This is a genomic window from Staphylococcus simulans (assembly GCF_047037175.1).
In the GTDB taxonomy this organism is placed as follows: Bacteria; Bacillota; Bacilli; order Staphylococcales; family Staphylococcaceae; genus Staphylococcus; species Staphylococcus simulans_C.
The window spans coordinates 2,245,834-2,303,504 of sequence record NZ_CP178241.1 but is presented as its reverse complement, the minus strand read 5'-3'; the positions used below and the strand labels follow the sequence as shown (position 1 = coordinate 2,303,504).

The following is a 57,671-nucleotide window of genomic DNA, read 5'->3' as shown; positions in this document are numbered from 1 at the left end:
ACCTACACGTTCACGTTTGTCTTTAGTAGAGTTTTTCACGTATGAACCAGAGTTCATAGTACCTGAGTACACACGGAAGAATGTTAATTTACCAACGTAAGGGTCAGTCATAACTTTGAATGCTAATGCAGCGAATTCTGCATCATCATCTGCTTTAGCAATGATTTCTTCATCAGGGTTGCTAGCACGATGACCAACGATTGGTTTAACATCTAATGGTGATGGTAGGTAGTCAATAACTGCGTCAAGCATTAATTGAACACCTTTGTTTTTGAATGCAGTACCGCAAAGTACTGGGTAGAATTCGATATCTAAAGTAGCTTGACGGATTGCTGCTTTCAATTCGTCAACTGAAATTTCTTCACCTTCAAGATATTTTTCCATTAAGTCTTCATTAACTTCTGCAACTGATTCGATTAATGTTTCGCGAGCTTCAGCTGCTTTGTCTTTGTAGTCTGCTGGAATTTCGATTTCTACGACTTCTTCACCAAAGTCACCATTGTATTGGAAACATTTCATTGTAACTAAGTCGATGATTGCTTCGAATTCGTCTTCAGCACCAATTGGTAATTGGATAGCTTGTGCGTTAGCATCTAAGCGATCGTGTAAAGTGCTTACAGCATATTCGAAGTTTGCACCGATTTTGTCCATTTTGTTTACGAATACGATACGAGGAACACCATAAGTTGTTGCTTGACGCCAAACTGTTTCAGTTTGTGGTTCAACACCTGATTGTGCATCAAGTACTGTAACCGCACCGTCAAGTACACGTAATGAACGTTCAACTTCAACTGTGAAGTCTACGTGTCCTGGTGTATCGATAATGTTGACACGGTGATCATGCCATTGTGCAGTTGTTGCTGCTGATGTGATTGTGATACCACGGTCTTGTTCTTGTTCCATCCAGTCCATTTGTGCCCCACCATCGTGAGTTTCACCAATTTTGTGGATACGACCTGTGTAAAACAAGATACGTTCAGTTGTAGTTGTTTTACCAGCGTCAATGTGAGCCATGATACCAATGTTACGAGTTTTTTCCAAAGAAAAGTCTCTAGCCATTGTATTTTTTCTCCTTCCAGTAATTACTTGAGTAAATACTTTAAATATGGCGATGCCCTAAGCATGCCGTGGAATATACCATTTGAACACGCTCAGGGTTAAACCTTGAATCTTACCAGCGGTAATGAGCGAATGCTTTGTTCGCTTCAGCCATTTTGTGTACATCTTCACGTTTCTTAACTGCGCCACCTGTGTTGTTAGCTGCATCTAAGATTTCGTTAGCTAAACGCTCTTCCATAGTTTTTTCACCACGAAGACGTGAATAGTTAACTAACCAACGTAAACCTAAAGTCGTACGACGTTCTGGACGTACTTCTACAGGTACTTGATAGTTAGAGCCACCTACACGGCGAGCTTTAACTTCTAATACTGGCATGATATTGTTGATTGCTTCATCGAAAACTTCCATTGCATCGCGACCACTGCGTTCTTGTACAAGGTCAAATGCTGAATAAAGAATTCTTTGAGCTGTTCCGCGCTTACCATCTAACATGATTTTGTTAATCAATTTAGTCACTAACTTAGAGTTGTGAATTGGATCTGGTAAAACGTCTCTTTTTGGTACTGATCCTTTACGAGGCATAATCAGAGTCCTCCCTTCATATTATAGTATAATCTCAAAATTTATCTCGAAAATTTACGTAATCTTAAACTTATTTTTTAGGACGTTTTGTACCGTATAATGAACGGCTTTGCATACGACCATCTACACCTGAAGTATCAAGTGCACCACGAACGATATGATAACGCACACCAGGTAAGTCTTTTACACGACCTCCACGTACAAGTACAACACTGTGTTCTTGTAAGTTATGGCCGATACCAGGGATGTATGCGTTCACTTCGATGTTGTTTGATAAACGAACACGCGCATATTTACGTAACGCTGAGTTAGGTTTTTTCGGTGTCATTGTACCAACACGAGTACACACGCCACGTTTTTGTGGTGAGTTCAAGTCAGTAAATTGTTTTTTCATACTATTAAAACCTTTGTTCAAAGCTGGTGAATCTGATTTCTTAACTTTGCTTTTTCTTGGTTTACGTACTAATTGGTTAATTGTAGGCATTTAAGATGTCCTCCTCTCCTGTTTTATAATCCCACACATCCAGGTGGTTCATTTTTAGGTTAAATAAAATTTAGTAAGCGTAATTACTTACTAATTCTCATTTCAATAGAGCAACGACTGCTGCATCTACGTTGATACCTGCATATTCTCCTAAAGCTTTCTTGCTTTCGAAAAATGAAACAGATATTTCGCTATGATTGATCTTACTTAACACGTCTGTTAGCAAATAAACTTCAACGTCTTGAGCAATAATCAATGATGTAACTTGGTTCTTCTTGAGTGCTTTAAGTGTCTCTTTCAAACCAACAACACTATGGTGTTTGTTTAAGCGTGCAACTTTTTCATTAGACATTGATTATCCTCCAAAGTTCTGCTTGCATCAACCTTTATAATAGTAACACTTTCCATAGGTTGCGTCAACACAATTATTTAATATAGTGCCGACTTTTTTAATGATAACAAATTCGGAGAAAATTTCAACAGATATCCGTAATCATCTCAATTATTTTGAATAAAAGAAAGCCAATACCAGCCTTCTTATTCAGAAAGCGGTATTGGCTGATAATTTATCTTAATTTTATTATTGCGGTGTATTTGTGTCCGCTGCAAGTTCCTCAACTGCTTCTTTCACTTGAGGGTCGATATGTTTTTCGTATTTAGCTTCGCTATAACGTCTCATACCAGTACCTGCAGGAATCAATTTACCGATAATAACGTTCTCTTTAAGACCAAGTAAGTCATCACGTTTACCTTTGATAGCTGCATCTGTAAGTACACGTGTTGTTTCTTGGAATGATGCTGCAGATAAGAAGCTTTCTGTTTCAAGAGACGCTTTCGTAATACCAAGCAATACTGGTTTAGCAGTTGCTGGACGTTTGCGGTCTTTGAATGCTTCTCTGTTGGCATCTGTGAAGTTGTGGATGTCTACTAATGAACCTGGTAATAGTTTTGTATCCCCAGCTTCAATGATACGTACTTTACGTAACATTTGACGAACCATAACCTCAACGTGTTTATCGTCGATTTCTACACCTTGCATACGGTAAACTTTTTGAACTTCTTTAAGCAAGTAGCTTTCTGTCGCATTTAAGCCAGCTACTGATAAGTAGTTCTTAGGTTCAATAGAACCTTCAGTTAAGACTTCCCCGCGTTCAACGTGTTGGCCTTTTTCAACTTTAAGACGTGAAGTACCTGAAGCAAGATATGATCTTGTTTCATTTGCACCTTTAATCACGATTTCTTGTTGACGGTCTTTCGCAAGTTTGATGTCTTCGACTGTACCTTCAATGTCAGTGATAACTGCTTGACCTTTAGGGTTACGTGCTTCGAAGATCTCTTGGATACGTGGAAGACCTTGAGTGATATCGCTTCCGGCTACCCCACCTGTATGGAAGGTACGCATTGTAAGCTGTGTACCTGGTTCACCGATAGATTGCGCTGCGATTGTACCAACCGCTTCACCCACTTCAACTTTTTCACCAGTCGCAAGGTTTTTACCGTAACATTTTTCACATACACCATGACGTGTATTACATGTGAATGCTGAACGGATGTACATTTGGTCAATGCCTGCATCTGTAATGCGTTTTGCGATTTCTGGTGTAATCAATTGATCTGGTTTCACAAGTACTTCATCTGTCTCTGGATGACGTACTGTTTCTTTTGAGTAACGACCTTCAATACGTTCGATGAATGGTTCGATCATTTCTGTACCTTCTTTAATGTCAGATACAAGCAGACCACGGTCAGTTCCGCAATCTTCTTCACGAACGATAACATCTTGTGCAACGTCAACAAGACGACGAGTAAGGTAACCTGAATCGGCAGTTTTAAGTGCTGTATCGGCAAGACCTTTACGCGCACCGTGAGTAGAGATGAAGTACTCTAACACTGTTAAACCTTCACGGAATGAAGATGTGATTGGCAACTCGATGATTTTACCAGATGGTGCGGCCATCAGACCACGCATACCGGCTAACTGTGTGAAGTTAGATGCGTTACCACGGGCACCAGAGTCACTCATCATGAAGATTGGGTTCGTTTTTTCTAGGGATTTCATCAATTTACCTTGAATTTCATCCTTAGCATCTGTCCAAATTTCAACGACAGCATTGTAACGTTCTTCTTCAGTGATTAAACCACGGTTATATTGTTTTTGAACACGTTCAACTAATTTTTCGTGTTCATCTAAGATTTCTTGTTTATCAGGTAATACCACGATGTCAGATACACCAACAGTGATACCTGCTTTAGAAGAGTATTTGAAACCTAAGTCTTTCATACGGTCAAGCATCATTGACGTATCAGTAATACTGAAGCGATTGAACACTTCTGCAATGATATTTCCTAAGAATTTTTTGTTGAATGGTTCAACAAGTTCTTGGTCCTCAAAGTATGCTTTTAAGCCGCCTTTGCCTAACTCAGTTGCGCTGACAAAGTATTTATCAGGTGTTTTATCTTCTAAGTTTGTTTGTGTCGGTTCATTAATATAAGCAAATGAATCCGGAATGATTTCGTTAAAGATAACTTTTCCGACAGTAGTCGTTAAGATCTTACGATTTTGTTCTTCAGTGAATGTAGGGTTGTGGAATGCACCTGCATGTACACCGATACGTGTATGCAAGTGTACATAACCATTTTGGTATGCTTTCAACACTTCATTTGCATCATTAAAGATTGCACCTGTATTCACTGCATCTTTACGTTCTAAAGTTAAGTAATAGTTACCAAGTACCATATCTTGTGATGGTGTAACGACTGGTTTACCGTCTTTAGGGTTCAAGATGTTTTGCGCTGCAAGCATTAACATACGTGCTTCTGCTTGCGCTTCTTTAGATAAAGGTACGTGAACGGCCATTTGGTCACCATCGAAGTCAGCGTTATAAGCTGTAGTTACCAATGGATGTAAACGAATCGCACGACCTTCAACTAATGTTGGTTCGAACGCTTGGATACCTAATCTGTGCAATGTTGGTGCACGGTTTAGGAGTACTGGGTGTTCTCTGATAACATCTTCTAAAACATCCCATACTTCATCTTCCATACGTTCAATTTTGCTTTTCGCATTTTTGATGTTTGTCGCAATTTCGCGTTGAACTAATTCTTTCATTACGAAAGGTTTGAACAACTCTAATGCCATTTCTTTAGGCAGACCACATTGATACATTTTAAGACCTGGACCTACTGCGATTACAGAACGACCAGAGTAGTCAACACGTTTACCTAATAAGTTTTGACGGAAACGACCTTGTTTACCTTTCAACATGTGTGAAAGTGATTTTAAAGGACGGTTACCTGGACCAGTTACTGGACGGCCGCGACGACCATTATCGATTAATGCGTCCACCGCTTCTTGCAACATACGTTTTTCGTTTTGAACAATGATACCAGGTGCACCTAAATCTAATAAACGTTTCAAACGGTTATTACGGTTGATAACACGACGGTATAAATCGTTCAAGTCACTTGTCGCAAAGCGTCCACCGTCTAATTGAACCATTGGACGGATTTCTGGCGGGATAATTGGAAGTACATCCAAAATCATCCATGAAGGTTCGTTGCCGGAGTTTCTGAATGATTCAACAACTTCTAAACGTTTGATTGCACGTGTCAATCTTTGTCCAGTTGCTGATTCTAATTCAGTACGTAAGTCTTTCAACTCTTCATCTAAGTCAATTTCTGCTAATAGGTCTTTGATACCTTCAGCACCCATTTTCGCTACGAATTGACCTGGGAATTTATCATAGTAATCTCTGAATTCTGCTTCAGAAAGTAATGATTTCTTCTCAAGACCTGTTGGGCCTGGATCAACCACAACATATGACGCGAAGTAGATAACTTCTTCAAGTGATCTTGGAGACATATCTAATAATAGACCCATACGACTTGGGATACCTTTGAAGTACCAAATATGTGAAACAGGTGCCGCAAGTTCAATGTGACCCATTCTTTCACGACGTACTTTTGATTTAGTTACTTCAACACCACAACGGTCACAAACCATGCCTTTGTAGCGAACACGTTTGTACTTACCGCAACTACATTCCCAGTCTTTTGTAGGACCAAAGATTCTTTCACAGAATAAACCATCTTTTTCAGGTTTTAAAGTACGATAGTTGATTGTTTCAGGTTTCTTAACTTCACCGTATGACCATGAACGAATCTTTTCAGGTGAAGCAAGGCCGATTTTCATATAATGGAAATTATTTACATCAATCAAGGAGCCTACCTCCTTCAATTTAGATTAGCTGTGCTATTTGATTGATAAATGATCAATAAATTGAAAAATATTAAAGGTGCATAAAGGCAATGCAGTACATTGCCTAATGCAGCCTTGCAATATTTGGATTTTTAACATTACGCTATTTGCTTATTGAACACCGAAATGAATTAGTCAGTTGTTTCTTTTTGTGATTCAGGAATTGAAGATTGTTGGATGTTTACTTTATGATCGTGCACATCGTCTTCATCCATATCTGACATTTCAATTTCTTTATCATTTTCATCCATGACTTTAACATCAAGACCTAAACTTTGTAATTCTTTCATCAATACGCGGAATGATTCTGGAACACTTGGTTTAGAGATGTTTTCACCTTTAACGATCGCTTCATAAGTTTTCACACGACCAACAGTGTCATCAGATTTATAAGTTAGGATCTCTTGCAATGTGTATGCAGCACCGTATGCTTCAAGTGCCCATACCTCCATCTCACCGAAACGTTGTCCACCGAATTGTGCTTTACCGCCAAGTGGTTGTTGTGTAACAAGTGAGTATGGTCCAGTTGAACGCGCGTGTAATTTGTCGTCAACCATGTGTGCAAGTTTCAACATGTACATTACACCGACAGAGATACGGTTATCGAATGGTTCACCTGTACGTCCATCGTATAATACAGTTTTACCATCTCTTGCCATACCTGCTTCTTCGATTGTAGACCAAACGTCATCATCGTTGGCACCATCGAATACTGGTGATGCAACATGGATACCTAAGTTTTTAGCCGCCATACCTAAGTGTAATTCAAGTACTTGTCCGATGTTCATACGTGATGGTACACCTAGTGGGTTCAACATGATATCGATTGGTGTGCCGTCTGGTAAGTAAGGCATATCTTCTTCAGGAACAATCTTAGAGATAACCCCTTTGTTACCGTGACGACCGCACATTTTATCCCCAACGTGGATTTTACGTTTTTGAACGATGTAAACACGTACTAATTGGTTTACACCTGGAGATAATGAATCATCGCCATCTTCACGATTGAAGACTTTGACATCTAATACGATACCGCCTGCACCATGTGGTACACGTAATGACGTATCACGAACTTCACGTGCTTTTTCACCGAAGATAGCGTGTAATAAACGTTCTTCTGCAGTTAATTCTGTCACACCTTTAGGCGTAACTTTACCAACTAAGATGTCGCCATCTTTCACTTCAGCACCTACATAAACGATACCACGTTCATCTAAGTTTTTAAGTGCACTTTCAGCTACGTTAGGAATATCACGTGTAATTTCTTCAGGTCCTAATTTTGTATCACGTGCCTCAGATTCATATTCTTCAATATGAATAGAAGTATAAACGTCATCTTTAACAAGACGTTCGCTCATGATTACAGCATCCTCGTAGTTATAACCGTCCCAAGTCATGAATCCGACTACAACGTTACGTCCAAGTGCCATCTCACCAAGTTCCATTGAAGGACCGTCAGCTAAGATTTCACCTTGAGATACAACGTCGCCGACTTTAACGATTGGGCGTTGGTTGTAACAAGTACCAGAGTTAGAACGTTTAAATTTAGCTAATCTATACGCATCTACTTCACCTTCGTATTCTTGACCATCTTCTTCAATAATACGACGTACTTTAATTTCGTTAGATTCTACATGTTCTACACGACCAAAATGCTTGTTGATTACAGCAGCACCTGAGTCACGTGCAGCAACATGTTCCATACCTGTACCTACAAATGGAGATTCAGGGTTCATCAATGGTACTGCTTGACGTTGCATGTTCGCACCCATTAACGCACGGTTAGAGTCATCGTTTTCTAAGAATGGGATACATGCTGTCGCAGCAGATACAACTTGTTTAGGAGAAACGTCCATGTAGTCCATTTTCTCTCTATCCATAGTTGTGTTGTTACCACGGAAACGACAAACGATTTCTTCGTCTAAGAAATGACCTTCGTCATCTAAACGTGAGTTCGCTTGCGCAACAACATAGCTGTCTTCTTCGTCTGCAGTAAGGTAATCGATTTGATCAGTTACTGCGTTTCTATCATGGTCAACTTTACGATATGGCGTTTCAATGAAACCAAATTCATTCACACGCGCATAGCTTGATAATGAGTTGATTAAACCGATGTTTGGACCCTCTGGTGTCTCGATTGGACACATACGGCCATAGTGAGAGTAATGCACGTCACGTACTTCCATTTGTGCACGTTCACGTGTTAAACCACCAGGTCCAAGGGCAGATAGACGTCGTTTATGTGTCAACTCTGCTAATGGGTTCGCTTGGTCCATGAATTGTGATAATTGAGAGCTGCCAAAGAATTCTTTGATAGATGCAATCACTGGACGAATGTTGATTAATTGTTGCGGTGTAATAGAATCTGTATCTTGAATAGACATTCTTTCACGAACGACACGTTCCATTCTTGATAAACCGATTCTGAATTGGTTTTGAAGTAATTCGCCTACTGAACGTAAACGACGGTTACCTAAATGGTCAATATCATCTGTTTGACCTACACCGTACAATAAGTTGAAGAAGTAAGACATAGATGCAACAATGTCAGCTGGTGTAATGCATTTCACTTCTGAATCAGGGAATGCGTTACCGATGACTGTTGTTGTACGAGCTTCTTCATCATTTGGTACATAAATTTTAATTGATTGTGTTTCAACAGGTTCATTTACGATGCTGTCATCTAACTCATCTACTTCGATGTTTGCGTTAGATTCTAAAACATCCATAATTTCGTCTAGTTTACGACGGTCTAAAACTGTGCCTTCTTCAGCAACAATTTCACCTGTTTCAGTATTAACAATCGGTTCAGCCAATTTTTGGTTGAATAAACGATGTTTTAAATGAAGCTTTTTATTCATTTTATAGCGACCAACGCTTGCTAAGTCATAACGTTTTGGATCGAAGAAACGAGAGTAAAGCAAGCTTTTCGCGTTTTCTACTGTAGGTGGTTCGCCAGGGCGTAAACGTTCATAAATTTCTAATAATGCTTGATCTGTATTTTCAGTACCATCTTTTTCTAAAGTGTTGCGTAGGTATTCGTTGTCACCTAATAAATCAATAATTGATTGATCAGTTGAATAACCTAAAGCACGTAATAATACAGTCAATGGTAATTTTCTAGTTCTATCGATACGAACATAAACGATGTCTTTAGCATCTGTTTCGAATTCTAACCAAGCACCACGGTTAGGAATTACTGTCGCATCATAATTTTCACGACCATTTTTATCGATTTTTTCATTGAAGTATACGGATGGAGAACGAACTAATTGTGATACAATAACACGTTCAGCACCATTGATCACGAAAGTACCTGTATCAGTCATTAATGGGAAATCACCCATGAAGACTTCTTGGTCTTTCACTTCTCCTGTTTCTTTGTTAATAAGACGCACTTTGACACGAAGAGGTGCAGCATAAGTTGCGTCGCGGTTCTTAGATTCCTCTAAATCGTATTTCGGTTCACCCAATCTATAATCTACAAATTCTAAAGAAAGGTTGCCTGTGAAGTCTTCGATTGGAGAAATGTCACGGAACATTTCTAATAAGCCTTCTTTTAAGAACCATTCATAAGATTTAGTTTGAATTTCAATAAGGTTTGGTAATTCTAAAACCTCAGAAATTCTCGCGTAATTTCTACGTTTACGATGTCTTCCATATTGGACAAATTTACCTGCCAAACAGATTCACCCCTCAAAAATTGTTCGAATGTCTCTTACATAATAAAATAAACAAAACGGTAACAAGACAAAAAGAAAACGGCAGCACACCCGATGACACCATTTTCTATTCTGCGTTATTAAAGATTTACTTTGTTATTTTATACGTAAAAGTACACACTTCTTGAACATAAATTTTTACATTCTATAACTATATCAGAAATAAATATGGTTGTCAATGGTCAACGCTTGCTTTTTAGAATATAATACCCTTTCTCTTTAGTAAGGGTTTCTACATTCCCAAATACAGCTTCCATTTTCTTTTTCGCAGAAGGCATACCTTGCTTTTTCTGAATTACAACGTACAATTCGCCTTCTGTTCTCAACTTCTCATGTGCGTCTTCTAAAATGCCATGAACAACTGACTTTCCTGCCCTGATTGGCGGATTCGTCACGATCATGTCACAAGAATTATCCGGAACTTCAGCTAAACCATCACTTTCTTTTATAGTGACATTTTCAATATGATTTTTCTCACTATTTTCTTTCGCCAAATCTAGTGCGCGGTGGTTCACATCCAACATGATGACATGGTGATGCGGTGATACTTTCGCAATCATCAAACCAATCGGTCCATATCCGCAGCCGACATCCACAACGGTTTTCTTCGGTCCAGGCGGATGTTCTTTTAAAAACGTACGAACCAATAAATCTGACCCGAAATCTATTTTCCCTTTAGAAAATACACCTGCATCTGTCACTAGATTCAATTCATTTTGATGATAATGATATTTAAATGTCTCTTTATGACTTTCAACTTCAGGATTTTTGTCATAATAATGACTCATGCTTACACCTCATTACTTTACATTAGAAGCTGTTCGAGTATACTCTTCTATTCAAACAAAGACAAGTCTACCCTTTACTTTAAGGATACACATTTCATCAGTCATTTGCTATAAATACAATTCGTTCTATAATGAGTTGCACTCATTAGAAAAACCCCGTTAACTCAATAACGGGGTTTTCATTTCTCAAAGAATTCAGGCTGTGAAACTGCGTTTCACACATTAATAATGGTTATTAGCCTCGTTCTCTTTTCATTTAGTTATTGGCTGTGTCAATAGAATTATTTTAATTCTACAGTTGCGCCAACTTCTTCTAATGCTTCTTTAAGTTTTTCAGCTTCTTCTTTAGGTAAAGCTTCTTTGATTACTTTAGGAGCGTTGTCTACTAATTCTTTAGCGTCTTTTAATCCTAAACCAGTTGCGTCTTTAACAGCTTTAACAACTTTGATTTTAGATGAACCAGCTGAAGTTAACTCAACGTCAAATTCAGTTTTTTCTGCTGCTGCGTCGCCGCCGCCTGCTGCACCTGCTGCTGCTACTGGAGCTGCTGCAGTTACACCAAATTCTTCTTCGATTGCTTTTACTAAGTCATTTAATTCTAATACTGACATTTCTTTAATTGCTTCAATGATTTGTTCTTGATTAGCCATTATATATTTCCTCCATTTTTTAAATAATTAATTGTTGGTACTGATTATTCAGCACTTTCTTCTTTAGATTCTCCAACTGCTTTAACCGCATAAGCGAAGTTGCGTACAGGAGCTTGTAATACAGAAAGTAACATAGAAACAAGACCGTCGTGTGATGGTAAAGAACCAACAGTTTTAACTTCTTCTGCTGTAATAACATTACCGTCCATAACGCCTGTTTTGATTTCTAAAGCTTCGTGTTCTTTAGCAAATCCAGAGATAACTTTTGCAGGAGCAACTACATCTTCAGTAGTTGTTGCAATAGCTGTTGGACCTGTTAAGAATTCGTCAAGACCTTCGATTCCTACTTGTTCAGCAGCACGACGTAACATAGTGTTTTTGTATACTTTGTACTCAACACCAGCTTCACGTAATTGTTTACGTAATTCTGTTACTTCTTCTACTGTTAAACCACGGTAATCAACGATTACTGTAGAAACTGAATTTTTAAGTTGATCAGCGATTTGTTCAACTAATTGTTTTTTAGCTTCAATAATTCCAGACATTTAGACACCTCCATACATATTTTGTTCGGTGCTTTTTTTGAGCTTTACCCAATAAAAAAAGCACTTTCACCCTACGGCAAAAAGTGCTTGAAAGTTTCATAGTTCACGTTCAAGTCAATTTTAGCCTCGGCAGGATCAAGTTTTAAGTTATCTCTAACTCCTACTGTCTTAGGTAAAATAATCACATTAACCAATATAACTGTTCCAATGTGATATGTCAATAAGTAATTAAAAAAACTAGAGAAAAAGTTTTCAGCTGTTTCAGATATGAATCGATACGATTGGCACTTTGCAACTTACACATTTTCTCTAGTTCTTAAATTTCATTTATATTATAGTTTGAAGCTTGCAGTATCTACTTTAACACCAGGACCCATTGTAGTTGAAACTGCAACAGATTTGAAGTAAGTACCTTTAGCTGAAGCTGGTTTAGCTTTTGCTAATACGTCTTGGATAGTGTTGAAGTTTTCAACTAAATCCTCAGTACTGAATGATACTTTACCGATTGAAGCGTGGACGATACCAGCTTTCTCAGCACGGTATTCTACTTTACCTGCTTTGATTTCTTCAACCGCTTTTTTAACATCCATAGTTACAGTGCCAGTTTTAGGGTTTGGCATTAAACCTTTAGGTCCTAATACACGACCTAATTTACCAACTTCGCCCATCATGTCCGGTGTAGCAACAACTACATCGAAGTCGAACCAGCCTTGTTGGATTTTGTTAGCGTATTCTGATTCGCCTACGTAATCAGCGCCAGCTGCTTCTGCTTCAGCAGCTTTGTCACCTTTCGCGAATACTAATACACGTTGTGTTTTACCAGTACCGTGTGGTAATACTACTGCACCACGGATTTGCTGGTCATTTTTACGAGTATCGATACCTAAACGGAATGCTACTTCTACAGAAGCGTCGAAGTTTGCAACGCTAGTTTCTTTAGCTAAGCTGATTGCTTCTTCAACAGCGTAATAAGTATTACGGTCAACTTTTTTAGCAGCATCTAGATACTTTTTACCTTTTTTAGCCATTTATATTTCCTCCTTTAGTGGTTTTAGCGGAATGTCCTCCCACATTACTTGCTTATGCAAGTTAAGAGCAGATGACCTTATGAGCTGTTCGCAATTTTTATTCATTGGATTAACTTTACTGTCATCTGCCTGTTTGTTTCAAGTTTCTGATTGTTATTCGTTTCGTCAGATGAGCAAACTCATCTTTACGCTATTATTCTACAATGATACCCATACTACGAGCAGTACCTTCAACAATACGCATTGCTGCTTCGATGTCTGCTGCGTTTAAGTCAGGCATTTTAGTTTCAGCGATTTCACGTACTTGATCTTTAGTTACTGTAGCAACTTTGTTTTTGTTAGGTTCACCAGAACCTTTTTCAACGCCAGCTGCTTTTTTAAGTAGTACTGGAGCCGGTGGAGTTTTAGTGATGAATGTAAATGAGCGATCCTCATATACACTGATTTCTACCGGAATGATTAAACCTGCTTGTTCTTGTGTTCTCGCGTTGAATTCTTTACAGAATCCCATAATGTTCACACCTGCTTGACCTAATGCTGGACCAACTGGTGGTGCTGGGTTCGCTTTACCTGCAGGAATTTGCAATTTAACTACTTTTTCTACTTTTTTAGCCACGATGTGCACCTCCTTGATATCGTGATGTGGTCACAGGGCTCATTTTTGCCCTCCCACTCTTAAAACATTTCGTGACGAAATGGCCTCCTTCTTCCAAAGGACGACCATAGTATTATATCATTGAAAAATTGTAAAATCAACACTTTTTCGAATTACAATTTTTCGATTTGATCAAATTCAACTTCTACTGGAGTTTCTCTGCCAAACATATCTACTAATACTGTAAGCTTGAATTTATCTGCTTCGATTTCTTGTACTTCACCGACTTGGTTGGCAAATGGACCTGACTTGATGCGAACTTGTTCTCCAACTTCTACTTCAACATCAATTGTTTTTTCTTTCATTCCCATTTGTTTTAAAATAAAGCGAACTTCATCCGGTAACAGCGGGTTAGGTTTTGATCCAGCACCTGCTGAACCGACAAATCCTGTTACACCTGGTGTATTTCTTACTACATACCATGACTCATCTGTCATAACTAACTCTACCAAGACATAGCCAGGGAAAGTTTTTTTCGTGATTTTCTTCGCTTTACCGTCTTTAACTTGTGTTTCCTCTTCTTCAGGTATGACAACTCTGAAAATCTGTTCTGTCATATTCATTGATTCAACACGTTTTTCTAAATTTTTCTTAACTTTATTTTCATAGCCAGAGTAAGTATGCACGGCATACCAACGCTTTGCTCCAACTTCTTCAGACATGCTGTCACTCCTCATTAACTAATTAATTCTATTAATCTACCGATTCCCAAATCTAAGGCATAGAAGAAGATTAAGAAAAATAATACTGTAACAATTACAATTGTTGTGTATTTCATGAGTTCTTGACCCGTCGGCCAACTCGTTTTCTCCATCTCAGATATAACGCCTTTGAAGAAACTCTCTTTTGGTGCTTTTGAATTTTTGTTTTTATCTTCAGCCATTGTCGTACCTCCAATTAATCAATAATTTCATCTTGGCCTTTTAGCAATTACTTCGATTCCTTGTGTACTGTATGCGCATTGCACGTTTTGCAATACTTCTTCAACACGAGTCTTTCTGCAAGGTTGCTGTTCTTTGGTACGGTATAGTTTCTATTGCCGCAAATTTCACAGTTAAGCGGGACTTTCTTCATAATACCTTCACCTTACCTATATTAAATACTCACTAACTATACATAAGAAACCCTCAAATTGTCAAACGTCTAGTGAATTGTAAGTTGTATCTATAAGTGTAACGAAACGCAATCATGCATCCAATAATGCCTGCATTTTACGCAGCTTCACTTTACTACGATGAAGGGCGTTATAAACTGCCTTTTCACTTAAATCCATCGCTTGTGCTGTTTCACTTGGGGAATAATCATCCAATATATATTGTACTACTTCTCGCTCTAATTTGCTTAATTTCTTACAACAATTAAGCAGAATTTCTGAACGTTCTTTTGAAATGAGTTGTTCTTCGACAGATGGCAATTGAACATGATAACAACACGCCGCTTCTTGAATAAGACTATCTTGTTGTATTTTCAATCGTTTTTGCTTTCGATAATAGTCATACTTAGAAGTGCTGACTAAGCGATTGAAGTAATGTTCAAACGGTATGGTTTCTATCGTTTTAAAATGATAAATATTTCTGCTGATTCTTAAGGAGATATCTTGTATCAAATCATCACAATCATGCGGTGCAATTGAAGGATGAATCAGCCGGCTCCGAATAAAAGGCTGCAACACTTCTAATAGTTGATGCATCGCTTGATCGTCATGCATTTGCGTAAGATGAATAAGAGAGACAATATCTTGAGGAACGGAAGTTTTCTGCATCGCGGTAAGTTCAATCCTTTCATAAAAGTGAACTTATCATAGCGAAACATTGCTGAAATAGGCAATGTACAGAAACTCTATTTATCTTGGTCTCCTCTTCTGATTTTTTCAAATTTCGATAACACTTCATCTGTGAGTTGGATACGTGTTCGAGGTTTATTATTATTGAACGTCTTCATCGTCGATTCAACGCTAGCTTCATTCAACTTGATATGCTGCCACATCTCTCGAGATGAAATACGATAAGCACCTGTTCCGAAGATTGCATGCTGCTCACTCATATCACTCGTAACAACAGCAATATGGGTTGTATGCTTATCATATAACCCATATACAAACCGTTCTATAAAGCTGTCAGCTGTTTCATTTTCTTTTGTGAAAATCGTTCGTACCCCATGGTAATAAAACTCACTTTCATTACCTTCTTGTTCATAAGCGTCAAAGACAACTATAACATCGTCTGCCACAGTCGCTTTATAGTTGCCAATTGCTAACAGCAACTTTTCTCTGGCTTCTTCTAAATTTTCTTTAGCCATTTCTGATAAAGCACGGCTATGACCAATCATATTGTAACCATCGATGATTAAATACCGATCCTTGTGCTTCATAGCTTATTCTCCAACCTGATGACGTTTTCGATAAATTTCATACATCATTAAACTTGCGGCAACCGATGCATTTAAACTATTAATATGTCCGACCATAGGAATTTTAATATAGAAATCACATTTCTCTTTAACGAGGCGACTCATACCATGGCCTTCATTACCGATAACGATAGCAATCGGCATATCTGCACTCATTTGACGATAATCTGTTGCATTATCAGCAGCTGTGCCTGCAATCCAATAACCTTCTTCTTTCAACTTATCCATCGTCTGTGCTAAGTTCGTCACTCGTGTCACTGGAATGTGTTGAATCGCACCTGCAGAAGCCTTAGCAACGGTTTGTGTCAAAGCAACAGAACGACGTTTCGGTATAATGACGCCATCTACGCCTGTCGCATCTGCAGTTCTTAAAATAGAACCTAAATTATGCGGATCCTCTAGACCATCTAATAGCATTAAAGCAGGTAAATGGTCTTGTGCTTTAAGGTTTGCTAATAAGTCATCTAACTCTACATATTCGTATGGTGCAACCAATGCTGCGACACCTTGATGCGGTGCTTCAGCTAATCCGTCTAATTTCGTTTTTGGGACGGTTTGCACAATCAATTTTTGCTTTTTTGCATTTTTTAAGATTTCATCAAGTTGTTGCTTTTTCACACCATCTTGAATCAATATCTTATTAATAGGATGCCCAGAAGTAATGGCTTCTTTCACGGCATGTCTTCCTACAATGACTGAATCTTCCACATCCTCACTCCCTTTCTTCAACTTCAGTTACAATACGTTCAAGCAAAGATTCTAGTCGGCCTGATTGATGTTCTAAATATAAGAAGCCAATCACCGCTTCCAACCCTGAGCTTTTACGATACGTCTGAATATCTGTATTTTTCGCTTTGGTATGACTTTTCGCATTACGTCCTCTGCGTACAATTTCTAATTCTTCTTCAGTAAACCAATCCGACGCAATCAAACTTTCTAACGTAATCGCCTGACTTTTCGCAGACACAAAACGCTTTGCTTGTTGATGTAGTCGATTTGGTTTCGCACGCAATTTAAGAATGATATGCGTTCTGACATATTGATCTAAAACTGCATCCCCCATATATGCTAATGATAATGGGTTCAGCAGTTTGATATTTTCTTGATTATCCACGTTTGAATCTCACGCCTTGTGGTGTGTCTTCAAGGATAATATTTTGTGCTTTTAATTCATCACGAATTTCATCTGCACGTGCATAATCTTTGTTTTGACGTGCTTGATTACGTTCTTCGATTAATGCTTCAATTTCTTCATCCAACAATTCATCTTGTTGTCTGCCTTTTAATGGAATACCTAAAACATCACTGAAGATTTGGTACACTTCTTTGAAGCGTTCAATAACTTTTTTAGACGTTGTATTTTCCATCACATATTTATTCGCAAGTTTAGCTAAATCATACCAAGTTGTAATCGCATTAGCTGTATTGAAATCATCGTCCATAACCGTTTCGAATTGTTTTAACAATGCATCGATTTGTTCAATGTAATTTGATTGATCTTCAATATCTGATGCAATTGCTTCTCTTTCTTCAATCGCTTGATAACTATTACGGATACGTTCTAAACCAGCTTTCGCAGATTCAACCAATTCCATATTATAGTTGATTGGACTGCGGTAATGTACACTAATCATAAAGAAACGTAATACATCAGGATCCACTTCTTTAATAATGTCATGTACTAAGACGAAGTTGCCTAATGACTTACTCATTTTTTCATTATTGATGTTAATGAAACCATTATGCATCCAGTAATTCGCAAATGGAGCATGGTTATGTGCTTCAGATTGTGCGATTTCATTTTCGTGATGCGGGAACTGCAAGTCGCTGCCGCCTGCATGGATATCAATTGTTTCACCTAATTCATGATATGCCATGACAGAGCATTCGATATGCCAGCCTGGACGTCCTTTACCAAATGGGCTGTCCCAACTGATTTCACCTGGTTTGGCTTTTTTCCATAACGTGAAGTCTAATGCATCTTCTTTTTGTTCACCAGATTCAATACGTGCACCTACTTTTAAGTCATCAATAGATTGATGGCTTAATTTACCGTAACCTTCAAATTTACGTGTTCTGAAGTAAACATCGCCTTCACTTTCATAAGCATAGCCTTGGTCTACAAGCTTTTGAATAAACGCAATAATGTCATCCATATGATTCATCACACGCGGGTTAGATGTCGCTTTTTTGACGTTCAATGCTCCTGTATCTTCATAGAATGCTTGAATATAACGATCAGCAATTTCTTGCACGCTTTCATTCAATTCTTTTGAACGTTTGATTAATTTATCATCTACGTCTGTAAAGTTTGATACATAATTAACAACATAACCTTTATATTCAAAGTAACGACGTACAACGTCATAGTTAATAGCCGGACGTGCGTTACCGATATGAATATAGTTATATACAGTCGGACCGCAGACATACATCTTAACTTTGCCTTCTTCTATCGGTTTAAACGGTTCTTTCTGTCTCGTCAATGTATTATATAATGTAATCATCTTGAATCTCTCCATTCTTCACTTGCTCTAGTTGTTTTTCTAATTGTTTCATTTGTTCGTAAATCGGATCTGGTAAGTTGAGATGATCAAAGTTTTTACCGATGCGTTTACCGTGTTGTTTCACAATATGGCCAGGAATACCGACAACTGTTGAATAGCTTGGCACATCCCTTAACACAACTGAGTTTGCACCAATATTAACGTTAGAGTCTACTTTGATATTACCTAAAATCTTTGAACCTGCTGCTATTAAGACATTATCGCCGATGTCAGGGTGACGTTTGCCTTTTTCTTTACCTGTACCACCTAATGTAACACCTTGATAAATTGTGACGTTGTCGCCAATCGTACAAGTTTCGCCGATGACAACACCCATCCCATGGTCAATAAATAATCGTTTGCCGATTTTAGCACCTGGATGAATTTCAATACCCGTGAAAAAGCGTGATATTTGCGAAATAATACGTGCAGCCACGTAGTGCTTTTTATTATAAAGTTTATGTGCTAATAAGTGATTCCATACTGCATGCAATCCTGCATACGTAGTTACTACCTCAAATGATGTCTTAGCTGCAGGATCTTGTTCGAATACCATTTTTATATCGTCTCTCATTCTTTTAAACAAGTTATTCCCCTCCTATTTATGACGAAAGCACCTCTAACAACTTAATGTCAGAGGTGCTTCGCACGGTTCCACTCTTCTTCAGCATATGAAACATTCGCTTTTCATATACTCTCTCAAATCCCGTATTTATCATTGTCCGAACCAAGGTGCATTCAATAATATTCAAGATGTGCTCGCAGCAACCGCACACTCTCTGACCTTGAATGATTATCTACTAATCCTCAGTAATTACTTTTAATAATAGGTGGTTTATGCCAAAAATTCAAGCAAGGTTACCCACTAAAATTATAGATATTTTTTTAAACGATTTAATACTTTTTCTTTACCTAATACTTCCATTGTATTCGGTAATTCCGGTCCATGCATTTCGCCTGTAACCGCAACACGAATCGGCATAAATAATTGTTTACCTTTAATGCCTGTTTCTTTTTGAACAGCTTTAATTGTTTTCTTAATTTCTGCCGCTTCAAATGGTTCTAATGCTTCTAGTTTACCGTATAAGTGTTCCATCAATTCTGGTACTTGCTCACCATTGATGACTTCTTGTTCTTCTTCGTTCAATGCCACTTCGTCTCTGAAGAAGATTTCAGAAAGCGGTACGATTTCACCCGCATAACTCATTTCTTTTTGGTATAAACCAATTAATTTACGACCCCAGTCTAAGTCTTCTTCTGAAGGTGAATCTGGAATCAAGCCAGCATTAATTAAGTGTGGTAATGCTAATTCAAAGACTGTTTCTGAGTCTTTTTGTTTCATGTATTGGTTGTTTACCCAAGCTAATTTTTTCTTATCGAAGAATGCTGGTGATTTTTGCAAACGATTTTCATCGAATAATTTAATGAATTCTTCTTTAGAGAAGATTTCTTCTTCACCTTCTGGTGACCAGCCAAGTAATGTGATGAAGTTGAATAATGCTTCAGGCAAGTAGCCTAAATCACGATATTGTTCGATGAATTGCAAGATTTGTCCATCACGTTTACTTAATTTTTTACGTTGTTCATTCACGATTAATGAAATATGACCGAAACGTGGGGGTTCCCAACCGAATGCTTCATAAATCATTAATTGTTTTGGTGTATTTGATACATGGTCATCACCGCGGATAACATCTGAGATTTCCATATAATGGTCATCTGCTGCTACCGCAAAGTTATACGTCGGCACACCGTCTTTTTTCACAATAACCCAGTCGCCGATATTATCAGATTCGAATGACACTTCGCCTTTAACCATGTCATCAAATTTGTATACTTTGCCTTTTGGAACGCGGAAACGAATTGAAGGTTTGCGTCCTTCTGCTTCAAACGCTTCTTGTTCTTCTTTTGTTAAATGTGCGTGTTTGCCGCCATAACGCGGTGTTTCGCCACGCGCAATTTGGCCTTCACGTTCTGCTTCTAATTCTTCTTCAGTCATATAACATTTATACGCTTTATCTTCTGCTAATAATTGTTCTACTAAAGGATCATAGAATTTACTACGTTCAGATTGACGATACGGACCATAACCATTGTCTTTATCTACAGACTCGTCCCAATCAAGACCTAACCATTTCAAGTTGCTGAATTGAGAAGATTCGCCGTCTTCTAAGTTACGTTTTTTATCCGTATCCTCAATACGTACGACAAAGTCCCCATCATAATGTTTAGCAAATAAATAGTTGAATAGTGCTGTTCTAGCGTTTCCGATATGCAAGTAACCTGTTGGACTTGGTGCATATCTGACTCTTACGCGTTCGCTCATTATTTCGTTCACTCCTGTATTTTTAGATTATTGATTAAAAAAGTTAGAGACATCAACTACCCCTATCCACTAAAGAGATAGTGATACTTCAGAATGTGCTTAAGTATTCATGATAATGCGTGGTCAAAAGCAGAAACAAGATTGATCTGTTTGACTGACATAAATAGCCAGGCAATTCTGTACCCATTCTTACTTATTGTAGCATTACAAGCCTTATTTGGTAAGCCCATTTGCTTACTCAGATGAACTCTGATTATACTACTGTTCCATGTGAAACAACGAACATTCACTGTTGAATTAATTTCGCAAAGACAATCCGTCCAGATGACGTTTGTAAAATACTCGTAATTTCGATTTTAACATGCTGTCCAACTAAGGATTTCGCATCGTCAATCACAACCATAGTACCATCTTCTAAGTAACCGACACCTTGTCCTGGTTCTTTACCCATTTTCGTGATTAACAAATTCATATGATCTCCTTGGCGTACAGCAGGTTTCACTGCTTCAGACAAGTCATTGACGTTCAATACCTTAATGCCTTGTACACGTGAAATTTTGTTTAAGTTGAAATCTGTCGTAATTAAATCCGCTTTATATTTATGTGCCAGTTTAATCAACAATGCATCAATATGATTATAAGATTTCTGCGGATGGATAATACGAGAAGGATGGTCCGCATCGTGGATTTGATTTAATATATCCAGACCGCGTTGTCCTTTTTCTCGTTTAACACTATCTGTAGAATCTGCGACCACTTGCAGTTCATTAATGACACCTTGCGGAATCAAAATCTCTCCGTCTAAAAAGCCGCATTTGATAATATCTAAAATTCTGCCGTCAATCACTGCACTTGTATCTAACACTTTAGGGTTTGCACGTAATGCATTCATTGAGGCAGAGCGCGCCATCTTCTCTGGTAAAAAAGCCAACATCTCATCTCGCTTCTTCAAGCCGAATTGGAAACCTAAATAACTCAAGAATACTGTAATAATAATAGGAAGAACATGAAGGAATAAAGATGATCCGATAATATTTAAAATAAAAGCAATCATTACAGAGATAAAGAGCCCCATAATTAAACCGATGGCCGCAAAGAGAATTGCAATTGCGCTGTGCCGCATAATAAAACCTTCTAATTTACGTAAAGCTTTGGTAATTTTAGTAATGAACAAACCAAATACAATAAAGAACAGCATCATGCCAATGATGCCGGCAATATATTTATTCGTCAGCCACACATAATGATCTGCCAAACCTAAATCACGTGCGATATCAGGTATGATTAATATCCCAAGACTGACGCCTAAAATCATATAACTGATGATGACAATTGTCTTTACAATGTTCATCTGATAACCTCCTTTCTCTCTGTGGTATCAGCTTTTCATCAATGCGAAATTCAACGCTTCGTGTACACTTGTTACACCGATAACTTGAATATTATCCGGGAAGTCCCAACCTCCTATATTGGTTTTAGGAATGATCACACGTTTGAACCCTAATTTCGCTGCTTCTTGCACACGCTGTTCAATACGTGAGACACGTCGAACTTCACCTGTTAAACCAACTTCACCAACAAAACAGTCCATGCCATTAATCGGTTGGTCTTTAAAACTAGAAGCTACTGCTGCAATAATGGCTAAATCAACCGCCGGTTCAGTTAAACGAACACCGCCTGCGACTTTGACATACGCATCTTGTTGCTGCAACAAGTAACTTTCTTTCTTTTCTAACACTGCCATTAATAAATTTAAGCGGTTATGATCAATACCAGTTGCCATACGTCTTGGGTTGTTAAACGTTGTCGGTGTCACTAAAGCTTGTACTTCAATTAGTAATGGACGTGTGCCTTCCATCGTCGGTACAATAGTAGAACCTGCCACATTGGTTGAACGTTCTTCTAAGAACATCTCTGACGGGTTTTTAACCCCTTTTAAGCCGCTATGTTTCATTTCAAAGATGCCCATTTCATTCGTAGAACCGAAACGGTTCTTCACTGCACGCAAAATTCTGTATGCATGATGTTCATCGCCTTCAAAATACAAAACCGTATCTACCATATGTTCAAGTAAACGTGGACCCGCAATTTGACCTTCTTTTGTTACGTGCCCCACGATGAAGGTTGCGATATTCATTTGTTTCGCAATGCCCATTAAAATTTGCGTACTTTCACGTACTTGTGAAACAGATCCCGGTGCTGAACTGATTTCTGGATGATAGACTGTTTGAATAGAGTCCACAACAACCAAGTCCGGTTGTGTTTGTTTGACTGCTTCTTTAATCACTTCTAAATCTGTTTCCGCAAATACATTCAATTGACTAGAGTCTTCTTCTAAACGATCGGCACGTAATTTCGTTTGATTCAGTGATTCCTCACCCGTAATATAAAGTAACTTTTTATTTTGGGATAACGCTGAACAAATTTGAAGTAACAAAGTCGATTTCCCAATCCCTGGGTCCCCGCCGATTAACACGAGTGAACCTTGGACAATACCGCCGCCTAGCACGCGATCAAATTCTTTAGAACTTGTATGAATACGCGGTGTAGATTCATGTTGGACATCATTTAATTTTGTTACTTTAGCGGTTTGTTCTCTTGTACGCATCCCTCTGCCACTTGGCGCTTCTTTTTGCGTCATAACTTCTTCCATTTGGTTCCAAGCACCACAATTAGGACATTTACCCATCCATTTCGGCGATTGGTAACCACATGCCATACATTCAAATGTCACTTTCTTTTTTGCCAAATTTACACCACCTCATTTTCCGTGAAAAACATATCTATTTTACACCCTCTAAGGATTAAAAGCTATGATTGATTATTTATTATTCTAAACCTGAAAACACATTTCACACAATCATCTGATTCTTATCTTTAACCTCATCATACCAAACTTCTTCAAAACCACATATTATATTCTCTTTAAACTATCAAAATCACAACATATAAAAAGACTCCTTTTAAGCAGTGGTGTTATACATTCTGCTTAAAAAGGAGTCTTTATCTATTTCACGCATCTAACCATCAAGTTAATTATGCTTTTGTTTTTGTTTCTTCAGTTTCTTGCGTTTGGCGGTCATTGATTTTATATTCAAATTTATCGCCATTATGGTCTACGATGACATCTTTGCCTTCTAATTGATTACCGTCTAAGATTAACTCACTTAAGTTATCTTCAACCGTTTTTTGAATTGCTCTGATAAGTGGACGTGCACCATATTGAGGATCATAGCCTTCTTCTGCGATTTTTTCTTTCGCAGCTTCTGTCACTTCGATATTAATATCTTGTTCAGATAAACGATCTGTAAGGTTGCTGACCATTTTCGTTACGATTTCTTTCAATTCAGCTTTATCTAGTTTGTGGAAGACGATAATATCATCAACACGGTTTAAGAATTCAGGACGGAATGCATTTTTCAATTCTTTCATCATTGTACTGCGAATTGTTTCGTAGTCTGCACCTTCGTCTTTGCCGCCGCCGAAACCAGCGAAACGTTGGTCTTGCAATTCTTGAGCACCTACGTTTGAAGTCATGATAATCACTGTGTTGCGGAAGTCAACACGACGACCTTTAGTATCTGTTAAGAAACCATCATCTAAGACTTGCAACATAATGTTAAAGACATCTGGATGCGCTTTTTCTACTTCATCAAATAGAATGACTGAGTATGGTTTACGTCTTACTTTTTCAGTTAATTGACCGCCGTCATCATGGCCGACATAGCCTGGAGGCGCTCCGACTAAACGACTCACTGCGTGTTTTTCCATGAACTCACTCATGTCTACACGAATCATCGCATCTTCATCACCGAACATTGATTCAGCTAATGCGCGTGCTAATTCTGTTTTACCTACACCTGTTGGTCCTAAGAAAATAAAGCTTCCGATAGGACGTTTAGGGTCTTTCAAGCCCGCACGTGCACGACGTACTGCTTTACTGATTGAAGTGACCGCATCTTTTTGACCGATAACACGTTGATGCAATGTGTCTTCTAAATTCAACAGACGTTCTGATTCTGTTTCATTCAAGCGTGTTAATGGAATACCTGTCCAGCCGGCAATCACTTCAGCGATATCATTTTCTGTTAATGTTGTGTTTGCGCCGCCTTGTTTATTTTTCCATTCATTTTTCGCTTCTTCATATTGTTTTTCTAATTTTGTTTGTTTATCACGAAGGTTTGCAGCGTTTTCGAATTCTTGTGAATGCACAGCTGCATCTTTTTCACTTTTCACTTTTTCGATTTCTTGTTCAATTTCTTTTAAGTTTGAAGGTGTCGTATGACTTTTCAATCTTACTTTTGAACTTGCTTCATCGATTAAGTCGATAGCTTTATCTGGTAAGAAACGATCTGACACATAACGATTACTTAAACGTGCTGCTGCTTCAACCGCTTCATCCGAAATATTAATACGGTGATGCGCTTCATAACGATCACGTAATCCTTTTAAGATTAAGATTGTATCTTCAACTGTCGGTTCATCCACTTGAACAGGTTGGAAACGACGTTCTAAAGCTGCATCTTTTTCAATGTGTTTACGGTACTCATCTAATGTTGTTGCACCGATAGCTTGTAATTCACCACGTGCTAATGCAGGTTTTAAGATATTAGATGCATCAATTGCACCTTCAGCGCCGCCTGCACCGATTAATGTGTGCAACTCATCAATGAATAAGATGACGTTACCTGCTTGATGAATTTCTTCCATAACTTTTTTCAGTCTTTCTTCGAATTCACCACGGTATTTTGTACCGGCAACCACTGTACCCATGTCTAGAGACATCACACGTTTACCTTTTAATGTCTCAGGAACTTCATTATTGACAATGGCTTGTGCTAAGCCTTCAGCAATTGCTGTTTTACCTACACCAGGTTCCCCGATTAATACAGGGTTGTTTTTCGTACGACGGCTTAAGACTTCAATCACGCGTGTGATTTCTTTGTCACGTCCCACAACTGGATCTAATGTGCCATCTTTAGCAATCACTGTTAAATCACGTGCTAAACCATCTAGTGTCGGTGTATTATTAGATTTTGCTGTTTGTGCATTTTTATTGCTCATTTCAGGGCTGCCAAGTGCTTTGACAACTTGAGCACGCGCTTTAGTAATATTTAAATCTAAGTTTGCGAATACACGTGCAGCGACACCTTCATTTTCACGGATTAAGCCAAGTAAAATGTGTTCTGTACCTACGAAATTATGGTGTAATTTACGTGCTTCATCCATTGAAAGTTCAATAACTTTCTTTGCTCTTGGTGTATAGTGCAATGTGCCGACGTGTTCTTGACCTTGACCGATTAATTTTTCTACTTCTGTTACTACAAGGTCTTCTGTAATACCGAAACTTTCTAAGACTTTTGCGGCAATACCTTCTGGTTCTTTCATTAACCCAAGCAATAAGTGTTCAGTTCCGATATTTGAGTGATTCAAACGAATCGCTTCTTCTTGTGCATGTGCTAAAACACGTTGCGCACGTTCTGTTAATCTACCGAATAACATAGCAAAACCTCCTATTTTATATGTTCTCTAATTATATTAGCTCTTTGTTCTTTAATCGAAATTTGTTGTGCTTCATCAATCAAGAATGGTGATTGAATGGCTACCATCATTTGATTGAAATTGAATTCTGGTAAATCGATATAACCTAAATCAATGCCCAGTTTAACTTCACTGAGTCTCGTAGAAGCTTCTTCCATAGACATAATGCGACTGTAACGCAATAAACCTAGCGAACGAAAAATGCGGTCTTGCATTTCAACGACGTTATGATAATCCAATTGCTTACGAATCTGCATTTCCTCGGCAATAATTTGTTGGACGATTTCAGTTAACGTTTCAATAATCTGTTCCTCAGTTCTTCCCAAGGTTAATTGGTTTGAAACTTGATAAATATGGCCATAAACTTGAGAACCTTCTCCAAATATGCCGCGAATCGTAAAGCCGAAACGGTTAATCGTTTGTGCGATGCGATTCATACGCTTCATGATCGAAAGTCCTGGCAAGTGCAACATGACACTCGCACGCATGCCTGTACCGATATTAGTCGGACAAGTTGTTAAATAACCTAAGTCTTCATCGAAACTGATATCAAGTGCTCTATCTAATTGATCATCTATTGCGGAAGCTTCTTGGTAAAGTGCTTCTAAATCCATATCTGAACTCATCGTTTGAATTCTGATGTGGTCCTCTTCATTTACCATTATGCTTAATGATTCATCATCATTCAACAATACTGCTGAAGCCGGCTGTTCTATCAATTCTTTGCTGATGAGATGCTTCGCAACTAATTTTAATTTTTCAGTGTGCGAAATCGTCTGCAGATTCAATACTTTTAAATCTGGCAGTGCATCTTGAACTTCGTTAATGACTTTTTGTCCTTCTACATCAGAAGTAAACATTAAGGGATGAACATGGTTGCTGAGATTTCGCGCAAGTCGTATTCGTGAAGACATCACGACTGGCGTCATTTCATTCTGCTGCATCCAACTACTCATGTACATTGAATGTTCGCTCATGTCTTATCCCTCGCTTTCTTCTTGAAGTGCTTTAATTTCATCACGAACCACAGCCGCTTCTTCAAACGCTTGTTGTTCGATTAATTCTTGTAAATATTTATTTTTAGCTTCTATTTGTTTCTTTAATGCGAGTTTGTGTTGAGAGGACACAGGCGTTTTACCGACATGTTCAAACTGTCCGCCTTGCACACGTCTGACAATATCTACAATATCCTCTTTAAAGGTAGTGTAACATTGTGCACACCCGAACTTCCCTTTATACGCAATATCTTTCATTGTCATATGACAAGTCGGACATTTCTTCTCTTCTCTGACGCTCAAGTCTTCTAATTGAATACCGTGCTTAGACGCCAAATGTTGAAGTATTTGTTTTATAACAAAAGAGCCTTCCATGTCATCTTGATTATTCTGCCATGTAGGTTCCTCTTCATTGCTTTGTGCTTTAATTCGATTGTGTTCTTGTGACTTAAGTGCGTTTGCTTTGGTTCCATGTGCAAATGTGTCAGCCATGTGCAGCCTCCTATCTATTAATAGTAATTAATGACCGGCAATAGCTGTTTCAATATGTTTGCGCGGACAATGTCCCTTGCAGCAACATCCATTCTTAACGTATCTCTATCTACTACTGCAAGCATCATTTTAGCTTCACGTATTGTGATATATTGATTATCAAGCAATCCTTCGATCACGTAATGTGCTTGTTGTTGAGAGATTGAATCGCCGATGATTTGTAAGAGGTGATCAATATAACCCTTCGTATCTTTGGTTTCAACCTTAGTGATTCGGATATAACCTCCACCACCGCGTTTACTTTCGATTTCATAACCGTGTTCATTGGTGAATCTTGTCTTAATAACATAATTAAGCTGAGAAGGCACACAGTCAAAACGTTGAGCAATATTCGCTCGTTGTATCTCAACAACATCTTTATTTGATTCTTCAAATAAATGCTTAATGTACTGTTCTATGATGTCGGACATATTGTGCATGGATATCACCCCTTTTTTGACCTTCTTTGACTATATTATATGACCAACTTTGACCTTTTTCAACCAATATGATTTAAAAAATTTTCGACATCCTTAAAAATAGGATGTTCGTAATCCTTATTTTCATGTATGATATTGGGTGAAATAAAAAATAAAGGATGAGAAATAACATGCATATACTTATTGCTTTAATAGGGATTGTCTTCTTTTTAGCACTTGCTCTTGTTTTTAGTTCTGACAAGAAAAATGTTAAATGGCATTATGTCGGTATCTTGCTTGTGATTCAATTTGTCTTCGCATTCGTACTTTTAAAAACAAATGCAGGAATCACAGTCATCGGAGGCATTGCGAAAGGATTTGCCTACCTTTTATCTAAGGCTGCTGAAGGCGTTAACTTTGTATTTGGAGGCTTTAAATACGTTAATCCAGATCAACCGCCATTCTTCTTCAATGTATTACTACCAATCGTATTCATTTCAGCGATTATCGGTATCTTACAATACACTAAGATCTTACCATTAATCATTAATGGCTTAGGCTTCTTGATTTCTAAAATCAACGGCATGGGTCGTTTAGAATCATATAACGCAGTTGCTGCTGCAATTTTAGGTCAATCAGAGGTATTCATTTCATTGAAGAAACAATTACCTTACATTCCGAAGCATCGTTTATATACATTAACTGCTTCAGCAATGTCAACGGTCTCTGCTTCAATCATTGGTGCATACTTCACACTATTAGATCCTAAATATGTTGTAACAGCAATCGTATTAAACTTATTCGGTGGATTTATAATCGCTTCAATTATCAATCCATACACAGTCGATGAAAAAGACGACAAATTATTAGTAGAAGAAACGGGACAAAAACAATCATTCTTCGAAATGTTAGGTGAATACATTTTAGATGGATTTAAAGTTGCGGTTATTGTAGGGGCAATGTTAATTGGTTATATCGCAATCATTGCTTTACTTAATGGTCTTGTCAGCGGTATCTTCACTGCTGTATCAGGCGGTTCAATTAAATGGGACTTCCAAACATTAATCGGATTTGTCTTTGCGCCATTCGCATTCTTAACAGGTATTCCTTGGGATGATGCAGTTAAAGCAGGTTCATTAATGGCGACAAAATTATTATCAAATGAATTCGTTGCGATGTTAGACTTAGGCAAAATGCATGGACTATCTGAACGTGCAATCGGAATTACATCTGTCTTCTTAGTTTCATTCGCAAACTTCAGTTCTATCGGTATCATTTCTGGTGCCATCAAATCATTAAACAATGAAAAAGGTGACTTGGTTGCACGCTTCGGTCTTAAATTACTATTCGGTGCAACACTTGTTTCATTCATCTCTGCAGCTATCGCAGGTCTATTCATGTAATTTATATAGAAACGGCTTCCTAAATAAAGGAAGTCGTTTTTTCATATTGCATTTTAAATCGCTTTCATGTAAAGTAACTCTTAATTATGGAGGTGTCATGATGAATATCGATATTTTTTGGGACAAATTTATAACTGAATATCCAACGTATCAAGATGCCTCTTACACCGCTTGGCAATTCGGGGTAGATGCTACACGCTTAGCTGATTTAGTCTCACGAGGCATCAAAACTGCGACAACCAGCGGTTTAGCTTTTTATATTGAGGATCAAGAACCTCTGCCAAAAGTCAATGATTTGAGTATCGTTCTAGATGCACAAGATTATCCAGTTTGTATAATTAGAAACACCAAAGTATACCAAGTTCCCTTCTCTGAAGTGTCAGAAGCACATGCTTATAAAGAAGGTGAAGGTTCTCGAACTTTATCGTATTGGAGAACCGCCCATCGTGACTTTTTCATCCCTGAATACGCTAGCATTAATCAAACTTTTGATGAAAACCAAATCATGGTCTGTGAAGAATTTGAATGTCTGTTTCCTAAATAAATAAAGTAGGTGAAGTTATGGACTTAAATGCGATACAAATTAGTAAATTTCAAACATCAGATACACAAGCGGTTGTAGATTTAATATGTCGAACACTAAGAACGACCAACATCAAAGATGAACCACAAGAAGATATTGAAAGTTATGTTGCAGAGACCACACCAAAAAGCATTCAATATAAAGCAGAGAAAACTAGTTTTTATGTCTTTAAGTTGAATGACCAATTGATTGCGACAGGTGCGATTGGTCCTTACTATGGCAGTGAAACAGAATCATGCTTCTTTTCTATTTTTGTTTCACCTGATTATCAACAACAAGGCATTGGAAGATTAATTATGGATACTTTGGAAGATGACGCTTATTACCATCGTGCAAAACGTCTCATTATCCCCGCTTCAATTACTGCAGTACAATTCTATAGAAAGCGCGGCTATGATTATATTAATCAAAACAGTACGCCTGATCACGAAGGACTAATATATTTAGAAAAATATCCAAACTAAAAAACGCGCAACCGTCATGGCTGCGCGTTTTTTCAGTACTTATACACTCGCTTTTTTACTTTCAGCAACAATGTGTTCAATAAAGTACTGCGTTACACGGTAATCATCTGTTAATTCAGGGTGGAAAGACACACCTAAATAATTACCTTCTCTAACTGCGACAATTTTGTCGCCGACTGTACTTAATACTTCTACATTGTCACTGTTTACTTTTTCAATATGCGGTGCTCTGATAAAGACCGCTTCAATATCCTCTGCGATACCTTTAATATCTAATTCCGACTCAAAGCTGTCTACTTGGCGTCCGAATGAATTACGTTCTACAGTGATATCTAATTTCTTTAAATACCCTTCTTCACCAACAATGTCTTGTGCTAAGACGATTAAGCCGGCACATGTACCGAACATCGGCAAATCTGAGTTGACGAGTGCTTCTTTAAAACCATATAGATTCATCAAGCGACGGAGTGTCGTTGATTCACCGCCTGGCAAAATTAAGCCGTCAATTTCTTCTAATTGTTCAACACGCTTGATTGCGATACCTTCATGGCCGCTAAGCTCAATGTGGCGCAAATGTTCACGGACTGCACCTTGTAGTGCAAGAACTCCGATTTTCATCTTACCAGCCACGCTCTTGCATACGTTCTTCTAATGAAAGTTGATTTACATCTAAGCCTCTCATTGCTTCACCAAGGTCTTGAGCTAATTTACCAATTAATTCGTAATCAGTGTAGTGTGTTGTTGCTTGAACAATTGCTTTTGCGAATTTTTCAGGGTCTTCTGATTTGAAGATACCTGAACCTACGAAGACACCGTCAGCGCCTAATTGCATCATTAATGCAGCATCTTGAGGTGTTGCGACACCACCGGCTGCGAAGTTAACAACTGGTAAACGGCCGTTGTCTTTGATTGATTTTAAGACTTCGTATGGTGCACCGATTTCTTTTGCGAAAGTCATGATTTCATCATCCGGCATTACTGTTAATTTAGCCACTTCTGAATTTACTTGACGCATATGACGTACAGCTTCAACGATGTTACCAGTACCTGGTTCACCTTTCGTACGTAACATAGCGGCACCTTCACCGATACGACGCGCTGCTTCACCTAAGTTACGGCAACCGCATACGAATGGGACTGTGTAGTCGCTTTTTAATAAATGATATTCTTCGTCAGCAGGTGTTAATACTTCTGATTCATCGATGTAGTCTACACCCATCGCTTCTAATACACGTGCTTCTGTGATATGTCCAATACGGCATTTAGCCATAACTGGGATTGAAACAGCATCCATTACTTCTTGAACAATTTTAGGATTACATGCACGCGCAACACCGCCAGCTGCTCTGATATCTGATGGTACACGTTCAAGCGCCATAACTGCTACTGCGCCTGCTTCTTCTGCAATTTTAGCTTGTTCTGCATTGACAACGTCCATAATAACGCCGCCTTTTTGCATTTCAGCCATTCCACGTTTTACTCGATCTGAGCCTACAATTTTAGACATTCTAAATACCCCTTTTCTCATTGATTAAATCCAGTTTAAAGGATAAACTGATAGTGTTAAAGGACCAATTTCGATAAATATTAGGAGGCCAGTTAAGTGAAACAACCTTTATATATGCAACTTTATCAAAAACTGAAGGAACAAATCATTGAAGGACAATACCAATCAGGTGACCGTTTCCCATCTAAACGACGACTCGCCGAGCATCATTCTTTAAGTAATACAACGATTGAACACGCCTATCAGTACTTACTAGATGAAGGTTATATCTACTCTAAACCACGTTCAGGCTATTATGTATCAGATATTGAATCGCTGCCGATTATCTCTAAAGAAGCGCCTGCCGCTACTATTAATCAAGAAACAAAAGAGATTACAACACGCTATCGCTTTGATTTGGCTCGTATAGATACAGAGCACTTTCCATGGCAACAGTTTCGTAAATACGCACGTGATGTCTTTGATGAATCGATGCCAGACATTTTACAGCCTGGAGAACAACAAGGTGAATTCAGATTGCGCCAAGCCATTGCACACTATCTCTTTAATAGTCGCGGTGTGAATTGTCATCCCGAACAAATTATTATCGGATCTTCAACAGAACAATTAATCAACCAAGTCTCAGATATATTGACTGACCGTTCTTACATCATTGAATATCCAAGCTACCCGCCTATTAAGCAAGTATTGGATAAAAAAGAACTGAATTATAAACAAGTCCCTGTCACTAAAAAAGGCATTGAAATGGCACAAGTTTTCAATTCGAATCGCCAAGTCGTGTATGTGACACCTTCTCATCAATTCCCGACTGGCTATGTGATGAATTTAAAAACACGGACACAATTAATCAACTGGGCCCAACAACACCAAGACCGATTCATTATTGAAGATGATTATGACTCAGAATTTCGTTATTTCAGTAAACCTATTCCTGCACTTCAAAGTTTAGATAAGACAGGAAAGGTTATTTATATCAGTACCTTTTCTAAATCTCTGTTCCCAAGTTGCCGTATCGCATTTATGGTATTACCTAAGACACTGATGCAAGATTATCATGCTTTACCAAATAAAGAAGGCAATACCGTACCGTCACCGATGCAGTATACAGTGGCACAATTTATGGAAAACGGTTCTTTTGATCGTCATTTAAATAAAATGCGTAAAGTTTACCGCCATAAACTGACTTATATTCTTGATGCCTTAAAACCTTATCAAGACCAGTTAGTGGTCGAAGGCGCAACGACCGGAATGCATTTTACATTAACAGTTCAAAATGGCATGCATTTAGATGAGGTATTAGAACGTGCTAAACAAAACCACGTCAAACTTATCCCACTAATTAATTATATGAAGCAAGAAAATTATGATAAGACAGCCCCGAAGTTTATTATTGGTTTCGGCGGTATCCCTGATCATGAATTAGAAGCACATACGAACGTGTTAATTCAAACACTGACAAAATGACTTAAAGGAGTGCACACTATGTCTGACATTCAATTAGTCCCATATGATTCTAAATATGACCAAGACCTTGCACAATTCACAATCGCTAAAGCAGAAAGTGCTTTTGCGCTACTACCCTTTGCGGCACTCGAAGACCTAGCTTTTGGAGAATATCCTGTTGTTGTCTTACACCAACAACGTCCTGTCGGCTTTCTGAGACTAAATCAAAATGATGAGTGTGCAGACTTAGCACAAAATGCTAACGCAATCTTAGTTAAATCTTTCTCCATTACAGAACGTATGCAAGGACAAGGGATTGCGCAAGCAGCACTCGCTCAATTACCGAACTATGTACACACGCATTTTCCACATACAAATGAAATCATACTCTCAGTTAATTTCCAAAATCCTAAAGCCATTCATGTTTATCAAAAAATGGGATATATCGATACGCAACGTGTACTAGAAGGACCAGCCGGCCCTCAACATGTCATGTCTTACCCCATTTAATGATGTCACCTTTATTTGAAAGACTATACAGAGTACATTGACGATATTGAATCATTCACGTATAATCGAGTCCATATTTGCGAATTTTCGGAGGTGTCTTTTTGAAGAAATACCCTATTGCGATATGGATGCTTGCGATCGGCGCATTTGCGATTGGTATGACGGAATTTGTCATTATGGGTTTATTGCCGAATATTGCGCGTGATTTTCATGTCACTGTCAGCCAAGCAGGTCAACTAATTACAGGCTATGCATTAGGTGTGGCGATTGGTGGCCCAATCTTGGTTATGATTACCATTAAATTAAATCGAAAATACCTTTTGTTGTTACTGATGGCGATCTTTGTCATCGGAAATTTAGCATCATCTTTTAGTACCAGCTATGGTTTTATGATGACTGCCCGAATTATTACCTCTCTTGCGCATGGTTCTTTCTTCGGTATTGGATCTATCTTAGCCGCAAGTATGGTGCTGCCGCAATATCGCGCAAGCGCAATGGCATTGATGTTTATGGGCCTCTCTTTAAGTAATATTTTAGGGGTACCCTTTGGAACGCTAATCGGTCAACGCTTCGGTTGGTCAATGACATTCGTCATTATTGCGGTGATTGGAATCCTTGCTTTAATCGGTATTATGATTTTTGTCCCAAATCCAAAAGAACGCCAAGCATCATCCGTATTAGATGAACTAAAAATATTAAAAGAAAAACGTCTATGGCTGACACTCGCAGTGACCTTGTTTGGTTTCAGCAGTGTCTTTGCCTATTTTACTTATATATCTTCAATCTTAATCAATGTTTCACATGTTAAAGAAAATCTCATTTCATTCATGTTGATTATCTTTGGTGTCGGTGTGACGTTGGGTAATTTAATTGGAGGCAAGTTGGCTGATTGGAATTTGAATAAAGCCTTGAAGCTGATTTTCACAGTATTCATTGTCTATTTTGGAATCCTTTATTTCATGCAGTTTAATGGTCTTGTGATGGTACTTGGTATCTTTTTATTTGGTGTCATCGGCTTTAGTATGAGCCCGTCGCTTCAATTTAAAAGTACGTTAATTTCACAAGATGCGCCAACGCTCGCAAGCACTTTAAATCAATCCGCTTTTAACTTAGGCAATGCATTAGGTGCGTTTGTAGGTGGATTAGTCATTACACACCTGCCTGTCGCATCGTTAAGTTTGATTGCCCCTTTACTTACGCTTATCGGATTAATCTTTTTAATGATTTCAATTCATGTCGAAAAGCAACAAGCATCTATAACTTCATAAAAATAATCGCCTGTCCTGAGAGAAACATACTCAGTACGGGCGATTTATTTATACATCCCTATATTAGATATAAAAAAAGAGACCCTTTACAGGATCTCATGTTTGCCTGGCAACGTCCTACTCTTGCGGAACGTAAGTCCGACTACCATCGGCGCTAAAGAGCTTAACTTCTGTGTTCGGCATGGGAACAGGTGTGACCTCTTTGCCATTGTCGCCAGACAATGGAATGTATTATACATTCAAAACTAGATAGTAAGTAAATTTCAATTCGACCAATCAAAACTTGAAATTTGATTAAGTCTTCGATCGATTAGTATTCGTCAGCTCCACATATCGCTATGCTTCCACCCCGAACCTATTAACCTCATCATCTTTGAGGGATCTTATAACCGAAGTTGGGAAATCTCATCTTGAGGGGGGCTTCATGCTTAGATGCTTTCAGCACTTATCCCGTCCATACATAGCTACCCAGCTATGCCGTTGGCACGACAACTGGTACACCAGAGGTATGTCCATCCCGGTCCTCTCGTACTAAGGACAGCTCCTCTCAAATTTCCTACGCCCACGACGGATAGGGACCGAACTGTCTCACGACGTTCTGAACCCAGCTCGCGTACCGCTTTAATGGGCGAACAGCCCAACCCTTGGGACCGACTACAGCCCCAGGATGCGATGAGCCGACATCGAGGTGCCAAACCTCCCCGTCGATGTGAACTCTTGGGGGAGATAAGCCTGTTATCCCCGGGGTAGCTTTTATCCGTTGAGCGATGGCCCTTCCATGCGGAACCACCGGATCACTAAGTCCGTCTTTCGACCCTGCTCGACTTGTAGGTCTCGCAGTCAAGCTCCCTTATGCCTTTACACTCTATGAATGATTTCCAACCATTCTGAGGGAACCTTTGAGCGCCTCCGTTACACTTTAGGAGGCGACCGCCCCAGTCAAACTGCCCGCCTGACACTGTCTCCCACCATGATCAATGGTGCGGGTTAGAAATCCAACACAGCTAGGGTAGTATCCCACCAGCGCCTCCACGTAAGCTAGCGCTCACGTTTCTAAGGCTCCTACCTATCCTGTACAAGCTGTGCCGAATTTCAATATCAGGCTACAGTAAAGCTCCACGGGGTCTTTCCGTCCTGTCGCGGGTAACCTGCATCTTCACAGGTACTATGATTTCACCGAGTCTCTCGTTGAGACAGTGCCCAAATCGTTACGCCTTTCGTGCGGGTCGGAACTTACCCGACAAGGAATTTCGCTACCTTAGGACCGTTATAGTTACGGCCGCCGTTTACTGGGGCTTCGATTCGTAGCTTCGCAGAAGCTAACCACTCCTCTTAACCTTCCAGCACCGGGCAGGCGTCAGCCCCTATACATCACCTTACGGTTTAGCAGAGACCTGTGTTTTTGATAAACAGTCGCTTGGGCCTATTCACTGCGGCTCTTCAGAGCGTGAACCCTAAAGAGCACCCCTTCTCCCGAAGTTACGGGGTCATTTTGCCGAGTTCCTTAACGAGAGTTCTCTCGCTCACCTTAGAATTCTCATCTTGACTACCTGTGTCGGTTTGCGGTACGGGCACCAGTTATCTAGCTAGAGGCTTTTCTCGACAGTGTGAAATCAACGACTCGAGGAAAACATGTTTCCTCTCCCCATCACAGCTCAACCTTAAGAATGGCGGATTTGCCTACCATTCAGTCTCACTGCTTAGACGTGCACTCCAACAGCACGCTTCGCCTATCCTACTGTGTCCCCCCATCGCTTAAAACGATAAATGGTGGTACAGGAATATCAACCTGTTATCCATCGCCTACGCCTGTCGGCCTCGGCTTAGGACCCGACTAACCCAGAGCGGACGAGCCTTCCTCTGGAAACCTTAGTCAATCGGTGGATGGGATTCTCACCCATCTTTCGCTACTCACACCGGCATTCTCACTTCTAAGCGCTCCACATGTCCTTGCGATCATGCTTCGACGCACTTAGAACGCTCTCCTACCATTGTCCTACGGACAATCCACAGCTTCGGTAATATGTTTAGCCCCGGTACATTTTCGGCGCAGTGTCACTCGACTAGTGAGCTATTACGCACTCTTTAAATGATGGCTGCTTCTAAGCCAACATCCTAGTTGTCTGGGCAATACCACATCCTTTGCCACTTAACATATATTTTGGGACCTTAGCTGGTGGTCTGGGCTGTTTCCCTTTCGAACATGGACCTTATCACCCACGTTCTGACTCCCAAGTTAAATTGATTGGCATTCGGAGTTTGTCTGAATTCGGTAACCCGAGAGGGGCCCCTCGTCCAAACAGTGCTCTACCTCCAACAATCATCACTTGAGGCTAGCCCTAAAGCTATTTCGGAGAGAACCAGCTATCTCCAGGTTCGATTGGAATTTCTCCGCTACCCTCAGTTCATCCGCTCACTTTTCAACGTAAGTCGGTTCGGTCCTCCATTCAGTGTTACCTGAACTTCAACCTGACCAAGGGTAGATCACCTGGTTTCGGGTCTACGACCAAATACTCAACGCCCTATTCAGACTCGCTTTCGCTGCGGCTCCACATTTGCTGCTTAACCTTGCATCAGATCGTAACTCGCCGGTTCATTCTACAAAAGGCACGCCATCACCCATTAACGGGCTCTGACTACTTGTAAGCACACGGTTTCAAGTTCTCTTTCACTCCCCTTCCGGGGTACTTTTCACCTTTCCCTCACGGTACTGGTTCACTATCGGTCACTAGAGAGTATTTAGCCTTGGGAGATGGTCCTCCCAGATTCCGACGGAATTTCACGTGCTCCGTCGTACTCAGGATCCACTCAAGAGAGAATAAACTTTCGACTACAGGACTTTTACCTTCTCTGGTTCAACTTTCCAGGTGATTCGTCTAATTTATTCCTTTGTAACTCCGTATAGAGTGTCCTACAACCCCAATGAGCAAGCTCATTGGTTTGGGCTCTTCCCGTTTCGCTCGCCGCTACTCAGGGAATCGATTTTTCTTTCTCTTCCTGCGGGTACTAAGATGTTTCAGTTCTCCGCGTCTGCCTTCTGACATGCTATGTATTCACATGTCGATAACACAACATAACTTGTGCTGGGTTCCCCCATTCGGAAATCTCTGGATCAACGCTTACTTACAGCTACCCAAAGCATATCGTCGTTAGTAACGTCCTTCATCGGCTTCTAGTGCCAAGGCATCCACCGTGCGCCCTTAATAACTTAATCACGTTATTAATATTGTGAGTAATCGCTTGCCATCGGCAATTGATTACTAGCGATTCATTTAAATGAATAAAGCTTTTAAAACTCTAATTCACTCGGTTTTGCTTGGTAAAATCTATTTTACTTACTTATCTAGTTTTCAATGTACAAATAATCAAAATGGTGGGCCTAAGTGGACTCGAACCACCGACCTCACGCTTATCAGGCGTGCGCTCTAACCAGCTGAGCTATAGGCCCATCTCACGTTGAATGTTTTAAATAAACATTCAAAACTGAATACAATATGTCACGTTATTCCGTTTCAGTTTCCTACGAAACTGTTCCGAATATATCCTTAGAAAGGAGGTGATCCAGCCGCACCTTCCGATACGGCTACCTTGTTACGACTTCACCCCAATCATTTGTCCCACCTTCGACGGCTAGTTCCTAAAAGGTTACTCCACCGGCTTCGGGTGTTACAAACTCTCGTGGTGTGACGGGCGGTGTGTACAAGACCCGGGAACGTATTCACCGTAGCATGCTGATCTACGATTACTAGCGATTCCAGCTTCATGTAGTCGAGTTGCAGACTACAATCCGAACTGAGAACGGCTTTATGGGATTTGCTTGACCTCGCGGGTTCGCTGCCCTTTGTACCGTCCATTGTAGCACGTGTGTAGCCCAAATCATAAGGGGCATGATGATTTGACGTCATCCCCACCTTCCTCCGGTTTGTCACCGGCAGTCAACTTAGAGTGCCCAACTTAATGCTGGCAACTAAGCTTAAGGGTTGCGCTCGTTGCGGGACTTAACCCAACATCTCACGACACGAGCTGACGACAACCATGCACCACCTGTCACTTTGTCCCCCGAAGGGGAAGGCTCTATCTCTAGAGTTGTCAAAGGATGTCAAGATTTGGTAAGGTTCTTCGCGTTGCTTCGAATTAAACCACATGCTCCACCGCTTGTGCGGGTCCCCGTCAATTCCTTTGAGTTTCAGCCTTGCGGCCGTACTCCCCAGGCGGAGTGCTTAATGCGTTAGCTGCAGCACTAAGGGGCGGAAACCCCCTAACACTTAGCACTCATCGTTTACGGCGTGGACTACCAGGGTATCTAATCCTGTTTGATCCCCACGCTTTCGCACATCAGCGTCAGTTGCAGACCAGAAAGTCGCCTTCGCCACTGGTGTTCCTCCATATCTCTGCGCATTTCACCGCTACACATGGAATTCCACTTTCCTCTTCTGCACTCAAGTTTTCCAGTTTCCAATGACCCTCCACGGTTGAGCCGTGGGCTTTCACATCAGACTTAAAAAACCGCCTACGCGCGCTTTACGCCCAATAATTCCGGATAACGCTTGCCACCTACGTATTACCGCGGCTGCTGGCACGTAGTTAGCCGTGGCTTTCTGATTAGGTACCGTCAAGGGATGCACAGTTACTTACATCCTTGTTCTTCCCTAATAACAGAGTTTTACGATCCGAAGACCTTCATCACTCACGCGGCGTTGCTCCGTCAGGCTTTCGCCCATTGCGGAAGATTCCCTACTGCTGCCTCCCGTAGGAGTCTGGACCGTGTCTCAGTTCCAGTGTGGCCGATCACCCTCTCAGGTCGGCTACGTATCGTTGCCTTGGTAAGCCGTTACCTTACCAACTAGCTAATACGCCGCGGGTCCATCTATAAGTGACAGCAAAACCGTCTTTCATCATAAAACCATGCGGTTTTATGTGTTATCCGGTATTAGCCCCGGTTTCCCGGAGTTATCCCAGTCTTATAGGTAGGTTACCCACGTGTTACTCACCCGTCCGCCGCTAACGTCAAAGGAGCAAGCTCCTTATCTGTTCGCTCGACTTGCATGTATTAGGCACGCCGCCAGCGTTCATCCTGAGCCAGGATCAAACTCTCCATAATAATTTATGATGTTTGACTAGCTCATAAAAACTAATTGTTTTAAAACGTCCTAAGACGTTTGTTAATTTGGAATTAACGTTGACATATTGTCATTCAGTTTTCAATGTTCATTTTTTTCACTGACAAGAATTAATTATACTCTTTTTCGAAAGTGAAGTCAACACTTTCTTTAAAGTTTTTTTAATTCCTTCAATTTCTCTCACAAAAAAATGACCTCACGGTCACATAAGTGAAATTGCCTGGCAACGTCCTACTCTTGCGGAACGTAAGTCCGACTACCATCGGCGCTAAAGAGCTTAACTTCTGTGTTCGGCATGGGAACAGGTGTGACCTCTTTGCCATTGTCGCCAGACAATGGAATGTATTATACATTCAAAACTAGATAGTAAGTAAATTTCAATTCGACCAATCAAAACTTGAAATTTGATTAAGTCTTCGATCGATTAGTATTCGTCAGCTCCACATATCGCTATGCTTCCACCCCGAACCTATTAACCTCATCATCTTTGAGGGATCTTATAACCGAAGTTGGGAAATCTCATCTTGAGGGGGGCTTCATGCTTAGATGCTTTCAGCACTTATCCCGTCCATACATAGCTACCCAGCTATGCCGTTGGCACGACAACTGGTACACCAGAGGTATGTCCATCCCGGTCCTCTCGTACTAAGGACAGCTCCTCTCAAATTTCCTACGCCCACGACGGATAGGGACCGAACTGTCTCACGACGTTCTGAACCCAGCTCGCGTACCGCTTTAATGGGCGAACAGCCCAACCCTTGGGACCGACTACAGCCCCAGGATGCGATGAGCCGACATCGAGGTGCCAAACCTCCCCGTCGATGTGAACTCTTGGGGGAGATAAGCCTGTTATCCCCGGGGTAGCTTTTATCCGTTGAGCGATGGCCCTTCCATGCGGAACCACCGGATCACTAAGTCCGTCTTTCGACCCTGCTCGACTTGTAGGTCTCGCAGTCAAGCTCCCTTATGCCTTTACACTCTATGAATGATTTCCAACCATTCTGAGGGAACCTTTGAGCGCCTCCGTTACACTTTAGGAGGCGACCGCCCCAGTCAAACTGCCCGCCTGACACTGTCTCCCACCATGATCAATGGTGCGGGTTAGAAATCCAACACAGCTAGGGTAGTATCCCACCAGCGCCTCCACGTAAGCTAGCGCTCACGTTTCTAAGGCTCCTACCTATCCTGTACAAGCTGTGCCGAATTTCAATATCAGGCTACAGTAAAGCTCCACGGGGTCTTTCCGTCCTGTCGCGGGTAACCTGCATCTTCACAGGTACTATGATTTCACCGAGTCTCTCGTTGAGACAGTGCCCAAATCGTTACGCCTTTCGTGCGGGTCGGAACTTACCCGACAAGGAATTTCGCTACCTTAGGACCGTTATAGTTACGGCCGCCGTTTACTGGGGCTTCGATTCGTAGCTTCGCAGAAGCTAACCACTCCTCTTAACCTTCCAGCACCGGGCAGGCGTCAGCCCCTATACATCACCTTACGGTTTAGCAGAGACCTGTGTTTTTGATAAACAGTCGCTTGGGCCTATTCACTGCGGCTCTTCAGAGCGTGAACCCTAAAGAGCACCCCTTCTCCCGAAGTTACGGGGTCATTTTGCCGAGTTCCTTAACGAGAGTTCTCTCGCTCACCTTAGAATTCTCATCTTGACTACCTGTGTCGGTTTGCGGTACGGGCACCAGTTATCTAGCTAGAGGCTTTTCTCGACAGTGTGAAATCAACGACTCGAGGAAAACATGTTTCCTCTCCCCATCACAGCTCAACCTTAAGAATGGCGGATTTGCCTACCATTCAGTCTCACTGCTTAGACGTGCACTCCAACAGCACGCTTCGCCTATCCTACTGTGTCCCCCCATCGCTTAAAACGATAAATGGTGGTACAGGAATATCAACCTGTTATCCATCGCCTACGCCTGTCGGCCTCGGCTTAGGACCCGACTAACCCAGAGCGGACGAGCCTTCCTCTGGAAACCTTAGTCAATCGGTGGATGGGATTCTCACCCATCTTTCGCTACTCACACCGGCATTCTCACTTCTAAGCGCTCCACATGTCCTTGCGATCATGCTTCGACGCACTTAGAACGCTCTCCTACCATTGTCCTACGGACAATCCACAGCTTCGGTAATATGTTTAGCCCCGGTACATTTTCGGCGCAGTGTCACTCGACTAGTGAGCTATTACGCACTCTTTAAATGATGGCTGCTTCTAAGCCAACATCCTAGTTGTCTGGGCAATACCACATCCTTTGCCACTTAACATATATTTTGGGACCTTAGCTGGTGGTCTGGGCTGTTTCCCTTTCGAACATGGACCTTATCACCCACGTTCTGACTCCCAAGTTAAATTGATTGGCATTCGGAGTTTGTCTGAATTCGGTAACCCGAGAGGGGCCCCTCGTCCAAACAGTGCTCTACCTCCAACAATCATCACTTGAGGCTAGCCCTAAAGCTATTTCGGAGAGAACCAGCTATCTCCAGGTTCGATTGGAATTTCTCCGCTACCCTCAGTTCATCCGCTCACTTTTCAACGTAAGTCGGTTCGGTCCTCCATTCAGTGTTACCTGAACTTCAACCTGACCAAGGGTAGATCACCTGGTTTCGGGTCTACGACCAAATACTCAACGCCCTATTCAGACTCGCTTTCGCTGCGGCTCCACATTTGCTGCTTAACCTTGCATCAGATCGTAACTCGCCGGTTCATTCTACAAAAGGCACGCCATCACCCATTAACGGGCTCTGACTACTTGTAAGCACACGGTTTCAAGTTCTCTTTCACTCCCCTTCCGGGGTACTTTTCACCTTTCCCTCACGGTACTGGTTCACTATCGGTCACTAGAGAGTATTTAGCCTTGGGAGATGGTCCTCCCAGATTCCGACGGAATTTCACGTGCTCCGTCGTACTCAGGATCCACTCAAGAGAGAATAAACTTTCGACTACAGGACTTTTACCTTCTCTGGTTCAACTTTCCAGGTGATTCGTCTAATTTATTCCTTTGTAACTCCGTATAGAGTGTCCTACAACCCCAATGAGCAAGCTCATTGGTTTGGGCTCTTCCCGTTTCGCTCGCCGCTACTCAGGGAATCGATTTTTCTTTCTCTTCCTGCGGGTACTAAGATGTTTCAGTTCTCCGCGTCTGCCTTCTGACATGCTATGTATTCACATGTCGATAACACAACATAACTTGTGCTGGGTTCCCCCATTCGGAAATCTCTGGATCAACGCTTACTTACAGCTACCCAAAGCATATCGTCGTTAGTAACGTCCTTCATCGGCTTCTAGTGCCAAGGCATCCACCGTGCGCCCTTAATAACTTAATCACGTTATTAATATTGTGAGTAATCGCTTGCCATCGGCAATTGATTACTAGCGATTCATTTAAATGAATAAAGCTTTTAAAACTCTAATTCACTCGGTTTTGCTTGGTAAAATCTATTTTTTACTTACTTATCTAGTTTTCAATGTACAATCTTTGAATGTTTCAAATAAACATTCAAAACTGAATACAATATGTCACGTTATTCCGTTTCAGTTTCCTGCGAAACTGTTCCGAATATATCCTTAGAAAGGAGGTGATCCAGCCGCACCTTCCGATACGGCTACCTTGTTACGACTTCACCCCAATCATTTGTCCCACCTTCGACGGCTAGTTCCTAAAAGGTTACTCCACCGGCTTCGGGTGTTACAAACTCTCGTGGTGTGACGGGCGGTGTGTACAAGACCCGGGAACGTATTCACCGTAGCATGCTGATCTACGATTACTAGCGATTCCAGCTTCATGTAGTCGAGTTGCAGACTACAATCCGAACTGAGAACGGCTTTATGGGATTTGCTTGACCTCGCGGGTTCGCTGCCCTTTGTACCGTCCATTGTAGCACGTGTGTAGCCCAAATCATAAGGGGCATGATGATTTGACGTCATCCCCACCTTCCTCCGGTTTGTCACCGGCAGTCAACTTAGAGTGCCCAACTTAATGCTGGCAACTAAGCTTAAGGGTTGCGCTCGTTGCGGGACTTAACCCAACATCTCACGACACGAGCTGACGACAACCATGCACCACCTGTCACTTTGTCCCCCGAAGGGGAAGGCTCTATCTCTAGAGTTGTCAAAGGATGTCAAGATTTGGTAAGGTTCTTCGCGTTGCTTCGAATTAAACCACATGCTCCACCGCTTGTGCGGGTCCCCGTCAATTCCTTTGAGTTTCAGCCTTGCGGCCGTACTCCCCAGGCGGAGTGCTTAATGCGTTAGCTGCAGCACTAAGGGGCGGAAACCCCCTAACACTTAGCACTCATCGTTTACGGCGTGGACTACCAGGGTATCTAATCCTGTTTGATCCCCACGCTTTCGCACATCAGCGTCAGTTGCAGACCAGAAAGTCGCCTTCGCCACTGGTGTTCCTCCATATCTCTGCGCATTTCACCGCTACACATGGAATTCCACTTTCCTCTTCTGCACTCAAGTTTTCCAGTTTCCAATGACCCTCCACGGTTGAGCCGTGGGCTTTCACATCAGACTTAAAAAACCGCCTACGCGCGCTTTACGCCCAATAATTCCGGATAACGCTTGCCACCTACGTATTACCGCGGCTGCTGGCACGTAGTTAGCCGTGGCTTTCTGATTAGGTACCGTCAAGGGATGCACAGTTACTTACATCCTTGTTCTTCCCTAATAACAGAGTTTTACGATCCGAAGACCTTCATCACTCACGCGGCGTTGCTCCGTCAGGCTTTCGCCCATTGCGGAAGATTCCCTACTGCTGCCTCCCGTAGGAGTCTGGACCGTGTCTCAGTTCCAGTGTGGCCGATCACCCTCTCAGGTCGGCTACGTATCGTTGCCTTGGTAAGCCGTTACCTTACCAACTAGCTAATACGCCGCGGGTCCATCTATAAGTGACAGCAAAACCGTCTTTCATCATAAAACCATGCGGTTTTATGTGTTATCCGGTATTAGCCCCGGTTTCCCGGAGTTATCCCAGTCTTATAGGTAGGTTACCCACGTGTTACTCACCCGTCCGCCGCTAACGTCAAAGGAGCAAGCTCCTTATCTGTTCGCTCGACTTGCATGTATTAGGCACGCCGCCAGCGTTCATCCTGAGCCAGGATCAAACTCTCCATAATAATTTATGATGTTTGACTAGCTCATAAAAACTAATTGTTTTAAAACGTCCTAAGACGTTTGTTAATTTGGAATTAACGTTGACATATTGTCATTCAGTTTTCAATGTTCATTTAAAATAATAATGGTGGAGACTAGCGGGATCGAACCGCTGACCTCCTGCGTGCAAAGCAGGCGCTCTCCCAGCTGAGCTAAGCCCCCATTATCCAATTAAGAGTCGGGAAGACAGGATTCGAACCTGCGACCCCTTGGTCCCAAACCAAGTGCTCTACCAAGCTGAGCTACTTCCCGTTATAAAATTATTAAATAAGAAATATAAAATGGCGCGCCCGATAGGAGTCGAACCCATAACCTCTTGATCCGTAGTCAAACGCTCTATCCAGTTGAGCTACGGGCGCATGTTTTATATTTATATATGGTGCCGAGGACCGGAATCGAACCGGTACGGTAATCACTTACCGCAGGATTTTAAGTCCTGTGCGTCTGCCAGTTCCGCCACCCCGGCAACATAAAATAAAAATGGAGCAGAAGACGGGATTCGAACCCGCGACCCCAACCTTGGCAAGGTTGTATTCTACCGCTGAACTACTTCTGCATGATTCAGTTATAATCGGAAAACTGATGAGCCATAGAGGATTCGAACCTCTGACCCTCTGATTAAAAGTCAGATGCTCTACCAACTGAGCTAATGGCTCATAGCTTTAAAATGGTGCCGGCCAGAGGACTTGAACCCCCAACCTACTGATTACAAGTCAGTTGCTCTACCAGTTGAGCTAGGCCGGCTATTTAAATGGTGGAGAATGACGGGTTCGAACCGCCGACCCTCTGCTTGTAAGGCAGATGCTCTCCCAGCTGAGCTAATTCTCCGAATTGTATTGCCTGGCAACGTCCTACTCTTGCGGAACGTAAGTCCGACTACCATCGGCGCTAAAGAGCTTAACTTCTGTGTTCGGCATGGGAACAGGTGTGACCTCTTTGCCATTGTCACCAGACAATATTTTAGTTATTTAATAATGTGCGTTTTAATAACTCACTTAAATTATTTTAACTTCTTTCGTTAACATTTGCAATAGTCAATTTTACACTCAGTTAAAATCTTTTTTACAAATCTGTAACGCGTTCTTTTTGACGACCCTTTAATATTACTACATCGAGTCTTTCATGTCAACACTTATGTATCATCTTTTTGAAATAATTAATATTCATGCAAGATTGCTCATAAACCGTTGCTTTATTTCATAGAACAATTAACAATTATACAGGGTTTTTAAAATTATGCAAGTGTTTTTCTAAAGTTTTTTAAAGATATTTACATTCTCTGCTTCACTCTAAAATTATCTCACTCTTCCTGCTGTTTTTGGTCTTTAAATACATAAAACCAGGTATGTCTTAAATGGTGACACACCTGGTTTTATCATCCTATTTTATTAGGTATTACGCTTATTTTTGTCTCATATATGGGAATAATAAAACGTCTCTAATAGATGGTGAGTTTGTTAACAACATAACAAGACGGTCGATACCGATACCTAAACCACCTGTTGGAGGCATACCATATTCTAATGCTTCGATATAATCTTCATCCATTTCGTGCGCTTCGTCGTTACCTTGTTCTTTTTCTTTTAATTGCGCTTCAAAGCGTTCTCTTTGATCGATTGGATCATTCAACTCTGTGAATGCATTCGCATGTTCACGGCCTACGATGAATAATTCGAAACGATCTGTGAAACGAGGATCTTCTGGATTTTTCTTAGCCAATGGTGAAATTTCAATTGGGTGACCATATACAAATGTAGGTTGAATTAATGTTTCTTCTACTTTTTGTTCGAAGAATTCATTTAAGATATGACCATATGTCATATGTTTTGTAATTTCAATGCCGTGTTCTTTCGCTAACGCGCGTGCTTCTTCATCAGATTTCACATCAAAGAAGTTTACACCCGTTGCTTCTTTAACCGCATCTACAATGTGTACACGTTTCCATTTAGATTCTAAATCAATTTCATAATCACCATAAGGGATAACTGCTGTACCTAATACCGCATTTGAGATATGACGGATTGTACCTTCAGTAATATCCATGATGTCATGGAAATCTGCATATGCTTCATAAAGTTCAATCATTGTGAACTCTGGGTTATGGCGTGTTGATACACCTTCATTACGGAATACGCGGCCGATTTCATATACTTTTTCTAAACCGCCGACGATTAAGCGTTTTAAGTGTAATTCAATCGCAATACGCATATAAAGTGTCGCATCTAAAGCATTATGGTGTGTTACAAATGGACGTGCTGCAGCCCCACCAGGAATTTGATGCATCATTGGTGTTTCTACTTCTAAGAAACCTTTACTGTTTAAGTAGTTACGCATTTCTTGAATGATTTTACTGCGGTTAATAAATGTTTGTGTGCTTTCTTGGTTTGTAATCAAGTCTAAATAACGTTGACGATAACGTTGTTCAATATCTTGAAGACCGTGGAATTTGTCTGGTAATGGACGTAATGATTTTGTAAGCATGATGAATGATTTAGCTTTAACACTTAATTCACCTGTATTTGTTTTAAACATAACGCCTTCAATACCGATAATATCTCCTAAGTCTGCCATTTTCCAAATATCAAATTGTTCTTCTCCGACTTGGTCTTTACGAACATAGATTTGGATTTGACCAGATAAATCTTGAACGTGTGCAAATCCGGCTTTACCTTTACCACGTTTAGTCATTAAGCGACCCGCAATTGCGACATGGCTTTCATCTTCTTTTTCATGTAATTCTTCTTTAGAAAATTCATCCCATTTTTCGTGTAATTCAGCAGCGCTTGCTGTACGGTCAAAGCGTTGGCCGAATGGATCAATTCCTAAATCGATTAACTCTTGTAATTTTTGACGGCGGACCTGCATTTGGTCATTCATTTCTTCTGACATGTTATCTCTCCTTATTAAGCTTCTTGTGTTGCTTTATCTGCAGCGATTTCTTTTTGGAAATTCTGCAGGATATCAATCATTTCTTGTTCTGTGTTGGCTTGGTTCAATGCTTTACGGGCTTTTCCGTTGCCTTTGACACCTTTTAGGTACCATGAAGCATGTTTGCGCATCTCCATGACGCCAACCTTCTCACCCTTTAATTCTACTAGTCGGCGCAGATGTAATAAAGCAATTTCTACTTTTTCTTTCACTGTTGGTTCTTCCATCAGCTCGCCTGTTTCTAAATAATGGACTGTACGGTAAATCATCCATGGGTTGCCTAGAGCTTCGCGTCCAATCATGACCGCATCTACTCCTGTTTCGTCCAACATTTTTTGTGCAAGTTCCGGACTTGTCACATCTCCATTGCCGATAACCGGAATATTAACCGCTTCTTTCACTTGTCTGATAATATCCCAATCGGCTTTACCTTCATACATTTGTACACGTGTGCGGCCATGCAATGAAATTGCCGAAGCCCCTGCACGTTCTGCTGCTTTCGCATTTTCTACTGCGAAAATGTGGTCGTCATCCCAACCGATACGCATCTTGCATGTCACGGGCTTGTTGACTTTCTCCACAACTGCAGACACCATTTCATAGATCTTATTAGGGTCTAGCAACCATCTTGCACCCGCTTCACAGCGGATAATCTTATTTACTGGACACCCCATATTAATATCAATAATATCAGCTGTTGTATTTTGATCTACATAAACTGCCGCTTCAACTAGGCTTTCTTTTTCTCCGCCGAAAATCTGTAAAGATAACGGACGTTCGTTTTCATCTATATACAACATATTCATTGTTTTCGGGTTATTGAATAAAATCGCCTTATCACTGACCATCTCAGCACAGACTAAACCCGCACCGAACTCTTTGACAGTCAATCTGAATGCAGAGTTGCACACCCCAGCCATAGGAGCGAGTACGACTCTATTGTCGATTTCTACATCTCCAATCTTCCACATAATTATTACCTCTCAATCTATCTCTTGCATTTATTGAACTTTTTTCACAGTTTCCTTAGGAACAGTTATATCTTTTATTTTAGTTTGTGTTCTTGGCTCTACCTTATCTGGTGCAATCTCTTGCAGCGGAATCAAGACAAAAGCACGTTCTGTCATTCGTGGATGCGGAATCGTCAAATCTTCTTCTTCAATGATTTGGTCTCCATATAACAAGATATCAATATCTAAAGTACGCGGACCCCAACGTTCTTTACGTACACGGTGTAGTTGCTGTTCGATTGCCAGACCGCTTTCAAGGACGGCTTTCGGTGATAACTCTGTTTGGATTTCAACACATAAGTTTAAGAAATCCGGTTGATCTACATAACCGACAGGTTCAGTTTCATAAAATGAAGATACCTTCACGACTTCAATACCAGGTTGCTCTCCTAATAAACGTATCGCTTCCTTCAATTGATTTTCTCGATCTCCGACATTGCTGCCGAGTCCTAAAAATACATCAGTCATTTTGATTCACCCTTGTTATTTCCACACCTACACCATCATAATGTCCTGGAATTGGTGGTACTTCTTTCGTTATACGTACTTTAGTTTCCAATACCCGATTATAGTGTGAATTTATACGATTTGCAATAAGTGCTGCGAGATGTTCGAGTAAATTTTTGGGTTCCCCTTCCATAATTGCTTTAACATCCGCATAAACTTCAGCATAGTTGATAGTATCTTCTACTTGATCCGTTTGGCCTGCAGTTGTTAAATCTGTTGTTAATTCAACATCTACTACAAAGATTTGTCCGATTTCGTTTTCTGCTGCTAAAACCCCATGATAACCGTAAAATCTCATACCCTCTAAAAATATACGATCCTTCATCGTTTAATCTCCTTTAAGTAATCAATGCCGTGTGCAATACGCGCATTGAGTTTGACATTATGTACACGAACCGCTTGCACACCTTTCATTACACCATAAGCAGTTGTCGCAGCTGTCATTTCATCGCGATCTTGCGGGCCTTCATCAGAACCCATCATTTCCTTGATGAATCGTTTACGACTTGTTGCTAATAATACTGGATATTCCGTCGCAACTAATTCGTCTAAACGTTCCATGACTTCTCGTTCTTCAACTCTTGTTTTCGCAAAACCAATACCTGGATCAATCCAAATTTTGTTGGTCGCGATACCTGCTGCTTCTGCACGATGTGCCTGTTTCAATAAATATACGAGCATTTCATCCATGACAGGGTCTTCGCGTTGACCGTCACCATTATGCATTAACACAATTTCAGCGTCATATTGGGCAACTACTTCAAACATCTTAGGATCATATAAACCTGCCCATTGATCATTAATCATTGTTGCGCCAGCTTCTAATGCCGCTTTCGCAACTTCACTGCGGAATGTGTCGACAGACAATTGCACATTAAATTCTGAGAGTGCTTTTACAACTGGAATAACACGCTCTAATTCATCTTCTAATAGGACTTCACTATGTCCTGGTCTTGTGGAGACTCCGCCGATATCTACAATGTCGACGCCTTCATCCATCATTTCTTTAACACGTGCGACTGCCGCATCTACTGAATTGTATTTCCCGCCATCTGAGAATGAATCTGGTGTTACGTTCAATATCCCCATGATTTTTGTATGTGCCATGGCTCTCTTCCTTTCTTCATAACTGTGATACATTATATCAAAATTTTAACATATGACCGACCCGAAGCGTTCAAATGCTGCTGATAAATAAAAAACCACCGTGCGCTTTCCTCTTTCAAAGAAATGCGCACGGTAGTTTGTCATTATTCGACTTATTTACCTTCAAAAGAATATAAAGGTGTAGATAAGTAACGTTCACCATTACTTGGTAGGACAGTTACAACTGTTTTACCTTTACCTAATTCTTTTGCTTTTTCGATTGCCGCGTGGATGGCAGCACCTGAAGAAATACCTGCTAAGATACCTTCTTCTTTTGCAACTCTGCGTGAAGTTTCCATTGCAGTTTCATTGCCGACTTTGATAACTTCATCATAAATATTTGTGTTTAATGTGTCAGGAACAAAACCTGCACCTAAACCTTGCAATTTATGAGGACCTGGTTCGCCGCCGCTTAAGACAGGAGAACCTTCAGGTTCGATTGCTACGATTTGAATGCTAGGGTATTTTTCTTTTAAGACTTTACCTACACCAGATAATGTACCACCAGTACCAACACCTGCTAAGAATGCATCGATTGTACGACCTTCGAATTGTTCTACAAGTTCAGGACCTGTTGTCAATTCGTGGATTAATGGGTTAGCTGGGTTTTCGAATTGTTGTGGTTCATAGTAACCATACTCTTCTTTTAACTCTTTTGCTTTTTTAATAGCACCTTTCATCGCTTCAGATCCAGGTGTTAATACCACTTCTGCACCGTATGCTTTTAATAAGTTACGACGCTCTTGGCTCATTGTTTCAGGCATTGTGAATACAGCTTTGTAACCTTTTGCTGCTGCAACAAATGCTAAACCGATACCTGTGTTACCGCTTGTAGGTTCAACAATTGTATCTCCTGGTTTAATTTTACCTTCTTGTTCAGCACGTTCAATCATCGCTAAAGCGATACGGTCTTTTACTGAACCGCCTGGGTTTTGATATTCTAATTTAACATAAACATCTGCTGCATCTTCTGGTACAAGATTATTTAATTTAACGACAGGTGTATCTCCAATCAATTGTACAATGTTATCTACGGGTTTATTTGCCATAAAAAAACGCTCCTTTATTCTTAAAAGATATTTAATTAAGTCACCAGAAATTCATCAATAATACCCCGAAACAATTTCATTCTGATGCTTAGTTATGCCATTATTTCTATTAAACCTTATCTATTTCATCGGATATTATTATTTTAGCAGATTTATACAATGTTCCACAAGTTCATTGACTCTATTCTGTATTATTTCCTCTTTTCCATTAAAAGAAACGTCTACACCGTCATTCTCAACTAAAAAAGCGAGACGCCATACGCCTCGCTTTACTTATAAATTATTTTGCTTGCAGTTCTTCTATTAAACCTTTAAGCTCTGCTTCGCTATATTGATATTTCGTACGGCAGAAATGACATTCTGCTTCTGCACCATGATCTTCGTCAATCATGCTTTGAATTTCAGCTTCACCTAGTCCTTTAATTGCATTCAAGAATTTCTCATGGCTGCAATTACATTCGAATTTTACTGGAACAGTTTCTAGGAATTTCACATGTTCTTTACCTAAAATCTCAGTCAGTAATGCTTCAGGTGATAAACCTTGATCAATCAATTGTGATACAGGCGTCATGTGCGTAATCGCTTGTTCCACTTTTTCAATTGTTTCTTCTTTCGCATTTGGCATGACTTGAATCACAAAGCCGCCCGCTGCTTTGATAGAGTTATCCGGGTTAACTAATACACCTAAGCCTACTGATGATGGTACTTGTTCACTAGTCGCATAGTAGTATGTGAAGTCTTCACCTAATTCACCTGATACAATCGGGCTTGAACCAGAGAAGTAATCTTTCATGCCGACATCTTTAACAACTGTTAAAGTACCGTTCGTACCAACTGCACGTTTAACATCTAGTTTGCCTTGATCATTTAATGGGAAATGCGTTTGCGGATTAGTAACGTAAGCACGTACATCTCCTTTCGCATTGGCATCTGCGACAATACGACCAATAGGTCCTTGACCATCTACAGTAACTGTTAATTTCTGGTCACCTTTTAACATTGCGCCCATCATCACTGTTGCTGTCATAGTACGACCTAATGCCGCTGAAGCTGTCGGCCATGTATAATGTCTCGTTTGTCCTTCTTGCACTGCGTTTGTTGTAACAGCTGCATATGCGCGGATATCTCCGTCAAACGCAAGTGCTTTTACAATATAGTCTTGAGTCATATCTCTTTACGCCTCTTTCTTTCACTTAATTTTCAACATCTATCATTTCACTGTTCAATTATTTTCGTTAAAAAATCTCTTTCTGCGTATTCCTAATGATAGCAGAAAGAGATTTTAATCTACATTATTTAGTTTCAGACAATAGAATCGTCTTACTTATCTGTACGATGATCAGAGTCATCTTTGTCTTTAGCTTCATGTGGTGTGTCATCTTCAGCTGCTTCATCAGAATGTTTCGTTTCATGATGTGCTTCTGATTCTTTTTGACGTTTTTCTTGTTCGTCTAATTCAGCATCTTCTGCTTGATGTTCCTTATCCTCTTCACGAACTTCTTCAAGGATTTCATCATAAGATTTACCGAATTTACCTTCTTGGAAGTCTTCATCGCCTTGTTTAACCACTTTCGCTTCATCATAGTTTACTTCAGGTAATTTACCTTCGTAGAATAATGAATGGATTTGTTCACGTACTAATGTTTCTTCTGTCAACAATGTCTTAGCGATTAATTTAAGCTGATCTTGATGTTCAAGAAGGATTTGTTTACAACGTTCATATTGTTCTTTGATGATACGTTGTACTTCTTTGTCGATTTCATATGCGATTTGACCAGAGTACTCTGGTTCACCTTGCATATCTTTACCTAAGAATACTTGACCGCCGCTCTTCGTAAACTGCATTGGTCCGAGTTTCTTACTCATACCATATTCAGTTACCATTGAGCGCGCAATTTGTGTTGCACGTTCGAAGTCGTTTGAAGCACCTGTAGAAACTTCATGGAAGTTAATATCTTCAGATACACGACCACCGAGCAAGCCGCAAATCTTATCAAGCAATTCTGGCTCTGTCATTAAGAAGCGATCTTGTTTCGGTAACATCATCGCGTAACCGCCTGCTTGTCCGCGTGGGACAATCGTTACTTTGTGTACCACTTCAGCTTCATCTAATACCATACCGATGATAGTATGTCCTGCTTCGTGGTGTGCGACGATATTACGTTCTTTCTCAGAAATCACACGTGATTTCTTAGCTGGACCTGCGATAACGCGGTCTGTTGCTTCTTCAATATCTCGCATATCGATTTTCTTCTTGCCGTCACGTACTGCAACTAATGATGCTTCGTTCAGCAAGTTTTCTAAATCGGCACCAGAGAAACCTGGTGTTCTTTGCGCAACTGCTTTTAAGTCTACTGTTTCGTCTAAAGGTTTGTTTCTGGCATGTACATAAAGAATCGCTTCACGGCCTTTAACATCCGGACGACCAACTTGGATTTGTCTGTCGAAACGACCTGGACGTAATAAAGCTGGGTCAAGGATATCAGGACGGTTTGTTGCCGCAATCATGATAATACCTTCGTTTTCGCCGAAGCCATCCATTTCAACTAATAATTGGTTCAACGTTTGTTCACGTTCATCGTGACCACCGCCGACACCTGCACCACGTTGACGACCTACTGCATCAATCTCATCAATGAAGATGATACAAGGTGCGTTTTTCTTCGCATTGTCGAATAAATCACGGACACGGCTGGCACCAACACCGACGAACATTTCAACGAAGTCAGAACCACTGATTGTGAAGAATGGTACGCCTGCTTCACCAGCTACGGCACGGGCAAGCAATGTTTTACCTGTACCTGGAGGACCTACTAAGAGTACCCCTTTAGGGATTCTTGAGCCCATATCTTTGAATTTCTTATTGTCTTTTAAGAAGTCGACAATTTCGATTAATTCTTGTTTTTCCTCGTCTGCACCGGCTACGTCAGAGAAACGTACACGACGTTTTTGGTTATCGTACATTTTAGCTTTGGATTTACCAAAGTTCATCATACGACCGCCGCCACCGCCGCCTTGGGCTTGACTAAGGAAGAATATGAATAATAAAGCAATAACCAATACTGGAATCAATGTTGAAAGAATACTTACAAATACGCTTTGTTTTTCTTCTTCTTTAACTGTAAATTTCAAATCTTTTTGTTTTTGTGCTTCACCTGTGACTTTTTGTAAGTCTTTTTCGTTATTATATAACATCGTTGAAGAATAATCTTCACCGTTCTTGGTCTTTCCAGTGATCATATAAACGTTCTGCTCAGGCTGAACTTCAAGTGTTTTCAAATCGCCTTTTTCAAGTTTTTCGAAGAACTGTGTATATGATAGTTGTTTCGGCATATTGCCGTTACCATTCAGCCAGGAAAATAAACCGAATATAAAAACGCCAATGATTGCGATTACAAGCACATTGCGAAAAGCTTTCTGCATGCGTTTTTTCCTCCTACTCCAATAATAAAACTAACAAAAATTGTAACACAATATAACTTTTAATGGCTAGTATTTCAACTTTGTAGAAATAGTAAGCCAACTATAGTATTCAAATGTCGATTATTTTTGATAAATCTCTGGTTTTAATGTTCCAATGTAAGGCAAGTTACGATAATGTTCCGCATAATCCAAGCCGTATCCGACTACGAATTCATCCGGAATTTTTCTGCCTACATATTTTGCTTCGATATTTGCTTTACGACGGTTCGGTTTATCTAGCAATGTGATGATTTCTAAAGAATTCACACGACGAGATTTTAATAATTCAGTAATAGATTTCAATGTTGTACCTGTTTCTAAAATATCTTCTACAATCAGTACATCTTTATTCTCAATAGAGCCGCCTAAATCTTTTAAAATTTTAACTTCTCCTGTAGATTCTGTACCGCCGTGATAACTTGATACATCCATAAAATCAATTGCTAAATGTGTATCGATGCGTTTGATTAAATCTGACATGAACATCGCAGAACCTTTTAAAATGCCTATACAAACAAGGTCTTTACCGGCATAATCTTCCGTGATTTTTGCTCCGAGTTCACGGCAGAGTTGTTGGATTTCATCTTCCGTCATCAATATTTCTTTTAAATCTTCCTTCATTTCGGCTACACTCCTATATTTATTATCTCTAGTTTCCCTTCATAATCTGCCGCAGTGTACAACGTACCTACTGCAATAATCTCCCCTTGTTTATTCAGCAATATGGGCAATCGCTCACGTTCAAATTTAGGAACTTTGCGATTGATCATTAAGCGGTTGACTTTCTGACGGCCTTCTTTATTTGGTAATACAAAGCGATCTCCCGATTGTCTCGAACGTATAACCATTGGGAAGTCCGAACCCTCAATATCATCATGAACTATAATGCGGTATGTACCATAATCATAATAACCTGGTTGTGTAATCCGCTGTGGTGTCGTCTCGTTTTTTGTGCAACCCATTATTATAAATTTATCATACACAATTTGAATATTCCATTTATCTGTCGCATAAATTACTGCTTGAGATTGAGAATTTTCAATTTGCGCAAACCATTCTTGATACGCTTGTTCAGAAATTGGCGCACCTGTTACATACCCCTCAAGCAATTGATCCAACACAATAGTTTTCAACGAATGTGTAGATTCATTGAATGCTTTACGGTCTATTTGAATCATCTCATCATTTTGTTCGACATAGCGTTTGATAAATTTCTCTGCCGCCTGATGTAGCAATTCAAATTGTTCATCATGCCAAGCTTTTAATTTTAATAAGTGGGCTGTATCTAAGTGGTCGTTTTCATTAATTGCCGGTAAAATCCGATTGCGGATATCATTACGTACATAATGATTATCTTGATTCGAGGCATCTTCATAATAGGACACCTGATGTTGTGCTTGATAGGTTTTGATTTCATTTTTATCGTGGTTCAATAAAGGTCTGACTAAGCGATAACCGCTTCTCTCCTCTACCTCTGACATCCCTAGTCTGCTTCTTGTAGACCGTCCTGTCATCAGACGGTAAAAAATCGTTTCTAACTGGTCGTCTAAGTGGTGAGCTGTCAATAATA

At 40.3% G+C, this 57,671-nt stretch carries 44 protein-coding genes, 9 tRNA genes, 7 rRNA genes, 1 pseudogene and 1 other annotated feature (2 of these 62 only partly in view); of the genes and pseudogenes, 6 read left to right on the top strand and 55 right to left on the bottom strand.

The genetic code is table 11. The annotated features are described in order from the left end of the window. The 27 genes and pseudogenes from fusA to ACFCT9_RS10970 form a co-directional block, all read right to left on the bottom strand. On the bottom strand, positions 1-1,059 hold the 5' portion of the coding sequence (fusA, locus tag ACFCT9_RS11100) for an elongation factor G (RefSeq protein WP_412519292.1). Its footprint begins 1,023 nt before the window's first position; the window shows 1,059 of its 2,082 coding nt (coding positions 1-1,059); its start codon is at positions 1,057-1,059; its stop codon lies beyond the left edge, outside the window. Between the two features lie 112 nt (positions 1,060-1,171). Beyond that, the gene (gene rpsG / locus ACFCT9_RS11095) at positions 1,172-1,642 is read right to left on the bottom strand and encodes a 30S ribosomal protein S7 (protein WP_002481335.1); all 471 of its coding nucleotides are present in this window, start codon (positions 1,640-1,642) and stop codon (positions 1,172-1,174) included. A gap of 70 nt (positions 1,643-1,712) precedes the next feature. After that, positions 1,713-2,126 carry a 30S ribosomal protein S12 gene (rpsL, locus tag ACFCT9_RS11090; RefSeq protein WP_412519289.1) on the bottom strand — a complete coding sequence of 138 codons (414 nt, stop codon included), beginning with the start codon at positions 2,124-2,126 and terminating at the stop codon, positions 1,713-1,715. A gap of 97 nt (positions 2,127-2,223) precedes the next feature. Beyond that, positions 2,224-2,478, bottom strand: a complete 255-nt coding sequence (locus tag ACFCT9_RS11085) for a ribosomal L7Ae/L30e/S12e/Gadd45 family protein (protein ID WP_412519288.1) — start codon at positions 2,476-2,478, stop codon at positions 2,224-2,226. Positions 2,479-2,706: 228 nt separating this feature from the next. Next, positions 2,707-6,318 (bottom strand): DNA-directed RNA polymerase subunit beta', encoded by a 3,612-nt coding sequence (gene rpoC, locus ACFCT9_RS11080; protein WP_412521671.1) that lies wholly within the window; start codon positions 6,316-6,318, stop codon positions 2,707-2,709. A gap of 197 nt (positions 6,319-6,515) precedes the next feature. Further along, entirely contained in the window at positions 6,516-10,067 is a 3,552-nt protein-coding gene (gene rpoB / locus ACFCT9_RS11075) for a DNA-directed RNA polymerase subunit beta (protein ID WP_412519286.1), read from the bottom strand. A 221-nt stretch (positions 10,068-10,288) separates the two neighbouring features. After that, a complete protein-coding gene (locus ACFCT9_RS11070) occupies positions 10,289-10,894 on the bottom strand; it encodes a class I SAM-dependent methyltransferase (protein WP_412519284.1) in 606 nt (201 codons plus the stop codon). A 281-nt stretch (positions 10,895-11,175) separates the two neighbouring features. After that, entirely contained in the window at positions 11,176-11,544 is a 369-nt protein-coding gene (rplL, locus tag ACFCT9_RS11065; RefSeq protein ID WP_412519282.1) for a 50S ribosomal protein L7/L12, read from the bottom strand. Positions 11,545-11,588: 44 nt separating this feature from the next. Further along, positions 11,589-12,089, bottom strand: coding sequence for a 50S ribosomal protein L10 (rplJ, locus tag ACFCT9_RS11060; protein ID WP_412519280.1), 501 nt, complete (start codon positions 12,087-12,089; stop codon positions 11,589-11,591). A 45-nt stretch (positions 12,090-12,134) separates the two neighbouring features. Beyond that, positions 12,135-12,280 (bottom strand) — a sequence feature (ribosomal protein L10 leader region). A 141-nt stretch (positions 12,281-12,421) separates the two neighbouring features. After that, positions 12,422-13,117, bottom strand: coding sequence for a 50S ribosomal protein L1 (gene rplA / locus ACFCT9_RS11055; protein WP_412519279.1), 696 nt, complete (start codon positions 13,115-13,117; stop codon positions 12,422-12,424). A 193-nt stretch (positions 13,118-13,310) separates the two neighbouring features. Then, complete coding sequence (rplK, locus tag ACFCT9_RS11050; RefSeq protein WP_412519278.1) at positions 13,311-13,733, bottom strand: 50S ribosomal protein L11; 423 nt, start codon at positions 13,731-13,733, stop codon at positions 13,311-13,313. A gap of 152 nt (positions 13,734-13,885) precedes the next feature. After that, positions 13,886-14,434 (bottom strand): transcription termination/antitermination protein NusG, encoded by a 549-nt coding sequence (gene nusG / locus ACFCT9_RS11045; RefSeq protein ID WP_002481325.1) that lies wholly within the window; start codon positions 14,432-14,434, stop codon positions 13,886-13,888. 14 nt (positions 14,435-14,448) lie between these two features. Beyond that, positions 14,449-14,655, bottom strand: a complete 207-nt coding sequence (gene secE, locus ACFCT9_RS11040; protein WP_412519276.1) for a preprotein translocase subunit SecE — start codon at positions 14,653-14,655, stop codon at positions 14,449-14,451. A gap of 47 nt (positions 14,656-14,702) precedes the next feature. Continuing rightward, entirely contained in the window at positions 14,703-14,846 is a 144-nt protein-coding gene (gene rpmG / locus ACFCT9_RS11035; RefSeq protein ID WP_107604674.1) for a 50S ribosomal protein L33, read from the bottom strand. A 112-nt stretch (positions 14,847-14,958) separates the two neighbouring features. Further along, positions 14,959-15,534, bottom strand: coding sequence for an RNA polymerase sigma factor (locus ACFCT9_RS11030; RefSeq protein WP_412519275.1), 576 nt, complete (start codon positions 15,532-15,534; stop codon positions 14,959-14,961). A gap of 77 nt (positions 15,535-15,611) precedes the next feature. Continuing rightward, positions 15,612-16,142 carry an NYN domain-containing protein gene (locus ACFCT9_RS11025; protein ID WP_412519274.1) on the bottom strand — a complete coding sequence of 177 codons (531 nt, stop codon included), beginning with the start codon at positions 16,140-16,142 and terminating at the stop codon, positions 15,612-15,614. A 3-nt stretch (positions 16,143-16,145) separates the two neighbouring features. Continuing rightward, a complete protein-coding gene (rlmB, locus tag ACFCT9_RS11020; RefSeq protein WP_412519272.1) occupies positions 16,146-16,889 on the bottom strand; it encodes a 23S rRNA (guanosine(2251)-2'-O)-methyltransferase RlmB in 744 nt (247 codons plus the stop codon). A 4-nt stretch (positions 16,890-16,893) separates the two neighbouring features. Then, a complete protein-coding gene (locus ACFCT9_RS11015) occupies positions 16,894-17,244 on the bottom strand; it encodes a Mini-ribonuclease 3 (protein ID WP_412521670.1) in 351 nt (116 codons plus the stop codon). Between the two features lie 43 nt (positions 17,245-17,287). Continuing rightward, positions 17,288-18,688, bottom strand: coding sequence for a cysteine--tRNA ligase (cysS, locus tag ACFCT9_RS11010; protein ID WP_412519270.1), 1,401 nt, complete (start codon positions 18,686-18,688; stop codon positions 17,288-17,290). Further along, complete coding sequence (gene cysE / locus ACFCT9_RS11005; protein WP_412521669.1) at positions 18,672-19,301, bottom strand: serine O-acetyltransferase; 630 nt, start codon at positions 19,299-19,301, stop codon at positions 18,672-18,674. Before cysE ends, cysS begins: the two co-directional genes overlap by 17 nt. A gap of 297 nt (positions 19,302-19,598) precedes the next feature. Next, positions 19,599-21,053, bottom strand: coding sequence for a glutamate--tRNA ligase (gltX, locus tag ACFCT9_RS11000; protein ID WP_412519269.1), 1,455 nt, complete (start codon positions 21,051-21,053; stop codon positions 19,599-19,601). 286 nt (positions 21,054-21,339) lie between these two features. After that, positions 21,340-22,404, bottom strand: coding sequence for a PIN/TRAM domain-containing protein (locus ACFCT9_RS10995; protein ID WP_412519268.1), 1,065 nt, complete (start codon positions 22,402-22,404; stop codon positions 21,340-21,342). 27 nt (positions 22,405-22,431) lie between these two features. Continuing rightward, on the bottom strand, positions 22,432-23,802 hold the full coding sequence (gene radA, locus ACFCT9_RS10990; RefSeq protein WP_412519267.1) for a DNA repair protein RadA: 1,371 nt from the start codon (positions 23,800-23,802) through the stop codon (positions 22,432-22,434). A gap of 287 nt (positions 23,803-24,089) precedes the next feature. Next, complete coding sequence (locus ACFCT9_RS10985) at positions 24,090-26,555, bottom strand: ATP-dependent Clp protease ATP-binding subunit (protein WP_412519266.1); 2,466 nt, start codon at positions 26,553-26,555, stop codon at positions 24,090-24,092. Between the two features lie 11 nt (positions 26,556-26,566). Next, the gene (locus tag ACFCT9_RS10980) at positions 26,567-27,571 is read right to left on the bottom strand and encodes a protein arginine kinase (protein WP_412519265.1); all 1,005 of its coding nucleotides are present in this window, start codon (positions 27,569-27,571) and stop codon (positions 26,567-26,569) included. A 3-nt stretch (positions 27,572-27,574) separates the two neighbouring features. Beyond that, positions 27,575-27,979 (bottom strand): annotated as a pseudogene (locus ACFCT9_RS10975) (UvrB/UvrC motif-containing protein); the annotation flags it as partial. Between the two features lie 119 nt (positions 27,980-28,098). Beyond that, the gene (locus ACFCT9_RS10970; RefSeq protein ID WP_412519263.1) at positions 28,099-28,560 is read right to left on the bottom strand and encodes a CtsR family transcriptional regulator; all 462 of its coding nucleotides are present in this window, start codon (positions 28,558-28,560) and stop codon (positions 28,099-28,101) included. Between the two features lie 170 nt (positions 28,561-28,730). On the opposite strand from ACFCT9_RS10970, the gene ACFCT9_RS10965 reads away from it, so the two are divergent. The 3 genes from ACFCT9_RS10965 (at position 28,731) to ACFCT9_RS10955 (ending at position 30,989) form a co-directional block, all read left to right on the top strand. Further along, positions 28,731-29,942, top strand: coding sequence for a NupC/NupG family nucleoside CNT transporter (locus tag ACFCT9_RS10965; RefSeq protein ID WP_412519261.1), 1,212 nt, complete (start codon positions 28,731-28,733; stop codon positions 29,940-29,942). A gap of 100 nt (positions 29,943-30,042) precedes the next feature. Next, on the top strand, positions 30,043-30,486 hold the full coding sequence (locus ACFCT9_RS10960; protein WP_412519259.1) for an ASCH domain-containing protein: 444 nt from the start codon (positions 30,043-30,045) through the stop codon (positions 30,484-30,486). Between the two features lie 17 nt (positions 30,487-30,503). Then, the gene (locus tag ACFCT9_RS10955) at positions 30,504-30,989 is read left to right on the top strand and encodes a GNAT family N-acetyltransferase (RefSeq protein WP_412519257.1); all 486 of its coding nucleotides are present in this window, start codon (positions 30,504-30,506) and stop codon (positions 30,987-30,989) included. Between the two features lie 39 nt (positions 30,990-31,028). On the opposite strand, the gene pdxT is transcribed toward ACFCT9_RS10955, so the two are convergent. Both pdxT and pdxS read right to left on the bottom strand, forming a co-directional pair. Then, complete coding sequence (pdxT, locus tag ACFCT9_RS10950; RefSeq protein ID WP_412519256.1) at positions 31,029-31,607, bottom strand: pyridoxal 5'-phosphate synthase glutaminase subunit PdxT; 579 nt, start codon at positions 31,605-31,607, stop codon at positions 31,029-31,031. A 1-nt stretch (position 31,608) separates the two neighbouring features. After that, on the bottom strand, positions 31,609-32,496 hold the full coding sequence (gene pdxS, locus ACFCT9_RS10945; RefSeq protein WP_105994742.1) for a pyridoxal 5'-phosphate synthase lyase subunit PdxS: 888 nt from the start codon (positions 32,494-32,496) through the stop codon (positions 31,609-31,611). 96 nt (positions 32,497-32,592) lie between these two features. Here pdxS and ACFCT9_RS10940 point away from each other — a divergent pair, with 96 nt between their 5' ends. From ACFCT9_RS10940 to ACFCT9_RS10930, 3 genes are all read left to right on the top strand, one after another. Further along, on the top strand, positions 32,593-33,960 hold the full coding sequence (locus ACFCT9_RS10940; protein ID WP_412519255.1) for a PLP-dependent aminotransferase family protein: 1,368 nt from the start codon (positions 32,593-32,595) through the stop codon (positions 33,958-33,960). An 18-nt stretch (positions 33,961-33,978) separates the two neighbouring features. Continuing rightward, complete coding sequence (locus ACFCT9_RS10935) at positions 33,979-34,449, top strand: GNAT family N-acetyltransferase (protein WP_412519253.1); 471 nt, start codon at positions 33,979-33,981, stop codon at positions 34,447-34,449. A gap of 101 nt (positions 34,450-34,550) precedes the next feature. Beyond that, the gene (locus ACFCT9_RS10930) at positions 34,551-35,717 is read left to right on the top strand and encodes an MFS transporter (protein WP_412519252.1); all 1,167 of its coding nucleotides are present in this window, start codon (positions 34,551-34,553) and stop codon (positions 35,715-35,717) included. A 104-nt stretch (positions 35,718-35,821) separates the two neighbouring features. Here the strand turns inward: ACFCT9_RS10930 and rrf (ACFCT9_RS10925) are convergent. From rrf (ACFCT9_RS10925) to tilS, 26 genes are all read right to left on the bottom strand, one after another. Next, positions 35,822-35,936 (bottom strand): 5S ribosomal RNA (gene rrf / locus ACFCT9_RS10925). Between the two features lie 71 nt (positions 35,937-36,007). After that, a 23S ribosomal RNA gene (locus ACFCT9_RS10920) occupies positions 36,008-38,931 on the bottom strand. A gap of 157 nt (positions 38,932-39,088) precedes the next feature. Then, positions 39,089-39,165: transfer RNA gene (locus tag ACFCT9_RS10915), tRNA-Ile, on the bottom strand. A 101-nt stretch (positions 39,166-39,266) separates the two neighbouring features. Then, a 16S ribosomal RNA gene (locus tag ACFCT9_RS10910) occupies positions 39,267-40,818 on the bottom strand. A 237-nt stretch (positions 40,819-41,055) separates the two neighbouring features. Beyond that, positions 41,056-41,170, bottom strand: a 5S ribosomal RNA gene (gene rrf / locus ACFCT9_RS10905). Between the two features lie 71 nt (positions 41,171-41,241). Further along, a 23S ribosomal RNA gene (locus tag ACFCT9_RS10900) occupies positions 41,242-44,165 on the bottom strand. 245 nt (positions 44,166-44,410) lie between these two features. Next, positions 44,411-45,962, bottom strand: a 16S ribosomal RNA gene (locus tag ACFCT9_RS10895). 123 nt (positions 45,963-46,085) lie between these two features. Beyond that, positions 46,086-46,161, bottom strand: a tRNA-Ala gene (locus ACFCT9_RS10890). 16 nt (positions 46,162-46,177) lie between these two features. After that, positions 46,178-46,251, bottom strand: a tRNA-Pro gene (locus tag ACFCT9_RS10885). Between the two features lie 30 nt (positions 46,252-46,281). Further along, positions 46,282-46,358 (bottom strand) — tRNA-Arg (locus tag ACFCT9_RS10880). A gap of 18 nt (positions 46,359-46,376) precedes the next feature. Next, positions 46,377-46,465: transfer RNA gene (locus ACFCT9_RS10875), tRNA-Leu, on the bottom strand. Positions 46,466-46,480: 15 nt separating this feature from the next. Next, a tRNA-Gly gene (locus ACFCT9_RS10870) sits at positions 46,481-46,555 on the bottom strand. Between the two features lie 27 nt (positions 46,556-46,582). After that, positions 46,583-46,655 (bottom strand) — tRNA-Lys (locus ACFCT9_RS10865). A gap of 12 nt (positions 46,656-46,667) precedes the next feature. After that, positions 46,668-46,743: transfer RNA gene (locus ACFCT9_RS10860), tRNA-Thr, on the bottom strand. A gap of 8 nt (positions 46,744-46,751) precedes the next feature. Further along, positions 46,752-46,827: transfer RNA gene (locus ACFCT9_RS10855), tRNA-Val, on the bottom strand. Between the two features lie 10 nt (positions 46,828-46,837). Next, a 5S ribosomal RNA gene (rrf, locus tag ACFCT9_RS10850) occupies positions 46,838-46,952 on the bottom strand. Together the 16S, 23S and 5S rRNA genes with 9 tRNA genes alongside form the textbook arrangement of a ribosomal RNA operon. Before the next feature lie 448 nt (positions 46,953-47,400). Then, positions 47,401-48,888 carry a lysine--tRNA ligase gene (gene lysS / locus ACFCT9_RS10845; protein ID WP_412519250.1) on the bottom strand — a complete coding sequence of 496 codons (1,488 nt, stop codon included), beginning with the start codon at positions 48,886-48,888 and terminating at the stop codon, positions 47,401-47,403. A 14-nt stretch (positions 48,889-48,902) separates the two neighbouring features. Then, positions 48,903-49,898 carry a tRNA dihydrouridine synthase DusB gene (gene dusB / locus ACFCT9_RS10840; RefSeq protein ID WP_412519248.1) on the bottom strand — a complete coding sequence of 332 codons (996 nt, stop codon included), beginning with the start codon at positions 49,896-49,898 and terminating at the stop codon, positions 48,903-48,905. Positions 49,899-49,928: 30 nt separating this feature from the next. Then, a complete protein-coding gene (gene folK, locus ACFCT9_RS10835; RefSeq protein WP_412519247.1) occupies positions 49,929-50,405 on the bottom strand; it encodes a 2-amino-4-hydroxy-6-hydroxymethyldihydropteridine diphosphokinase in 477 nt (158 codons plus the stop codon). After that, positions 50,398-50,769 carry a dihydroneopterin aldolase gene (gene folB / locus ACFCT9_RS10830; RefSeq protein WP_412519245.1) on the bottom strand — a complete coding sequence of 124 codons (372 nt, stop codon included), beginning with the start codon at positions 50,767-50,769 and terminating at the stop codon, positions 50,398-50,400. Before folB ends, folK begins: the two co-directional genes overlap by 8 nt. Then, complete coding sequence (folP, locus tag ACFCT9_RS10825; protein ID WP_412519243.1) at positions 50,766-51,551, bottom strand: dihydropteroate synthase; 786 nt, start codon at positions 51,549-51,551, stop codon at positions 50,766-50,768. Before folP ends, folB begins: the two co-directional genes overlap by 4 nt. Before the next feature lie 152 nt (positions 51,552-51,703). Beyond that, complete coding sequence (gene cysK / locus ACFCT9_RS10820) at positions 51,704-52,639, bottom strand: cysteine synthase A (RefSeq protein WP_412519242.1); 936 nt, start codon at positions 52,637-52,639, stop codon at positions 51,704-51,706. Between the two features lie 280 nt (positions 52,640-52,919). Further along, entirely contained in the window at positions 52,920-53,807 is an 888-nt protein-coding gene (gene hslO, locus ACFCT9_RS10815) for an Hsp33 family molecular chaperone HslO (RefSeq protein ID WP_412519241.1), read from the bottom strand. Positions 53,808-53,959: 152 nt separating this feature from the next. Further along, entirely contained in the window at positions 53,960-56,062 is a 2,103-nt protein-coding gene (gene ftsH, locus ACFCT9_RS10810; protein WP_412519239.1) for an ATP-dependent zinc metalloprotease FtsH, read from the bottom strand. A 120-nt stretch (positions 56,063-56,182) separates the two neighbouring features. Next, complete coding sequence (hpt, locus tag ACFCT9_RS10805) at positions 56,183-56,722, bottom strand: hypoxanthine phosphoribosyltransferase (protein ID WP_412519238.1); 540 nt, start codon at positions 56,720-56,722, stop codon at positions 56,183-56,185. A gap of 5 nt (positions 56,723-56,727) precedes the next feature. Continuing rightward, positions 56,728-57,671, bottom strand: the 3' portion of a protein-coding gene (tilS, locus tag ACFCT9_RS10800) for a tRNA lysidine(34) synthetase TilS (RefSeq protein WP_412519236.1). The gene runs 337 nt beyond the window's last position; the window shows 944 of its 1,281 coding nt (coding positions 338-1,281); its start codon lies beyond the right edge, outside the window — the gene reads right to left on this strand; its stop codon occupies positions 56,728-56,730.

Bases quoted from the DNA above. Each gene is read 5' to 3' on its own strand.
- ACFCT9_RS11015 (WP_412521670.1), bottom strand. From the start codon at position 17,244: ATGGGGGATGCAGTTTTAGATCAATATGTCAGAACGCATATCATTCTT.
- secE (WP_412519276.1), bottom strand. From the start codon at position 14,655: ATGGCTGAAGATAAAAACAAAAATTCAAAAGCACCAAAAGAGAGTTTC.
- lysS (WP_412519250.1), bottom strand. From the start codon at position 48,888: ATGTCAGAAGAAATGAATGACCAAATGCAGGTCCGCCGTCAAAAATTA.
- folB (WP_412519245.1), bottom strand. From the start codon at position 50,769: ATGAAGGATCGTATATTTTTAGAGGGTATGAGATTTTACGGTTATCAT.
- ACFCT9_RS10935 (WP_412519253.1), top strand. From the start codon at position 33,979: ATGTCTGACATTCAATTAGTCCCATATGATTCTAAATATGACCAAGAC.
- ACFCT9_RS10960 (WP_412519259.1), top strand. From the start codon at position 30,043: ATGAATATCGATATTTTTTGGGACAAATTTATAACTGAATATCCAACG.
- cysE (WP_412521669.1), bottom strand. From the start codon at position 19,301: ATGAGAGACGATATAAAAATGGTATTCGAACAAGATCCTGCAGCTAAG.
- cysK (WP_412519242.1), bottom strand. From the start codon at position 52,639: ATGGCAAATAAACCCGTAGATAACATTGTACAATTGATTGGAGATACA.
- ACFCT9_RS11070 (WP_412519284.1), bottom strand. From the start codon at position 10,894: ATGAGTCATTATTATGACAAAAATCCTGAAGTTGAAAGTCATAAAGAG.
- rpsL (WP_412519289.1), bottom strand. From the start codon at position 2,126: ATGCCTACAATTAACCAATTAGTACGTAAACCAAGAAAAAGCAAAGTT.
- rplJ (WP_412519280.1), bottom strand. From the start codon at position 12,089: ATGTCTGGAATTATTGAAGCTAAAAAACAATTAGTTGAACAAATCGCT.
- rpmG (WP_107604674.1), bottom strand. From the start codon at position 14,846: ATGAAGAAAGTCCCGCTTAACTGTGAAATTTGCGGCAATAGAAACTAT.
- folP (WP_412519243.1), bottom strand. From the start codon at position 51,551: ATGGCACATACAAAAATCATGGGGATATTGAACGTAACACCAGATTCA.
- ACFCT9_RS11025 (WP_412519274.1), bottom strand. From the start codon at position 16,142: ATGAAGCACAAGGATCGGTATTTAATCATCGATGGTTACAATATGATT.
- hslO (WP_412519241.1), bottom strand. From the start codon at position 53,807: ATGACTCAAGACTATATTGTAAAAGCACTTGCGTTTGACGGAGATATC.
- folK (WP_412519247.1), bottom strand. From the start codon at position 50,405: ATGACTGATGTATTTTTAGGACTCGGCAGCAATGTCGGAGATCGAGAA.
- dusB (WP_412519248.1), bottom strand. From the start codon at position 49,898: ATGTGGAAGATTGGAGATGTAGAAATCGACAATAGAGTCGTACTCGCT.
- ACFCT9_RS10970 (WP_412519263.1), bottom strand. From the start codon at position 28,560: ATGCACAATATGTCCGACATCATAGAACAGTACATTAAGCATTTATTT.
- pdxS (WP_105994742.1), bottom strand. From the start codon at position 32,496: ATGTCTAAAATTGTAGGCTCAGATCGAGTAAAACGTGGAATGGCTGAA.
- ACFCT9_RS11085 (WP_412519288.1), bottom strand. From the start codon at position 2,478: ATGTCTAATGAAAAAGTTGCACGCTTAAACAAACACCATAGTGTTGTT.
- ACFCT9_RS11030 (WP_412519275.1), bottom strand. From the start codon at position 15,534: ATGCAGAAAACTTCCGTTCCTCAAGATATTGTCTCTCTTATTCATCTT.
- rpoC (WP_412521671.1), bottom strand. From the start codon at position 6,318: ATGAAAATCGGCCTTGCTTCACCTGAAAAGATTCGTTCATGGTCATAC.
- gltX (WP_412519269.1), bottom strand. From the start codon at position 21,053: ATGAGCGAACGCGTAAGAGTCAGATATGCACCAAGTCCAACAGGTTAC.
- ACFCT9_RS10995 (WP_412519268.1), bottom strand. From the start codon at position 22,404: ATGAACATTGTAAAGACAATTGTCATCATCAGTTATATGATTTTAGGC.
- ACFCT9_RS10955 (WP_412519257.1), top strand. From the start codon at position 30,504: ATGGACTTAAATGCGATACAAATTAGTAAATTTCAAACATCAGATACA.
- rplA (WP_412519279.1), bottom strand. From the start codon at position 13,117: ATGGCTAAAAAAGGTAAAAAGTATCTAGATGCTGCTAAAAAAGTTGAC.
- ACFCT9_RS10965 (WP_412519261.1), top strand. From the start codon at position 28,731: ATGCATATACTTATTGCTTTAATAGGGATTGTCTTCTTTTTAGCACTT.
- pdxT (WP_412519256.1), bottom strand. From the start codon at position 31,607: ATGAAAATCGGAGTTCTTGCACTACAAGGTGCAGTCCGTGAACATTTG.
- rpsG (WP_002481335.1), bottom strand. From the start codon at position 1,642: ATGCCTCGTAAAGGATCAGTACCAAAAAGAGACGTTTTACCAGATCCA.
- cysS (WP_412519270.1), bottom strand. From the start codon at position 18,688: ATGATTACATTATATAATACATTGACGAGACAGAAAGAACCGTTTAAA.
- ftsH (WP_412519239.1), bottom strand. From the start codon at position 56,062: ATGCAGAAAGCTTTTCGCAATGTGCTTGTAATCGCAATCATTGGCGTT.
- hpt (WP_412519238.1), bottom strand. From the start codon at position 56,722: ATGAAGGAAGATTTAAAAGAAATATTGATGACGGAAGATGAAATCCAA.
- ACFCT9_RS10985 (WP_412519266.1), bottom strand. From the start codon at position 26,555: ATGTTATTCGGTAGATTAACAGAACGTGCGCAACGTGTTTTAGCACAT.
- nusG (WP_002481325.1), bottom strand. From the start codon at position 14,434: ATGTCTGAAGAAGTTGGAGCAAAGCGTTGGTATGCCGTGCATACTTAC.
- ACFCT9_RS10980 (WP_412519265.1), bottom strand. From the start codon at position 27,571: ATGAGCGAACATTCAATGTACATGAGTAGTTGGATGCAGCAGAATGAA.
- rplL (WP_412519282.1), bottom strand. From the start codon at position 11,544: ATGGCTAATCAAGAACAAATCATTGAAGCAATTAAAGAAATGTCAGTA.